This window comes from Nocardiopsis codii, from assembly GCF_036327455.1.
Lineage (GTDB): Bacteria > Actinomycetota > Actinomycetes > Streptosporangiales > Streptosporangiaceae > Nocardiopsis > Nocardiopsis codii.
This window is the reverse complement of sequence record NZ_JAUZMY010000028.1, coordinates 57,672-100,426: the sequence shown is the minus strand read 5'-3', so window position 1 is coordinate 100,426 and position 42,755 is coordinate 57,672. Positions and strand designations below refer to the sequence as shown.

42 protein-coding genes (1 of these 42 only partly in view) are annotated in these 42,755 nt (G+C 71.3%); 17 read left to right on the top strand and 25 right to left on the bottom strand.

Annotation, left to right across the window (positions count from 1 at the left end; all coding sequences use genetic code 11):
- Positions 1 to 162: 162 nt before the first annotated feature.
- The 3 genes from macS to Q8791_RS24570 are packed head-to-tail and all read right to left on the bottom strand — an operon-like array spanning position 163 to position 3,167.
- Entirely contained in the window at positions 163 to 1,446 is a 1,284-nt protein-coding gene (macS, locus tag Q8791_RS24580; protein ID WP_330094168.1) for a MacS family sensor histidine kinase, read from the bottom strand.
- A gap of 3 nt (positions 1,447 to 1,449) precedes the next feature.
- Positions 1,450 to 2,373, bottom strand: coding sequence for a hypothetical protein (locus tag Q8791_RS24575; RefSeq protein ID WP_330094159.1), 924 nt, complete (start codon positions 2,371 to 2,373; stop codon positions 1,450 to 1,452).
- Positions 2,370 to 3,167 carry an alpha/beta hydrolase gene (locus tag Q8791_RS24570; RefSeq protein ID WP_330094158.1) on the bottom strand — a complete coding sequence of 266 codons (798 nt, stop codon included), beginning with the start codon at positions 3,165 to 3,167 and terminating at the stop codon, positions 2,370 to 2,372. The genes Q8791_RS24575 and Q8791_RS24570 overlap by 4 nt, the downstream gene beginning before the upstream one ends.
- Positions 3,168 to 3,576: 409 nt before the next feature.
- On the opposite strand from Q8791_RS24570, the gene Q8791_RS24565 reads away from it, so the two are divergent.
- Entirely contained in the window at positions 3,577 to 4,401 is an 825-nt protein-coding gene (locus Q8791_RS24565; protein WP_330094157.1) for a lysophospholipid acyltransferase family protein, read from the top strand.
- 207 nt (positions 4,402 to 4,608) lie between these two features.
- Here the strand turns inward: Q8791_RS24565 and Q8791_RS24560 are convergent, their stop codons facing one another.
- Positions 4,609 to 5,556, bottom strand: coding sequence for an ROK family glucokinase (locus Q8791_RS24560; RefSeq protein ID WP_330094156.1), 948 nt, complete (start codon positions 5,554 to 5,556; stop codon positions 4,609 to 4,611).
- Positions 5,557 to 5,697: 141 nt separating this feature from the next.
- Positions 5,698 to 6,195: a hypothetical protein gene (locus tag Q8791_RS24555; RefSeq protein ID WP_330094155.1), complete on the bottom strand. Its 498-nt coding sequence runs from the start codon at positions 6,193 to 6,195 to the stop codon at positions 5,698 to 5,700.
- Positions 6,196 to 6,731: 536 nt separating this feature from the next.
- On the opposite strand from Q8791_RS24555, the gene Q8791_RS24550 reads away from it, so the two are divergent.
- Positions 6,732 to 8,531, top strand: coding sequence for an AMP-dependent synthetase/ligase (locus tag Q8791_RS24550; protein WP_330094154.1), 1,800 nt, complete (start codon positions 6,732 to 6,734; stop codon positions 8,529 to 8,531).
- 366 nt (positions 8,532 to 8,897) lie between these two features.
- On the opposite strand, the gene qcrB is transcribed toward Q8791_RS24550, so the two are convergent.
- Genes qcrB through ctaE form a run of 4 tightly spaced genes read right to left on the bottom strand, consistent with a single transcriptional unit; the run spans position 8,898 to position 13,271 of the window.
- Positions 8,898 to 10,550: a cytochrome bc1 complex cytochrome b subunit gene (gene qcrB, locus Q8791_RS24545; RefSeq protein ID WP_330094153.1), complete on the bottom strand. Its 1,653-nt coding sequence runs from the start codon at positions 10,548 to 10,550 to the stop codon at positions 8,898 to 8,900.
- A 3-nt stretch (positions 10,551 to 10,553) separates the two neighbouring features.
- On the bottom strand, positions 10,554 to 11,696 hold the full coding sequence (gene qcrA, locus Q8791_RS24540; RefSeq protein ID WP_330094152.1) for a cytochrome bc1 complex Rieske iron-sulfur subunit: 1,143 nt from the start codon (positions 11,694 to 11,696) through the stop codon (positions 10,554 to 10,556).
- Positions 11,689 to 12,627, bottom strand: coding sequence for a cytochrome bc1 complex diheme cytochrome c subunit (gene qcrC / locus Q8791_RS24535; protein WP_456238158.1), 939 nt, complete (start codon positions 12,625 to 12,627; stop codon positions 11,689 to 11,691). The genes qcrA and qcrC overlap by 8 nt, the downstream gene beginning before the upstream one ends.
- A gap of 17 nt (positions 12,628 to 12,644) precedes the next feature.
- The gene (ctaE, locus tag Q8791_RS24530; RefSeq protein WP_456238157.1) at positions 12,645 to 13,271 is read right to left on the bottom strand and encodes an aa3-type cytochrome oxidase subunit III; all 627 of its coding nucleotides are present in this window, start codon (positions 13,269 to 13,271) and stop codon (positions 12,645 to 12,647) included.
- Positions 13,272 to 13,752: 481 nt separating this feature from the next.
- Between ctaE and Q8791_RS24525 the strand changes: the two genes are divergently transcribed.
- The 3 genes from Q8791_RS24525 (at position 13,753) to trpD (ending at position 15,580) form a co-directional block, all read left to right on the top strand.
- Positions 13,753 to 14,190, top strand: coding sequence for a hypothetical protein (locus tag Q8791_RS24525; RefSeq protein ID WP_330094150.1), 438 nt, complete (start codon positions 13,753 to 13,755; stop codon positions 14,188 to 14,190).
- A 5-nt stretch (positions 14,191 to 14,195) separates the two neighbouring features.
- Positions 14,196 to 14,333: a hypothetical protein gene (locus Q8791_RS24520; protein ID WP_330094149.1), complete on the top strand. Its 138-nt coding sequence runs from the start codon at positions 14,196 to 14,198 to the stop codon at positions 14,331 to 14,333.
- 155 nt (positions 14,334 to 14,488) lie between these two features.
- Positions 14,489 to 15,580 carry an anthranilate phosphoribosyltransferase gene (gene trpD / locus Q8791_RS24515; protein ID WP_330094148.1) on the top strand — a complete coding sequence of 364 codons (1,092 nt, stop codon included), beginning with the start codon at positions 14,489 to 14,491 and terminating at the stop codon, positions 15,578 to 15,580.
- A gap of 105 nt (positions 15,581 to 15,685) precedes the next feature.
- Here trpD and Q8791_RS24510 read toward each other — a convergent pair whose 3' ends face one another.
- From Q8791_RS24510 to Q8791_RS24495, 4 genes are read right to left on the bottom strand one after another with little or no spacing between them, the layout of a single operon-like run.
- Positions 15,686 to 16,114, bottom strand: coding sequence for a protein-tyrosine phosphatase family protein (locus tag Q8791_RS24510; RefSeq protein ID WP_330094147.1), 429 nt, complete (start codon positions 16,112 to 16,114; stop codon positions 15,686 to 15,688).
- A 6-nt stretch (positions 16,115 to 16,120) separates the two neighbouring features.
- Positions 16,121 to 16,396: an Lrp/AsnC family transcriptional regulator gene (locus tag Q8791_RS24505; RefSeq protein ID WP_330094146.1), complete on the bottom strand. Its 276-nt coding sequence runs from the start codon at positions 16,394 to 16,396 to the stop codon at positions 16,121 to 16,123.
- Between the two features lie 55 nt (positions 16,397 to 16,451).
- Complete coding sequence (locus tag Q8791_RS24500; protein WP_330094145.1) at positions 16,452 to 17,216, bottom strand: rhomboid family intramembrane serine protease; 765 nt, start codon at positions 17,214 to 17,216, stop codon at positions 16,452 to 16,454.
- Positions 17,194 to 18,918: a DEDD exonuclease domain-containing protein gene (locus tag Q8791_RS24495; RefSeq protein ID WP_330094144.1), complete on the bottom strand. Its 1,725-nt coding sequence runs from the start codon at positions 18,916 to 18,918 to the stop codon at positions 17,194 to 17,196. The genes Q8791_RS24500 and Q8791_RS24495 overlap by 23 nt, the downstream gene beginning before the upstream one ends.
- A 131-nt stretch (positions 18,919 to 19,049) precedes the next feature.
- Between Q8791_RS24495 and Q8791_RS24490 the strand changes: the two genes are divergently transcribed.
- The 5 genes from Q8791_RS24490 to Q8791_RS24470 all read left to right on the top strand — a co-directional run bounded on the left by Q8791_RS24490 (position 19,050) and on the right by Q8791_RS24470 (position 24,843).
- Positions 19,050 to 19,331, top strand: coding sequence for a hypothetical protein (locus tag Q8791_RS24490; RefSeq protein WP_330094143.1), 282 nt, complete (start codon positions 19,050 to 19,052; stop codon positions 19,329 to 19,331).
- Positions 19,328 to 20,719, top strand: a complete 1,392-nt coding sequence (locus Q8791_RS24485) for an NYN domain-containing protein (protein WP_330094142.1) — start codon at positions 19,328 to 19,330, stop codon at positions 20,717 to 20,719. Before Q8791_RS24490 ends, Q8791_RS24485 begins: the two co-directional genes overlap by 4 nt.
- Before the next feature lie 388 nt (positions 20,720 to 21,107).
- A complete protein-coding gene (locus Q8791_RS24480; RefSeq protein ID WP_330094141.1) occupies positions 21,108 to 22,109 on the top strand; it encodes a C40 family peptidase in 1,002 nt (333 codons plus the stop codon).
- A gap of 348 nt (positions 22,110 to 22,457) precedes the next feature.
- On the top strand, positions 22,458 to 23,498 hold the full coding sequence (locus tag Q8791_RS24475; protein ID WP_330094140.1) for a C40 family peptidase: 1,041 nt from the start codon (positions 22,458 to 22,460) through the stop codon (positions 23,496 to 23,498).
- 196 nt (positions 23,499 to 23,694) lie between these two features.
- Positions 23,695 to 24,843 (top strand): glycosyltransferase family 4 protein, encoded by a 1,149-nt coding sequence (locus Q8791_RS24470; RefSeq protein ID WP_330094139.1) that lies wholly within the window; start codon positions 23,695 to 23,697, stop codon positions 24,841 to 24,843.
- A gap of 21 nt (positions 24,844 to 24,864) precedes the next feature.
- Here the strand turns inward: Q8791_RS24470 and Q8791_RS24465 are convergent, their stop codons facing one another.
- The 4 genes from Q8791_RS24465 to ctaC all read right to left on the bottom strand — a co-directional run bounded on the left by Q8791_RS24465 (position 24,865) and on the right by ctaC (position 29,644).
- Complete coding sequence (locus Q8791_RS24465) at positions 24,865 to 26,172, bottom strand: L,D-transpeptidase (RefSeq protein WP_407942045.1); 1,308 nt, start codon at positions 26,170 to 26,172, stop codon at positions 24,865 to 24,867.
- A 421-nt stretch (positions 26,173 to 26,593) separates the two neighbouring features.
- Entirely contained in the window at positions 26,594 to 27,019 is a 426-nt protein-coding gene (locus Q8791_RS24460) for a cytochrome c oxidase subunit 4 (protein ID WP_267948872.1), read from the bottom strand.
- Positions 27,020 to 27,029: 10 nt separating this feature from the next.
- The gene (ctaD, locus tag Q8791_RS24455; RefSeq protein ID WP_330094138.1) at positions 27,030 to 28,697 is read right to left on the bottom strand and encodes an aa3-type cytochrome oxidase subunit I; all 1,668 of its coding nucleotides are present in this window, start codon (positions 28,695 to 28,697) and stop codon (positions 27,030 to 27,032) included.
- A complete protein-coding gene (gene ctaC / locus Q8791_RS24450) occupies positions 28,697 to 29,644 on the bottom strand; it encodes an aa3-type cytochrome oxidase subunit II (RefSeq protein WP_456238156.1) in 948 nt (315 codons plus the stop codon). The genes ctaD and ctaC overlap by 1 nt, the downstream gene beginning before the upstream one ends.
- A 409-nt stretch (positions 29,645 to 30,053) precedes the next feature.
- On the opposite strand from ctaC, the gene Q8791_RS24445 reads away from it, so the two are divergent.
- Positions 30,054 to 30,305 (top strand): sulfurtransferase TusA family protein, encoded by a 252-nt coding sequence (locus Q8791_RS24445; RefSeq protein WP_330094136.1) that lies wholly within the window; start codon positions 30,054 to 30,056, stop codon positions 30,303 to 30,305.
- A gap of 177 nt (positions 30,306 to 30,482) precedes the next feature.
- Here the strand turns inward: Q8791_RS24445 and rpsD are convergent, their stop codons facing one another.
- From rpsD to Q8791_RS24410, 7 genes are all read right to left on the bottom strand, one after another.
- On the bottom strand, positions 30,483 to 31,094 hold the full coding sequence (gene rpsD, locus Q8791_RS24440; RefSeq protein ID WP_330094135.1) for a 30S ribosomal protein S4: 612 nt from the start codon (positions 31,092 to 31,094) through the stop codon (positions 30,483 to 30,485).
- 365 nt (positions 31,095 to 31,459) lie between these two features.
- Positions 31,460 to 32,431, bottom strand: coding sequence for a carbohydrate kinase family protein (locus Q8791_RS24435; RefSeq protein ID WP_330094134.1), 972 nt, complete (start codon positions 32,429 to 32,431; stop codon positions 31,460 to 31,462).
- Between the two features lie 232 nt (positions 32,432 to 32,663).
- Complete coding sequence (locus tag Q8791_RS24430) at positions 32,664 to 33,011, bottom strand: HesB/IscA family protein (RefSeq protein WP_267948866.1); 348 nt, start codon at positions 33,009 to 33,011, stop codon at positions 32,664 to 32,666.
- 289 nt (positions 33,012 to 33,300) lie between these two features.
- Positions 33,301 to 33,900, bottom strand: a complete 600-nt coding sequence (pspAB, locus tag Q8791_RS24425; RefSeq protein WP_330094133.1) for a PspA-associated protein PspAB — start codon at positions 33,898 to 33,900, stop codon at positions 33,301 to 33,303.
- A 44-nt stretch (positions 33,901 to 33,944) separates the two neighbouring features.
- A complete protein-coding gene (gene htpX / locus Q8791_RS24420) occupies positions 33,945 to 34,865 on the bottom strand; it encodes a zinc metalloprotease HtpX (protein WP_330094132.1) in 921 nt (306 codons plus the stop codon).
- Between the two features lie 347 nt (positions 34,866 to 35,212).
- Positions 35,213 to 35,491 carry a PspA-associated protein PspAA gene (gene pspAA, locus Q8791_RS24415; RefSeq protein WP_330094131.1) on the bottom strand — a complete coding sequence of 93 codons (279 nt, stop codon included), beginning with the start codon at positions 35,489 to 35,491 and terminating at the stop codon, positions 35,213 to 35,215.
- A complete protein-coding gene (locus Q8791_RS24410; RefSeq protein ID WP_330094130.1) occupies positions 35,488 to 36,255 on the bottom strand; it encodes a PspA/IM30 family protein in 768 nt (255 codons plus the stop codon). The genes pspAA and Q8791_RS24410 overlap by 4 nt, the downstream gene beginning before the upstream one ends.
- A 96-nt stretch (positions 36,256 to 36,351) precedes the next feature.
- Here Q8791_RS24410 and Q8791_RS24405 point away from each other — a divergent pair, with 96 nt between their 5' ends.
- Complete coding sequence (locus tag Q8791_RS24405) at positions 36,352 to 37,026, top strand: DUF3043 domain-containing protein (protein WP_330094129.1); 675 nt, start codon at positions 36,352 to 36,354, stop codon at positions 37,024 to 37,026.
- Positions 37,027 to 37,161: 135 nt separating this feature from the next.
- Positions 37,162 to 38,166 (top strand): aldo/keto reductase family protein, encoded by a 1,005-nt coding sequence (locus tag Q8791_RS24400; RefSeq protein WP_330094128.1) that lies wholly within the window; start codon positions 37,162 to 37,164, stop codon positions 38,164 to 38,166.
- Positions 38,167 to 38,284: 118 nt separating this feature from the next.
- Here the strand turns inward: Q8791_RS24400 and Q8791_RS24395 are convergent, their stop codons facing one another.
- A complete protein-coding gene (locus Q8791_RS24395) occupies positions 38,285 to 38,491 on the bottom strand; it encodes a hypothetical protein (RefSeq protein WP_330094127.1) in 207 nt (68 codons plus the stop codon).
- A gap of 207 nt (positions 38,492 to 38,698) precedes the next feature.
- Between Q8791_RS24395 and Q8791_RS24390 the strand changes: the two genes are divergently transcribed.
- From Q8791_RS24390 to lpdA, 4 genes are all read left to right on the top strand, one after another.
- On the top strand, positions 38,699 to 39,694 hold the full coding sequence (locus Q8791_RS24390) for a bifunctional adenosylcobinamide kinase/adenosylcobinamide-phosphate guanylyltransferase (protein WP_330094165.1): 996 nt from the start codon (positions 38,699 to 38,701) through the stop codon (positions 39,692 to 39,694).
- Positions 39,695 to 39,792: 98 nt separating this feature from the next.
- Positions 39,793 to 40,551 (top strand): adenosylcobinamide-GDP ribazoletransferase, encoded by a 759-nt coding sequence (locus Q8791_RS24385; RefSeq protein ID WP_330094164.1) that lies wholly within the window; start codon positions 39,793 to 39,795, stop codon positions 40,549 to 40,551.
- A 307-nt stretch (positions 40,552 to 40,858) separates the two neighbouring features.
- Positions 40,859 to 42,376, top strand: coding sequence for a leucyl aminopeptidase (locus Q8791_RS24380; RefSeq protein ID WP_330094126.1), 1,518 nt, complete (start codon positions 40,859 to 40,861; stop codon positions 42,374 to 42,376).
- A gap of 141 nt (positions 42,377 to 42,517) precedes the next feature.
- On the top strand, positions 42,518 to 42,755 hold the beginning of the coding sequence (lpdA, locus tag Q8791_RS24375; RefSeq protein ID WP_330094125.1) for a dihydrolipoyl dehydrogenase. 1,139 nt of this gene lie beyond the right edge of the window; the window shows 238 of its 1,377 coding nt (coding positions 1-238); it begins with the start codon at positions 42,518 to 42,520; the stop codon falls past the right edge of the window.

The window sequence follows — 42,755 nt, the reverse complement described above, 5'->3', positions numbered from 1 at the left end:
CCTGCCGGTGTGCGTGGGTGTACCGAAATCCTGCGGGCCTGGTCCGGGGCGTCCGGCGGGCAGGCCGAACAAGCGTCCAGCTCCCCGATACGGGGTGCCCAAGAAGAACAAAACGGGTACCACGGGGCACCCCGGAGCCAAGCAAGCAGCTTAAACGCCAAGCTAGCGCGGGACGCGCATCTCCACCTCGGTGCCCTGTCCCGGGACCGAGACGTACTCGACCGTGCCCCCGAGGTCGCGCACACGCCCCAGGATGGACTGGGACACGCCGAGGCGGCCGTCCGCGCGCGCCTCCTCCAGCCGGCCCGGCGGGATCCCAGGCCCCTCGTCGCGCACGGACACGGTCACCGCGTCGTCCTCGTCCTCCAGTAGGACCCAGGCGCGGGTGCCGTCGGGGCAGTGGCCGGCCACGTTGTCCAGGGCCGCGAGAACCGCGGCGGAGAGCTCGTCGGCCGTGTGGGCGGGCAGGAGCACGGGGGTCGCCGGGGCGGAGACCGACACGCGGGACGACTCGACCCGGCGGACCGGCTCGCGCAGGTCCACGGGTCCGCCGTCGAATCCGTGTCCGGGTCCGCCGCCCGCGGGGCCGGTCGGCGCACCGGTGGCGCGCAGGGCCTGCCCCGCCTGGGCGACGGCCCGCCTCGCCGCCCCGGATGCGCCCGGCGCCGCCTTCCCGTCCGCCCGGGAGGCCCGCTCGGCGTCGGCGCCGGACGGCCCCTCGTGCGCGATCCCGTCGGAGAGCCCGTCGGCGAAGAGCGCGCGCAGCCGCACCTCCTGCTCGCCCGCCATCCGGCCCAGCTCGGCGGCCTCGCCTCCGGCCTCGGCCCCGCGCCGGCTGACGAGGGCGAGCACCTGGAGCACCGAGTCGTGGATCGACCGGGCCAGCTGCTCACGCTCGCGGATGCGGGCCTCCAGGGAGACGGCCTGGGCGAAGCGCTCCTCGGCCCGTCCCGCGACCCGGGCCATGTACCCGACGACCAGCGCCGCCAGCAGCAGGAGCACGACCCCGCGTGCGGTGGCCTCGGTGATGGCGGCGCCCATGACGACGCGCAGTGTGAGGTCGGCGAATCCGTAGAGGAGGGCGATGATCGCGGCGCCGCGCCGGCCCCAGATGACGGCGGCGGCGAGCGCCGCGCCCGCGAACCAGTAGCCGCTCAGGGGCGGGGCCTGGGTGAGGTAGAAGGGCGTGACGGCGAGAGCCGTCGCGAAGAGGCAGGAGAACGCCACGGCCAGGTCGGCGGTGAGCAGGCGCCACGTGCGGTGCTCGGGGCGCGCGTAGCCGTAGGTCGTGACCGCGGTCCACACGGCCATGACCGCCAGGACCGTCCACGCCTGCCAGGGGCCGGACAGGGACTCGTGGTTCCGGACGAGCAGGACCAGGGAGTAGACCAGGGTCGCGGCGCGGAAGACGGCGAACGCGCGCCAGAGGGGGACGTCGAAACCCAGCGGTCAGACCACCGCCCCGTTGTCCGGCCCGTTGTCTCCGGGCGGCCGGGAGTCGGTCATGCGCAGGATCAGCACGACAAAGCTGGCGAGGAACGCCACCACCGCGAGGAACATCATCCAGTTCGGCAGGGCGATGCCGGCGAACGCCGCGCCGAACACCAGCACGGGGCCGCCCAGCAGGCCGAACCAGGCGGCGATGCCGACCCGGTCGCCCTTGAGCAGGGGCGGCGGGGGCGGGGGCTCGTAGTGGCCCTCCAGTTCGCCCTCGGCCCTGCGCCGCGCGTCCTCGTCGTCCTCGTCGTCCAGCCCGGTGGCGTCCACGAGGCCCCCGGCGAGCAGGTCGCCGTCGGAGGCGCCCGCTCCCCCGGCGCCGCCGTCGTCGCGCCGGTCGGAGTCGCTGAGGTTCTCGGAGTCCGGCCAGGCCACACGGCTGGTCGTGTCGGAGGCGTCCTCGTCGTAGAAGCGCGCCACCAGGTCGTTCCACACCTCGTCCTCGTCGGCGGACTGGGCCGGCGCGGCTTCGGGGTCGGCGTTGGCGAGCGGCCCGTCGAGCAGGTCCCCGCCCACGGGGCCGTCGGCCTGGGCGTCGTGGACGGCCGCCTCGCCCTCGGCGCCGTCCGTCTCGGGCCGGGCGTCGCCGTGCGGAGCGAGCAGGTCGGGGTCGGAGCGTCCCAGGTCGGGCAGTTCGGCGCCCAGGACCCGTTCGGCGGCGGCCCGCTCCTCGGCGTCCACGTACAGGTGGTCGGTGGGCGGGTCGTCGACCTCGCCGCCGGGGGGTTCGAGGACGTCCTCGTCCAGGGGGACCGCGTAGGCGGCGATCCCGCTGCGGCGCAGCGCCTCCAGCATGGCGTCGGCGTCCGACGGTGCGAGCAGGATGAGGGGCACGTAGGCGTCGGCGAGCAGGCCGTTACCCCGACGTTGTGTCATCGGTCGGCTCCTTCCCCGCTTCTCCGGTGCTCCCGCACGAAGGCGAGGCTTCCGTCGAAGATGGTGGCGGCGTCATGGTCGAGGGTCGCCACGTGGTAGCTGTCGTGCAGCAGGTGGATCGTCAGCCGGGTGTTGACCGCTCTACTAGCGAGGATACGCAGACTCCGGGGTCCGACAACGTGGTCCTGGGGGCTCCGGTAGGCCAGAACAGGCGCTCGCAAACCGGACATGCCCTCCTGAACCTCGCGCCACAGCTTCGGGAGTGTCGCGGCGGCCGCGGTGGGGACGCGGTCGTACCCGCCCTCGGTCGTGTCGTCCTTGGACACGTCGCTGGACAGCCCCGGTGTGGAGGGCATGATCCGCGCGGCGAGCCGTCGGACCGGCGCGATGAACGGCAGCCTCACGTCCTCCAGGACGAGGGACGGGTTGACCAGCACGACCCCGCGCACGAGGCCGGGGTGCTCCTGGGCCAGGCGCAGGGCGAGGGCTCCGCCCATGGACAGTCCCATGACGTAGACCTCCTCGCAGCGCGCGGCCAGGTCCAGGAGGGCCCGTTCGACCTCGGCGAACCAGTCGTCGGCGGTGGTGAGGTTCATGTCCTGCCAGACGGTTCCGTGTCCGGGCAGGAGGGGGATCTCCACGCTGTACCCCGCCGCGGCGAGGTGCTCGCCCCAGGGGCGCATCGAGTGCGGCGAACCGGTGAATCCGTGACAGAGCAGTACGCCGACCTCCGACCCGCGGTGGCTGAAGGGCTCCGCACCGGGGATGAGGGGTACGGTGTCGGTCGGTCTCACGGAGCGGCTCCAGGGGATCGTGCGGTGCGCGTCGGTGCGGGCTTCTGCGGTGCTGGCGTCGGCCGTGGACCGGGCCCGCGGGACGGCCCGGGCCCTGGCTCCAGCCGTGAGGCTAGCCGCTCGGAGAAGTGTTTGTCATGGGTGCACACTAACGCCCCGGCCTCCGGCCGCGAGAGGGGCGTAGCGCGCCGCGGGGGCCGACTGAGTATCCTCGTCTGGGTCGGGTCGGGAGCCCGTTTGGGGGCGCTTTGGCAGTTGCGCCCGCACGATGGGAGGATGGCGCACGTCAGGCGGTGGCTCCACCGCCCTCCTCGGGCGCGCACCCTCCTGGCAATGTCGGACGAGCGGGACAGTGAATCGTGGCAGGCCCTGCCCAGTCCTCCCCGCGTGTGCAGGGGTGAGCTGAGCGATGTTCTACTGGGTGGTCAAGGCGATTCTGGGCCCGGTCCTGGCCGTGCTGTGGCAGCCGCGCGCCGAGGGTGTGGAGAACGTGCCGCGCCGCGGTCCGGCCATCATGGTCAGCAACCACCTCTCCTTCTCGGACCACTTCTTCGGTCCGCTGCCGCTGCCGCGCAAAATCACGTTCCTGGCCAAGTCCGAGTACTTCACCGGCACCGGTGTCAAGGGCCTGCTGAGCCGGGCGTTCTTCACCGGCGTGGGGCAGATCCCGATCGACAGGTCCGGCGGCAAGGCGAGCGAGGCGGCGCTGCGCACCGGTCTGCGCGTCCTCAAGCGCGGCGACCTGCTGGGCATCTACCCGGAGGGCACCCGCTCCCCGGACGGCAAGCTGTACCGCGGCCGTACCGGTGTGGCGCGCCTGGCGCTGGAGTCCAAGGCGCCGGTGGTGCCGATGGCGATGATCAACCTGGAGAAGATCATGCCTCCCGGGCGCACGGTCCCCAAGCTGGGTGTGCGGCCCAAGGTCAAGTTCGGCAAGCCGCTGGACTTCTCGCGCTACGAGGGCATGGAGACGGACCCGCGCGTGCTGCGGGCGGTCACCGACGAGATCATGTACGCGCTGATGGAGCTGTCGGGCCAGGAGTACGTCGACCGCTACGCGCAGTCGATCAAGGCGGAGCTGGAGGCCGAGGCCAAGGAGGCGCGGCGCGAGCAGCACGCCGATGACAAGGACCGCCGCCGTGCGGAGCGCGACCGCCGCAAGGAGGAGCGCCGGGCCCGCAGGGAGGAGAAGCGGGCCGCGCGCGGCGAGGGCGGCGGCGACGCGAAGGAGTAGTCCCCCCGTGACATGAGGGCGGGCCCCGGTGACTCCACCGGGGCCCGCCCTTCTCCGTGGGTCCCCGGCGCCGGCGGCGTTCCGGGGGCGCCGCGGGTACACGCTCTCCGGGCACCCGCGGCGTTCCCGCAACCCGCGCCGGAGCGGAGGCACGAAGACCGCGCAGTCCGGGCGCCCGCGGGGTGACGGGGCGGGGCGCCCGGTGCGTCAGTGGCGGGCGAGGTCTCCGGCGCCGACGATCCCGGCCTCCCCGCCCAGCTCGGCCAGGCGCACCTCGGCGAGGCGGCGGCCGGGGCGGCCCGACACGTGTCGGGCGAAGGAGGCGCGGACCGGGTCCAGCAGGATCGACCCGGCGTCGGAGACACCGCCGCCCAGGACGAAGCACTCCGGGTCGAGGATGGCGGCCAGGTCGGCCAGGCCGAGCCCGGCCCACTCGCCGACGATCCCGAAGCACTCCAGCGCGGCCTGGTCGCCCTCCAGCGCCGCCTGGGTGATGACGTGCCCCTCCACCTGCTCGACGACGCCGTCGGCGAGTTTGAGCATGCGCTCGGCCGCCTGGGGGTCGGTGCGTGCCCGGTCCTGCCCCTCGGCGACCAGGGCGCGGCCGCTGGCGTACTGCTCCCAGCAGCCGTGGTTGCCGCAGGCGCAGCGGCGCCCGTGCGGGACCATGCGGTAGTGGCCGACCTCGGCCGCCACACCGAAGCGGCCCCGGTGCAGGGCGCCGCCCATGACCAGGCCGCCGCCGATGCCGGTGCCCAGGGTGACGCAGACGATGTGGTCGCTGCCGCGCCCCGCTCCGAACCGGGCCTCCGCCCAGGCCGCGGCGTTGGCGTCGTTCTCGATCACCACCGGCATGCCGACCCGCTCCTGGACGCGCTCCTTGAGCGGTTCGTCGCGCAGCCCCAGGTTGACGGCGACCTGGACGGTCGCGCGGTCCTCGTCGACGAATCCGGCCACGCCGACGCCGACGGCCAGGACGGACCCGGCCTCCTGCCGGCCGCACAGCTCGGCCACGGCCTTGCCGACGACGTCGGCCAGGCCCCCGGGGTCGTTGGCGGGGGTGGGGTACTTGACCTTGTCGAGGATCTGCCCGTCGTGGTCGACGACACCGGCGGCGACCTTGGTCCCGCCGATGTCTACGCCGATGGTCAGCATGGGGGCAGCTCCTTCGTACTTACGCCCGAACTCTGACATAAGTCTCAAGGTTCATGGCAGAGGGTTTTCAAATGGTGTAAACCATTCGATTAAACCAGGCTGGGGGCGACCCCGGACACCCCCGGAGCGAAACCCACCCGGCTATCCCTGATCACCCGCTGCGACCTGCTTGTCCGGACCGTCCGCGGCCTTCGGGGCCCCGCCGACGGCCGGGGGCGCGGAGGGGGCGGACGGCGGGACGGGACCGGACCCCTGCACGTCCCCAGGATCTGCGGCCGAGTCGGCCCTGCTCTGCTCGAGGGAGCGCTCGACCACGCCCCAGGTGCGGCCCAACGCGTCGAAGGCGGCCAGCCCCGCGCGCCCCAGGTGTCCGGCGACCTCGGGGGCGGACCTGCGCACGATGTCGAGGACCTCCTCCAGCGGGGGCCGCTCGTCCCTGCTCTCCAGCCGGATCGCCTCCTCCCACACGTCGCCCTTGGCCGGAGGCGGGGACGTGACCGCGCCGACCCCGCGCTTCACCCCGGCCACCAGAAGCCTGCGCTGGAGGGTGTCGACCAGTCTCAGCGCGTCGTCGATGAGGTCCGGGGCGTCCCCCCTTCCCGCACCCGAACCGCCGTCGCGACCGGTGTTGTCCGCCATGTCCGCTTCCTCTCCTCGCGCCACGTTCTGGCTTCACGGTAACCGGCCGCGGGGGCACAAGGCAGGCTTCTCAGGGCAGGCTCAGGGATCAACCAGGGATGAGCGGGGGTGCCCCCCGCGTTGTCCCGGGGAGGAACGACGACGGCATCGAGAGGGATGAACGACCACATATGACGCATATGGCACAGAGTTAACGTGATGTGCGCAAAGGCCATGGCGGGCGTATAGTCTCGCGTGCGTACGCGAGGCCGGTGGAACAACCATCCTGACCTGCGCACTTCCGGATCTCCCCGAGGGCGTCACGCGCCGCCGGACCGGACGCGCCCGCGTGCACACGACTCTTCGGGGGCTCGGACCCCGCACGCCGACGGCAGGGGGACAGCACGCTGAACAGCGCGTTCACTCCCTGCCACGCGTCGACTCCGGATCACCGTTGGATACCGAACGGCAACACGTTCTACTCATGAGTAGCCTCCTGTTGTTACGGTCGTCACGTCCCCACATATCCAGAACCCGTACACGTCCAGGAGCACCACGTGCGCGAATACAGCTCTCCCGCGAAGGCTGAGATCTCCGACGACGCGCGGCTGACCGACACGCTCTACGCGCGCGCGGCCGGCCAGCCGAACGCCGTCGCCGCCCGTCGGCAGGAGTCCGGCCAGTGGCGCGACGTCACCGTCGCGGAGCTGCACGGCGACATCGCCGCGTACGCCAAGGCCTTGATCGCCGCGGGCGTCGAGCACGGAGACCGCGTCGCCCTGATGTCGCGCACCCGCTACGAGTGGACCGTCGTCGACTACGCGATCTGGTCCGTCGGCGGGGTGACCGTGCCGATCTACGAGACCTCCTCCGCCGAGCAGATCGAGTGGATCCTCTCCGACTCCGCCGCCAAGGCCGTCTTCGTGGAGACCGACGCCCACGCCGAGCGCGTCGAGTCGATCCGCGCCAAGGCCCCCGGGCTCGGCCCGGTCTGGCGCTTCGACGACCCCGAGTTCGCCGAGCTCCGCTCCAGCGGCGCCGAGGTCGCCGACGAGGCGCTGGAGAAGCGTCGCACCGCCGTCAAGGTCGACGACATCGCCACCCTCATCTACACCTCGGGCACCACCGGTCGCCCGAAGGGCTGCGAGCTCACCCACCGCAACTTCCTCTTCATCGCCCACAACGCCCTCGAGGGCCCGGCGAAGCAGGTCCTGCGCGGCAAGGAGAACCCCTCCACCCTCCTCTTCCTGCCCCTGGCCCACGTCTTCGCCCGTTTCGTGCAGGTGATGGTCGTCGAGGGCAAGGCGACCCTCGGCCACTTCCCGTCCACCGGGCCGGAGCTGATCGAGCAGTTCTCCGTGTTCCGGCCGACCTTCCTCCTCGCGGTCCCCCGCGTGTTCGAGAAGGTCTACACCAAGGCCGAGCAGAAGGCGGCGGCCGAGGGCAAGGGCAAGATCTTCAACGCCGCCGCCGAGACCGCCATCGCCTACAGCAAGGCGCTCACCACCGGGCAGATCCCCCTCTCCCTCAAGCTCAAGCACAAGCTGTTCAGCAAGCTGGTCTACGGCAAGCTGCTCGCCGCGCTGGGCGGCAACGCCGACTACGCGGTCTCCGGCGGATCCGCGCTGGGCGCCCGCCTCGGCCACTTCTTCAGGGGCGTCGGCTTCACCATCATCGAGGGCTACGGCCTCACCGAGACGACCGCCCCGACGACGGTGAACAGCCCCGAGTTCAACAAGATCGGCACCGTGGGCCAGCCCCTGCCGGGCACCACCGTCAAGATCGCCGACGACGGCGAGATCCTCCTCAAGGGCGACCACATCATGGTCGGGTACTGGCAGAACGAGAAGGCCACCAAGGAGGCCTTCACCGAGGACGGCTTCTACCGCACCGGCGACCTCGGCACCCTGGACGAGGACGGCTTCCTGAGCGTCACCGGCCGCAAGAAGGAGATCATCGTGACGGCGGGCGGCAAGAACGTCGCCCCGGCCGTCCTGGAGGACCGCATCCGCGCCCACGCCCTGGTCAGCCAGTGCATGGTGGTCGGCGACAACCGCAAGTTCATCGCCGCGCTGATCACGATCGACCCGGATTCGTTCGCGCAGTGGAAGGAAGCGAACAACAAGACCGGTGAGATCGCGGACCTGACCCTGGACCCGGACCTCAACGCCGTCGTGCAGGAGGCCGTGGACAGCGCCAACAACGCGGTGTCCAAGGCCGAGGGCATCAAGAAGTTCAAGATCCTGCCCAGCGACTTCACCGAGGAGAGCGGCCAGATGACCGCCTCCCTGAAGGTCAAGCGGCACGTGGTCAGCAAGCAGTGGAGCAAGGAGATCGACGGCATCTACGACGTCTGACCGCCGCTGTTCCCGAGGGGGGCGGGGGCCCAAAGGCGACCGGCCCCCTCCGTGTGTGCCCCTCCCCGCGTTCGGCGTCCGGGCCGAGCGCCGCCACCCGTGCTCCGGCGCTCCCCGGGCGCGACGTCGGCCGTCCCGGTCTGGCCGTGGCCGCCGCTGTCGCCGTGGCACGCCCTCCGGGACCGCCCCCCGGCGCCGCGACGGGGAACCGGCCCGACGGCTCCCGAGGTCTCACGGGCGCACTGGGGCCGCCCCGCCGGGCGGAGGCGCGGCGCCGCTGCCTCGACCCGCCCCACCGCACGGGGAGGGGGGGAACACGACGGACCCGGCCGCAGTGCGGCCGGGTCCGTCGATCAGGAGGCGATCCTAGTGGGCGGACTCCTTCTCACCCTCCGGTGCGGAGTGGTGGAGGTGGTGGCCGCTGTGCGCCTCGACACCGTCGATGGACACGTTGTCCTTGGTGTACCAGTGCGCCAAGGAGCGGCGGAGCTTGCCCATGCCCTTGCGGGACTTGGGGTTCTCCACGCCCTTGTCGTCGACGTCCGCGTCGTCCGCGAGAGCCGTCGAGGTGATGAGCGGCTTGCTCTCCAGCACCTCGGTGGTCTCGTCGGAGTTGCGCTTGTGGACCTCGATGAACTCACCGCTGGGGAGCTGCTGGATGATGCCGCTCTCGTAGCCGTGTTCCAGGGTGTCGCGGTCCCTGCGCTGGAGGCCCAGGCAGATCCGCTTGGTGACGATGAACGCCACGACCGGCCCGACGAAGACCAGCGTACGGAAGATGTACGTGGTCAGGTACAGGTCGATCGAGAAGGTCTCCGACAGGATGTCGTTGGACCCGGCGAGCCAGAGCACACCGTAGGCGGTGATGCCCGCGACGCCCAGGGCGGTGCGGACCGGCGCGTTGCGCGGACGGTCGGCCACGTTGTGGACGCCCTTGTCCCCGGTGATCCACTGCTCCACGAACGGCCATGCGCCCGGCAGGACGAAGAGCATGCCCATGACTCCGAGCCCCGGGACGAGTACCGCGACCGGCACCGCGTAACCGAAGATGTTGAAGTCGAAGGTGTTCGGGAAGATGCGCAGCGAACCCTCCAGGAAGCCCATGTACCAGTCGGGCTGGAGCCCGGAGGTGATGGACGTCGGGGTGAAGGGCCCGAACAGGTGGATCGGGTTGATCTGCACGAACGCGCTCAGACCGGCGATCACGGCGAACGTGAAGAAGAAGAACCCGCCGGCCTTGACCGCGAACGCGGGGAACATGGGTGTTCCCACGACGGTCTTCTCTGTTCGCCCGATACCCGGGTACTGCGTGTGCTTCTGGTGCCACAGGATCATGAAGTGCGCCACGATCAGGGCCAGCAGCACCGCGGGGATCGCCAGCACGTGCAGCATGTACAGCCGCGTGATGATGTCCTCGCCGGGGAACTCCCCGCCGAAGAGGAACATCGAGACGTACGTGCCCACCAGCGGCAGCGCGAGGATCACACCCTGGAGGATCCGCACGCCCATGCCCGAGGGCAGGTCGTCCGGCAGGGAGTAGCCGAAGAGGCCCTCGATGATCGACAGCGCGAAGATCGCGATACCGATCAGCCAGTTGATCTCGCGCGGCTTGCGGAACGCACCGGTGAAGAACACGCGGAGCATGTGCACCACGATCGCCGCCAGGAAGATCAGGGCGGCCCAGTGGTGGATCTGCCGGACGAGGAAACCGCCACGCACATCGAAGTCGATGAACAGCGTGGAGGCGTACGCCTCCGACATGGGAACGCCCTGGAGGCGCTCGTAGGAGCCGTCGTAGACGACCTCCAGCATGCTCGGCTTGAACCAGAGCGTGAGGAAGACGCCGGTGACGAGCAGGATGATGAACGAGTACAGCGCGATCTCGCCCAGCATGAAGGACCAGTGGTTCGGGAAGACCTTGCGAAGGTTCTTCTCACCGGTCTTGGCCAGGTGGAAGCGGTCGTCGATGAAGTTTCCGACGCCGCGCAGCGCCTTGGGTGCTTGCGTGGTCTTACTCATCGACTAGTCCTTCGCATAATCCCAGAACGTCGGACCGGTCGGCTCCGTGAAGTCGCCGGTCGCGATGAGGTAGCCCTCATCGTCGACGCTGATGGGAAGCTGCGGCAGAGCGCGGTGCGCCGGTCCGAAGACGACCTTGGCAGCGTCCGCAGCGTCGAACGTTGACTGGTGGCACGGGCACAGGATGCGGTGCGTCGTGCGCTCGTACAGGGCTGCGGGGCAGCCCACGTGGGTGCAGATCTTGGAGTACGCGATGATCCCGTTGTGCGTCCAGTTCAGACGCGTCTCATCGGTGCCCTCGATCGCCTCGGTCATGCCCTCCTTCCAGTCGTCCTCCGGGATCTTGATCAACAGGATCACGGACTTCGCCTGGTCGGTGAGGCTCATGCCGTGCGGGTGGTGGCCGTCGTCGATCGCGGGCAGGGCGGAGATCATCCCGTACGGGTCGTTCTCCAGGTCCTCCGCGCGGATCTCGCGGTGGGTGCCCTCGACGAACATGCGCATCCCGGGTTCCCACGGGGTGTGCTTCAGCTTGTCCCCGGGCAGCGGGCCGGTGTCGCGCAGCAGCACGATCGGGGCCAGGCCCAGGGGCACCATCGCGAGGATGAGCGTGCGCCGCATCAGCGGGCGCTTGGTGAAGCCGCTCTCGTCGGCGCTCTTCATGAAGAAGTCGCTGAAGGAGCCCTTCTCCTGCTCGTTCGACGGCAGTTCGTCGTAGGGCGAGTGCACCTCGTAGTGGGGCATCACCTTGCGCGCCCAGACCGTCATCCCCGCGCCGATACCGAACATGGCGACGGTGAGCGTGCCACCGAGCAGCATGTTCGAGTACTGGCCGATCTGCGGGTCGGCGATCGCCGGCTCGCCCGCCGCGTTCGGCGGGAACAGGAAGTAGGAGACCAGGAAGCCGATACCGCCCAGGAAGGCGATGATGAACCAGACGGACGCGACCTTCTCGCCGCGGCGCTGGACCTCCTCGGAGTGCCCGTGGGTCTCCGACGCGCGGTAGGGGCCGGCGTGCTCCTCGGGAGCCTCCGCGGAGGCCTCGGACACCACCTGCTCCTCCGCTGCGGCCTTCGGGGTACCGACCACGCGCTCAGGCGTGTGGGCCCCGGCCTCGTTGTTGTCGTTGTTGTCGTTCTCAGTCATGTGCACGCTGCTTCGCGGTGATCCAGATCGCGCAGGCGACGATCAGGGCCAGGCCGACGACCCAACCGATGAAGCCCTCGGCGACCTGACCGATGCGGTCGAGGTCGAAGACGCCACCGGCGTTCGGCTCCGCCTGGAGGGTCTTCACGTAGGAGATGAGCTCGTGCTTCTCCTCGGGAGTGATGGCGCCGTCGCTGAACATCGGCATGGCTCCGGGACCGCTGACCATGGCCTCGTAGATCTCGCGCGGGGACGCGTCGTGGATCTCGGGGGCCCAGCGGCCGTCGGTGAGGGCACCGCCGGCACCGGACCAGCTGTGGCAGTGCGCACAGTTGGTCAGGTAGAGCTTCATGCCCAGGTCGGTGTCCTCGGCGCCCTCGATGTAGGAGTCGTACTCGGACTCCCACTCCTCGACGGCGGCCTCGAACGCTGCCTCGTCCTCGAAGTCCGCGCGGTTGGGCTCGGAGTCCGGGACGTCGTAGGGGACCTCGGCACCGTTCTCGCCCTCCCTGATCTCCGCGTTGTAGTACGCGATCAGGTTGGCCAGGTCCTGTTCGGACATGACCATGGGCTTGCGGGGCATCTGGGTGTTCGGGTCCATGGACGGCATGCGCCCGGTGCTGACCTGGAAGTCGATGGCCGCGGGACCGACGTCGCGGAGGTCGGGACCGTTGGTCACGTTCCCCTCAGCGTCGTAGCTGCCACTCCCGTCATAGTTGTGGCAGCTCGCACACGTCTGGTCGAAGACGGTCTTGCCCTCGGCGATGTCCACGTCATCCGGTGACGGGACGTCAGCGGCGAGAGTCTGCGCCTGGGCCTGGTCCGCGGTGGGTGCCAACGCGGCATATCCCACCCCGAACAGGGCTAGCGCGAGGATGACGACGACATACCCCGCAAGGGGATGCCGTCGCCGCGCGGTAATCCATTTCACGGTTTCCCCGTTTCGGGTTACTGGATGAAGTAGATGGTGAAGAACAAAGCGACCCAGACGACGTCGACGAAGTGCCAGTAGTAGGACACGACGATCGCGCTGGTTGCCTGCTGGTGGGTGAAGCGCTTCGCGGCGTACGTGCGTCCCAGCATGATGAGGAACGCGACCAGCCCACCGATGACGTGGAGTCCGTGGAAGCCCGTGGTCAGGTAGAACATCGACCCGTAGGCGTTCGACTGAAGAGTCAGGCCCTCGTGGGCGATGAGCTCGTAGTACTCATAGGCCTGTCCCAGGATGAAGAACAGACCCATGAAGAACGTCAGGAAGAACCACATGCGCAGCTTCTTGACGTCGCCGCGCTCTGCGGCCCAGACGCCGGCCTGCGCGGTGAAGCTCGAAGCCACGAGGACCACGGTGATGGTCGTCGCCCACGGAACGTTCAGGTGGGTCGCCGGCCATGCCCCCAGGTCGGGGTTTCCATTGGTCACCGATCGGATGGTGAAGTACATCGCGAACAGCGCAGCGAAGAACATGAGCTCATTGGCCAACCACACGATGGTGCCAACGCTCACCAGGTCAGGACGCTTTGCCGCACCATGTGCTGGTGTCGGTGCTGTTTTTGGGTTCGCGGTTGCTGTCGCCACGGGAGCATTATTACGGCATCTCGCGGACGTCCGTACTCGACCCCCCGTAAGGAGGCGGTTCAGTCCCGGTATGGACCGTCTCGGACCGCGCCCGCGAACCTCGGGCCGTGACTCGGGCGTTACTGTAGCGGCTCGGGCACCCCGAGTCCGCATCCGACGCGCCGCAGGGGGCGAAAAAGCGCGATCCAGGGCGGCTGAGGCGATTCGTACCCCTCTTCTCGGCACGCCAACCCACCCGAGCCAACGCCCAGGTATCGAAACGATCACTGTTGGACAACGCCGCGCCCGGGGCGGGTGAACGAACCCCTTCGAGGTACTGGCATCCTGTGGTGTCGAAGGTCTCAGCCGCCGGAACGACTCCAGCAGTCTTCTGGGCAGCGGGGCCACGAGGCAATACAGTCATAGGCATACAGCCAACGAACGCCTCGGCCGCACCCCCCACGGCGGCGGCCGCGGACAGACGCGATGGGACGGTTGCGCGATGGTGGTCAGCGGTACGGACACGGGCGCCAGGATGCGCGTGCTGGTCTACAGCGACAACGCCGACACCCGTGAACAGGTCCGGCTGGCGATCGGCCGCCGCCCGGCCGCGGACGTCCCCCGGGTGGAGTTCGTCGAGTGCGCGACCGCACCCGTCGTCATCCGCAAGCTGGAGGACAACGACCCGGCGGCGGCGATCGACGTGGCCGTCTTCGACGGCGAGGCGTCCCCCGTCGGCGGGATGGGCCTGTGCCGCCAGGTCAAGGACGAGATCTACCGCTGCCCGCCGGTGCTGCTCCTGGTGGGCCGGCGCGACGACGGCTGGCTCGCGACCTGGTCGCAGGCCGAGCAGGTCGTCAGCCACCCCATCGACCCCGTCGCGCTCGCGGAGTCCCTGGCCGAGCTGATGCGCCAGCGGGTCGCGGCCCTGAGCGGGTGAGCCGGGTGGGAGACGGAGACCGGGTGGACGACGACGGCGAGAGGGACATGCGCCGCCGCCTCGTGGTGGGCGGGTCCCTCAACCACGGCGCCGACATCGGGCGATGGCGCGGCCACGCCCTGTCCCCGCTCCGGGGAGCCTGAGGGCGGTCCGCCCGTCGTCCGCCGCCGCCCGCGAGGGCCGGCGACGCGGAGGACGGGCCACCGCTCCGGCGCCGGGCGCCGCGCACCGGGGACCGCTCCGCCGCGCGCCGCCGCCCCGGGTCCCTACGCCCGTTTCTCACCGTGGAGTCGCCTGAATGAACGCCCCCGCCTCACCCGATCCCGCCTCCGAACCGTCGGCCGTCACCGAGCGGACCTGGTCGAACCTGATCACCGCCCTGCTCGGCGGTGTCACCCTCAGCAGCACCGACACCGCCTGGGCGATGAACGAGATCATGTCCGGGTCGGCGACCGACGCCCAGATCGCCGGGTTCGCCATCGCGCTGCGCGCCAAGGGCGAGAGCGTGTCCGAGGTGACCGGTCTGGCCCAGGGCATGCTCGACAACGCGGTGCGCGTGAGCGTGTCCGGCCCGACCCTGGACATCGTCGGCACCGGCGGCGACCGGGCGCACACCGTGAACGTGTCCACGATGGCGGCGATCGTGGCCTCCGCCGCCGGTGCGCGCGTGGTCAAGCACGGCAACCGGGCCGCGTCCTCCTCCTGCGGCACCGCCGACGTCCTGGAGCGGCTGGGCGTCGTCCTGGACCTGCCCCCGGAGCTGACGGCACGGGTGGCGGAGGAGGCGGGCATCACCTTCTGCTTCGCCCCGCTGTTCCACCCGTCCCTGCGCTTCGCCGCCAAGCCGCGCCGCGAGCTGGCCGTGCCGACGGTGTTCAACTTCCTCGGCCCGCTGACCAACCCCGCACAGCCGACCGCCTCGGCCATCGGGGTGTTCGACGAGCGCATGTGCGAGGTGATCGCCGGGGTGTTCGCGCGCCGCGGCGCCTCCGCCCTGGTGTTCCGGGGCGACGACGGCCTCGACGAGCTGACCACGACGACCACGTCCACGGTGTGGGTGGTGCGCGACGGCGGAGCCCGCCGGGAGAACCTGGACCCCGCCGACCTGGGCATCGCCAGGTCGAGTGCCGAGGACCTGCGCGGAGGGGACGTGGGGTTCAACGCCCAGGCGGTGCGCGACCTCCTCGCCGGACGCCCGGGACCGGTGCGCGACGCGGTGCTGCTCAACGCGGGCGCGGCACTGGCCGCCGTGGACGGCGTGGAGGGACCGCTCCTGGACGCCGTGCGCGACGGGTACGAGCGCGCCGTCGCCGCCGTGGACTCCGGCGCCGCCGAGCGCGTCCTGGAGAACTGGGTGGAGATCAGCCAGGGCCACGCCAAGGCGGTCTGAGGGCGCGGACACGCTGTCGGCGCCCGGTCCGCCGCGGGTGTGACGGGCGGGGGCGGTCGCCGGGTACGGCGACCGCCCCGCGCTCTCAGCGGCCGGGCCGGCTCCTCACCCGAAGCGGCGCACGAAGCGCCGCTGCCACGGGGTCTCCACGGCGCGCGGCGAGTAGTGCTCCCGGACGTAGGCGACCGCCTCCCGTGCGGGCACCCCGTCCATGACGGCGAGGCAGGCCAGCGCGGTGCCGGTCCTGCCCCGGCCTCCCGAGCAGGCGACCTCGACCCGTTCGGCGCGGGACCGGTCCAGGACCTCCGCCAGGGCTTCGCGGAGGTCGGCGGGGTCGGACGGGAGCCCGAAGTCCCTCCAGCGCACCCAGCGGGCCTCCCAGGGCACCGGGGGCGGTTCGTGTCCGAGCAGGTGGAGGGCGTAGGAGGGGTCGGGGCCCTCCGGCCGCGGGTGGCGCAGACCGCGGCCGCGGACGAGCACGCCCGAGGGGAGCCGGAGCACGCCGGGCTCGGAGGGGTCCCGGTACACGGCCATCCGCGTCTACCAGCCGATCGCGAAGGCCGACTCCAGGTCGTGCTTGGAGTAGGTCTGGAAGGAGATGTGGGTGTCGGACGACAGGACCCCGGGGACCTTGTTCACCCGCCCCGGGATCACCTCCGCCAGGTTCTCGTGCCGGCGCACGCGCACCACGGCGATGAGGTCGACGCCCCCGGTGACCGAGTAGACCTCGCTCACGCCGTCGATCTCCGCGATCGCCTCGGCGACCTCGGGGATGCGGTTGACGTCGGCCTTGATCATGACGATCGCGGTGATCACTGTGCCTCCAGGGCGGTTGGCCGCGGGACGGCGGGCCCGGTCGCGCCGGGCACCCCTAGTAGACGTCGGAAAGCCGCGTCCCGGAGCGCCATCGCAGCCGGTAGACCACCAGTCCCGCGATCACCCCGGCGATGAACCCGTACACGTGCGCCGCGTAGGCGACTCCGCTCCCGGCACCGGGGGTGTTCGATGTGGTGACGTAGAGAAGATACTGAAGCACGAAGTAGCTGCCCACCAGGGCCCACCCCGGCAGGCGCATCGGGATCACCACGAACACCAGCGTGGTGACCCTGCTGCGGAACTGCACGACGAGGTAGGCGCCGAGCACGCCGGAGATCGCGCCGGAGGCGCCCACCATGGGCACCGCGGCCCCGGGGTCGACCAGGGCGAAGCCGAAGGCGGCCGCCAGACCGGTGACCACGTACAGGAGCAGGAAGCGGATCCGTCCGATCCGGTCCTCGACGACGGGGCCGAACACGAACAGGTAGACCATGTTGCCCAACAGGTGCATGGCGCCGGCGTGCACGAACATCGAGCTGAACACCGAGAACCACACGGGCTTGCCGTCCACCGCCCCGCACTCGGGCACCACGTGCGGGGCCTGGTCGACCTGGCCGAGGATCTCGGCGGGCACCGCCCCCCAGCGCATGAAGTAGTCCTGGATGGCGCAGAAGCGGCCCAGCATGTCCACGGGGTACCAGACGGCCGTCGCCGCCTGGGGGGACACCAGGTAGACGAGGACGTTGACCGCGATCAGCGTGTACGCGACGAGGGGGGCTCGGCGGACGGGGTAGTCGTCATTGAGCGGAAGCGCGGCCATGCGCCCAGTGTGTCATCTCCGTGTGCGCCTCGGCGCTTCGCAACGGGCATGTCCAGTCGCCATCGACGTCGACGAGTCGCGTCGCGGGGTCGGCGAGCCAGTCCAGGACGAGCTCGGTCTCGGCGGGCAGGGCGCGGGGGCTCGGCCCGTGCCCCGCCGGAACGTACTCGGCGGTGGCCACGAGCGAGGCCAGGAACGCGGCGGGGTCGGTCCCCGGGCGCAGGACCGCGCTCGCCGCGAGGCGCCCGTGGCGGACAACGCAGGTCTCCCAGCCCAGGGCAGAGCGCCGGGAGGCGACCAGGTGGGGCACGGCGGCGATGGCCGACAGCCGTTGCGCCCGCCGGGCACCGCGCAGGAACGCGGCGAGCCGGTCGCGCAGGGTGGCCGCCTCCTCGTAGCGCAGGGCGGCGGCGAGCTCGGCGATGCGCCCGGTGTGCGCGTCGACGACGGCCGCGGGGTCGCCGGTCATGGCCGTCCGCGCGGCGTCGGCGTGGACTGTGTAGGTGTCGTGCGTCTCGGTGCCGTCGCACGGGGCTCCGCAGCGCCCCAGCTGCGCCAGGACGCACGGCTCGATCCTCCTGGTCGCCGAGAACGTGTGCGTGCACTGCCGCAGCGGGAACGCGTGGAGCAGGGCCTCCTTGGCCTGTTCGGCGTCCCGGGACGAGGCGTAGGGGCCGATGTAGGGGGCGCCGTCGTCCTTGACCACGCGCACCACGGACAGGCGGGGGTAGGCGTCCGTGGTGAGCTTGACCCAGGAGGCGCGCTCGGGGTTGCGGGAGCGCCTGTTGTAGGGCGGCTTGCGCTCGGCGATGATCCGGAGCTCGCGGACGGACGCCTCCAGCTCCGTGGTGCACTCGATGGGGGTGACGCCCTCGACCACCGCCGCCATCTCACGGATGCGCTGGCGGCTCTCCGCCGCGGTGAAGTAGGAGCGGACCCGGCGCCGCAGGTTGCCGCTCTTGCCCACGTAGAGGCTGGCCCCGCGCGCGTCGGTGAACACGTACACCCCCGGGCCGTCGGGCAGGCCCTCCGCCAGGTGCCGTTTGGCCTGCTGGGCGCGGCTGGGGGGCTTGTTGACGGCGCGCAGCTCCTCCAGGCTCGACACCCCCATAGGGCCGAGGCGCTCGATCAGTCCGTGCAGGACCCCGACGGTGGCGCGGGCGTCGTCGAGGGCGCGGTGGTTGGGGGTGACGGGGACGCCGAAGAACGCGGCGAGGGTCGCGAGCCGGTGGTTGCGGGTCTCCCCCCGGGGCAGGAGCGCCCGCGCCAGGCGCAGGGTGTCCACCACCGGGTACCCGGGCCAGTCCACACCGTGGCGCTCGCACGCCGCCTTCAGGAAGCCGGTGTCGAAGGGGGCGTTGTGGGCGACCAGGACGGTGTCCGGCTCCGCGTCGAGGAAGGCCAGGACCTCGGGCAGCACCTCCTCCATGGGAGGGGCGGTGGCCACCATCGACTGGGTGATCCCGGTCAGCAGGGTGATGTTGGCCGGGATGAGCACACCGGGGTCGACCAGGGTGCCGAACTCCCCGAGGACCTCTCCCCCGCGCACCCTGACCGCGCCGACCTCCGTGACCCGTGCCTTGGTCGCGCTGGTCCCGGTGGTCTCCAGGTCGAGCACGACGAACGTCGTCGCGGCCAACGGCGTGCCGAGGTCGCTGATGCTCGTTTGGACGCCGACGGGCGTCGCGGACTGTCCAACCACGCGGTCAGGCTAGTCGGCGGTGACGACCGAATCAGGCCGGAATACGGTCTGACCTGCCCGACGTGGAAAGATGTGGGTGACGGGGCTGGAGAGTCCGCAGTCCCGTGACGAGCACGACATGAGGAGGAACCGTGGGGATCGCGATGCCGGGTGACAAGGAGCGGTGGCGGTGCACCGGATGCGGCAACCTCACACGGTTCGACGTGACCAGAACGACCCGTTCACAGGACTACGTCCACCTGGACCTGGCCGGTGAGGGGGCCGTCGAGGAGCGGACCGTGCTCTCGGAGACGATCGAGCGGGTGAAGTGCCGCTGGTGCGGCGCCACCGACAGCGTCGAGGTCATCGCCCGTCCCGACGCCGACCGGACGGCCACCGGTTCCTCGGCGGAGAGCCCGACGGGTCAGGCATGAGCGCCCGCCCCGAGGCGGGCGGCGACTCCGACGGCACCGGCCCGCTCGACGAGAGTGTCGACGCGACGCCCGGCGCCGACAGCGACGGGGAGCGGTTGCGCCGCCCCCTGCCCGAGCCGGTGCGCGCCCGGGTCGTCGAGTACGGTTCCGACGTGCTGGGCGGTATGCGCGCGAGCGAACTACCCCCGGTCCTGAGACGGGTCGCCAAGTTCGAGCCGCGCCGCAGAGCCAGGCTCGCGGGCCCGCAGATCGCCGCCCAGCTGGAGAACGACGAGGGGTTCCGCGACACGGTCGGGGCGCGGGTGGAGCAGGTGTGGCCCGAGCTGGCCGAGGGGCTGCGCTCGGGCGTGGTCCCGCCCGCCGCCGACCCCGTGGCGGTCGCGGCCTGCGCGTACCTTCTGCGCCCCAAGGGGTGGCCGGAGATCATCGAGGACGTCCACCAGGAGCTGGAGCGCCTGGCCAGCGCCAAGGAGGTGGACGAGGCCGCCGAGGCGCTCGACTCCGTGCGCCGCCAGCTGGACGAGGCCAGGAGCGAGCACCAGTCGGAGCTGGACCGGCTGCGGTCCCAGCTCAAGGAGCAGCGCGCCGAGATCACCGAACTGCGCCGCAAGGTGCACACCGAGCGGCAGCGGGCCAAGGGAGCCACCGCGGAGGCCTCACGGGTCCTGGCCGAGACCGCCGACCGCGCGTCGGAGTCGGCGACGCAGGTGAGCTCGCTGGAGTCGGAGAACCGGCGGCTGCGGTCGCGCCTGGCCGCCGTCGAGGCCCAGGTGGAGAACGCGCGCCGGGCGGTGCGCGCCGGGCGCAACGCCGACGAGGCCCGGCTCCGCGTGCTGCTGGACGTCCTGGTCGACTCGGCGCACGGGCTGCGCAGGGAGCTGGCGCTGCCCGCGGCCCTGGACAGCCCGGCGGACCTGGTCGCCGAGACCGAGCAACAGCGGCGGGTGTCGCTGGGCGGCCTGCCCGACGACGACCCGGGCCTGCTGGAGCACCTCCTGACGGTGCCCCGGGTCCACCTGCTGGTGGACGGCTACAACGTGACCAAGACCGGGTACGGGACGCTCCCGCTGGCCGATCAGCGAACACGGCTGATGGCCTCGCTGGAGGGGTTGGCGAGCCGGACCAAGGCCGAGATCACCTGCGTGTTCGACGGCGCGGACATCGACGCGCCCCCTGTGGTGGCCCCGACCCGCCGTGTGCGCCTGCTCTTCAGCGCGCCGGGGGAGACGGCCGACGAGCTGATCGTGCGGCTGGTGCGCGCCGAGCCGCCCGGACGCCCGATCGCCGTGGTGACCTCCGACAGGGAGATCGTGACCGCGGTCCGCAGGGCCGGCGCTCGCGCGGTGCCCTCGGCGATCTTCCTGCGCCGCCTGGAGACGCACGGCTGAACGGCCCCGGTTCCCCGGACCGGTTCCCCGGGGAACCGGTCCGGGCCCGTCGGCCGCCGTTCCGGCCTCCCCGCAATGGGTGTTGAGGCGCACAACGGACCGAAGGGCACATCCTGCGGCCCGTGTCGCTCCCACATGCCCCTTCCAGGCGTAATGCCCCTGCAGGAACGGTGCGTTCCCGCGTGATTCGGGGCTAGTGCCCGCACATGTGGTTGAGACGAGCAGAGCGGTCCGCTAGGTTCTTCCCGAACGTGAGTGCTCTGTCGGAGCGAAGGCAGTGTTCGTGCCCTCCGGTCGGGACCCGCACACTCACACGCCCCGCCCCCGCGCGGACCCTGTCCTCTCAGCACCCCTATGCGGACTTCCCAACCCCAAGGAGCGGACCGCCATGAAGAACTCCGGTGGTCGGCGCACGGCCCGCCGAATCGCAGCCACGACCGGTATCGGCGCCGTCGTCGCGAGCACCCTCATCGCCCCGGGCACCGCCTACGCGGAGCCGACCCAGGACGAGGTCGAGGAGCGCATCGAGGAGCTCAACGAAGAGGCCGCGGGCGCCGTCGAGACCTACAACCAGGCCAAGGAGGACCACGAGGTCGCCGAGGCCCTGTACGAGGAGCTCGAGGAGCAGGTCGGGGACGAGGAGGAGCGCTACGAGGAACTGCGGGGCAAGGTCCAGCAGCTCGCCAGCGCCACCTACCGCTCCGGTGAGCTGGACTCCACGTCCAGCATCCTGACCTCCGACGGCCCCGAGGCCCTGCTCGAGCAGAGCGCCGACCTGAACTACCTCTCCGAGGCCCAGAAGGCCGAGCTGGACGAGTTCGGCGAGTCGTCCGAGCGGCTGTTCACGCTCAAGGACGAGGCCGAGGAGGCCCTCGAGGAGTCCGAGGCTGCGCTGGAGGAGGCCGACGAGGCCAAGACCGCGGTCGAGGCCAAGATCGAGGAGCAGCAGGAGATCCTCAGCCAGTTCCCCGACGCCGACCGGTCCGCCGACGGCGCCGACAGCAGCGGCGGCCAGTCGTACACCGGCGGCGCGTCCGGCAGCGCCGGCGCGGCCCTGGACTTCGCCTACTCGAAGGTCGGCCTGCCCTACGTCTGGGGAGGCACGGGCCCGAACGGGTACGACTGCTCCGGCCTGGTCCAGGCGTCCTGGCGCAGCGGCGGCGTCGACCTGCCGCGCACCACGTACTCCCAGGCCGAGGTGGGCAACCGGATCAACGACATGAGCGCGCTGCAGCCCGGCGACATCATGTTCTTCTCCGGTGTGAACCACAACGGGCTCTACGCGGGCAACGGCCAGATGGTGCACGCGCCGAGCAGCGGCCGCAACATCGAGGTCGTGGACCTCGCGGCGTACTGGGCCGGCCAGTTCGAGTTCGGCGTCCGCCGGTAGGACCGCTCTCCGAGCATGCTTCGAGGCCGCCCCCGGTTCGACCGGGGGCGGCCTCTTCGTGTGCCGGGGCACGCCCGGGTATAGGACACCGAAGGGGTTTTCGGACGCTCGACGTCATACAACAGAACGTCACGAAAAGGTTGAGAGGGACCTGCGCGATGCACTAGTGTTCATCGCCGAACGCGGTTGCTCCTCTTCACCGCCCCCTGGTGGTGACAGCCGCGTCCCGACCGGGCCCCACAGCGTTCGGGCCGGCTCCCCGGCCCTTGAACCCCCCACCCGGCGCAGTCCCTTGCTCCCGCTGAACCCCGCACGGCCTGGGACAAGGGGAGAAAGGTGTAACCCAACGTGTCTGCATCCCCTGGCGGCCGCAGGCGCCGCACAGCGGTCGTCGCCGCCCTCACCCTCGGGGCGCTCGTCGTGCCCGCGGCGGTGGCGCACGCCGAGCCCACCGCAGAAGAGGTCCGCGAGGAGATCGAACGCCTCGAAGAGGAGTTCATCGAGCTCAACGCGACCTACAACGAGGCCAAGGAGACCCACGAGGCCGCAGAGGAGAAGCTGGAAGAGGTCCTGGAGGAGATCGGGGCCGCGGAGGAGAAGGTCGAGGAGATGGGCCTGGACGTGCGCCGGCTCGCCGGGGCCGCCTACTCCGGCACCGACTTCACCTCCTTCAACGAGCTGGTCAACTCCACCGGGCCCGAGAACGCCCTGGCCCACCAGGCCGATCTGACCTACCTCGCCGGCCAGAACGACGGGCAGCTCGCGCGGTACATCGAGGAGCTCGCCAACCTGGAGACGCTGGAGGCCTCCGCGGTCGAGACCGAGGAGGAGGCCGCCGAGGCCCTCCAGGACTCCGAGGACGCCACCGAGGAGGCCGAGGAGGCCATCGCGGAGCAGGAGGAACTGCTTTCCCAGCTGACCGCCGAGGAGCAGGAGGCCGCGACCGAGAACGTCGGCGGGTCCGGCGGGGGCGGAGAATCCAGTGGCGGCGGGGGCGGAGGCGCCAGCTACAACGGACCCGCCTCCGGCAACGCCAGGACCGCCCTGGACTTCGCCTACAACCAGATCGGCAAGCCCTACGTCTGGGGCGGCACCGGCCCGGGAGGGTACGACTGCTCGGGTCTGACCCAGGCCGCTTGGGGCGCCGCCGGCGTGAGCCTCCCGCGCACCACCTACGACCAGGTCAACGCGGGCCAGCGGGTCTCCTGGGAGAACATGCAGCCCGGCGACCTGCTGTTCTTCTACCCGGGCGGCAGCGGCCCGGACCACGTGGGCATGTACGCGGGCGACAACGTGATGGTGCACGCGTCCACCTCGAGCCGTCCCATCGGCACGGTCACCCTGAGCGACTACTACCGGGCCAACTTCGTCACGGCCGTCCGGCCCTGACGCGGTACGCACCCCCGGAGCCCCGCGACACGCCGCTTGTCGCGGGGCTCCGTCGTGTCCGCTCCCCCGCCGGCGCCCGACGGCGGCACACCTGCGAATCCCCACCTGTACGACGTAGATCATGTCGAACCCGGTTTTCCCGCCGTCCGCGCGTGGGCCTCGGCGCAGGCGCACCCCCGCGCCTAGACTCGCTCCCGTGTCGCGAACCCTGATCATCACCAACGACTTCCCGCCGCGCTCCGGAGGCATCGAGTCCTTCGTCCACGAACTGGCGCGGCGCCGCCCCGAGGGCTCCGTGGTCGTCTACTGCTCCTCCCCCGCCGGTTCCGACGACGCCGCGGACCCGCACTTCGACCTGCGCCAGCCCTTCCCGGTCGTCCGCGACGCCGCGCGCGTCCTGCTGCCCTCGCCGCGGGTGGCCGCGCGGGCGCGCTCCATCGCCGCCCTGGAGGACTGCGACTCGGTGCTCTACGGGGCCGCCGCACCCCTGGGGCTGCTCGCGGGCGGGCTGCGCGGCCGGGTACGCCGCCAGGTGGCCCTCACCCACGGGCACGAGACCGGCTGGTCGGCGCTGCCCGGGGCGAGCACCGCGCTGCGCCGGATCGGCGACACCACCGACACGGTCACCTACCTGGGGCGGTACACGCGCAGGCTGCTCTCCCGCGCCCTGTCCCCGGCCGCGGCCGTCCGCATGCGCCGGCTGGCGCCGGGTGTGGACGTGGAACGGTTCCGTCCCGGGGCGGGGGGCGGGGAGATCCGAGCGCGGCACGGCCTGGGCGGTCGCCCGGTCGTGGTGTGCGTGTCGCGCCTGGTTCCCCGCAAGGGCCAGGACACCCTCATCCGCGCCTGGCCCCGCGTCCTGGCCGACGTCCCCGACGCGGCCCTGCTCGTGGTCGGCGACGGGCCCTACGGCCCCCGGCTGCGCTCCGCGGCGGCGGGGATGGAGTCGGTGGTCTTCACCGGGCCCGTCCCCCGCGCCGAGCTCCCCGCCCACCACGACGCGGGCGACGTGTTCGCCATGCCCTGCCGCACCCGCCGGGGCGGCCTCGACGTGGAGGGGCTGGGGATGGTGTACCTGGAGGCCTCCGCCACCGGGTTGCCCGTGGTGGCGGGCGACTCCGGGGGCGCACCGGACGCGGTCCTGGAGGGCGAGACCGGCCGGGTGGTCGACGGATCACGTCCCGGACCGGTGGCCCGAGCCCTCATCGGCCTCCTGAGGGACCCCGACCGCGCCGCCCAGATGGGCGCACGCGGCCGGGAGTGGGTGGCGCGGACGTGGTCCTGGGAGCACACCGCCGAACGCCTGGACGGCCTCCTGGGAGCCCCCGGACGCGCCGACGCCTGACGGCGGGACCGCGCGGAGCCGCTACAGGCCCTCGCCGTGCACGCCGCCCGGGGTGCCGGACCCGTCGGTCACCTGGGGCTCACCCGTCTCGCTGTGCTCCAGCCACTCCTTCCAGGAGCGCTGGTAGAAGCCCCACCCGTTGTCCCACTCCAGCTCGCGCCCGGTCCCGGTGGTCTCCAGGACGTCGCCCATGAGCGCCTTGTCGTGGAACCACCGGGCGTCCTCCACCGACATGTTCGTGCAGCCGTTGGACGTGTTCGCGTGGCCGATGTTGCCGTTCCAGGGCGCCGCGTGGGTGAACTCACCGCTGTTGGAGGTGCGCACGGCCCAGTCCACGTCCAGGCGGTAGTGGCCCGGCGACCCCTCGGGGATGCCGACCGTGGCCGAGTCCATCACGAGGGCGGCGTACTTCTCCATGGTGATGTGCGTGCCGGAGGTGGTGGTGTTGAAGCGCTCCTGGCCCTTGCCGTTGCTCACCGGGATCGTGCGCACCGCCTTGCCGTCGACCCTCACCTTCAGCTCGTGGTCGGGAACGTGCATCGTGGAGATGAGCTCGCGGCCGATCTCGAAGTCGATGCGGTCGTCGTCCACCCCGTAGACGCCCTCGGCCGCCTCCACCCCCGTCAGGCGCAGGTCCACGGAGACCTTCTGGTGGGGCTTCCAGTACTCCCGGGGCCGGAACACGGCCGTCTCGTCGTCGACCCAGTTCCACGCCCCCTCGACCTCGTGCTCCGAGGTCACCTCGATGGAGTTCTCCACCTGGACCTTGTTCTCGACCGGCCGGTCGAAGGCGACGACGACGGGCATGCCGACGCCGACGGTGTCGCCGGTCTGCGGGAAGTTGGAGACCACTGCGAGGCGCGCGTCCTTCGCGACGCCCTCCGTGTGGAACTCCGCGACGACCTCGGTCTCCTCGCCGTCGGCGTCCTCGGCCGTGGCGTAGACGCTCACCGCGGCCCCGGGGGCGAGGTTCCAGTCGCTTTGCCAGCGGGTGCCGTCCTCGCTGAGGGTGCCGGTGAACGCCGGCTCCTCCACGGCCGCGCCGGTGTCCCCTCCGGCCTCCCCGTCGGCCCCTGCCAGCTCGTCGGCGGTGGCCTGCTCCACCCGGACGTCCGTGATGGTCCCGCCCGCCGCCTCCACCCGTACCGGGGTGTTGGGCGCCACCGAGGCCGCACCCGGCCCGGGGGTGACCGTGATGTCGGGACCGGGGGCGGCCGCCCCCTCGGGCCCCGCGTCGTCCGTGGTGGTGCAGGCCGTCGTCACGAGGACCACGGCGGCGGCTCCGGTCACGAGGCGGCGGACCGCCGACCGGGAAACTCGTCCCTTCACGCCGAGGGCGTGTTTTTTGAGGGCTTTCGGGTCGGCGAGCGGCCGTCCAGGCGATCTGTCGCACGACGATGTGCGACGTTCGGCCTGGTTGTGCTTCACGAGCGCAGAGGCGCGGCGAGAGGAAGCCTGGTGGACGCGAGCCCGGAATGATTCAAAAAACACGACCAAGGACCTCCAGCGTCGATTGCGACGTGGCCCCGGCACGCGGAGTGGGTCAGCACCTCGGGCACCACGGGGCCTGGATACGCCGTGTACCGGGCCCGAAGCCCGGTGTCACGGCCAGGTCACCGAAAACACGACCCCGGCGGCCGGTCGGATCTCGCGGTACGAGACCTTCCGGCCACCGGGGCGGTGACAGTCGCATTCTACCCAGAGTAGGCAATTACGCACGCTATGTGGTTATTGCTCGGGGTGGCGCGTCCTAGTGCTGGAACTCCTTGCGGTAGTACTCGAAGATCCAGCCGATCGAGGTGAGGATGATCGCGAAGGCGCCCGTGATCACCATCCACCAGCCGATGGCCACGCCCACCGCGGTGAACGCGACGGCCATCGCGACGAACATCGGCCACCAGCTGTGCGGGCTGAAGAACCCGTACTCCCCGGCGTTCTCGGCGATCTCGCCGTCCAGCCGCTCCTCCGCGGGGAGCCCGTGGAAGCGCTCGCTGCGGCGGGCCGCCTGCCAGAGCCAGAAGCCGATCATCCAGCCGAAGCCGATGGAGACCACCAGGGCGGTGGTGCCCGTCCACTCGATGGCGCCGGTGTCCTGGTAGGACCAGTACACGTACAGGGCGGCAGCAAGACCGAAGAAGGTCGAGATGCCCATGAACAGATAGGCCTGCGTCTTCATGGCGAGATCCCTAGTTCCTCTCGGGGTCCGTGCCCGCCGGAACCGCGGCGTGCGGGTGGTTCAGGTCGAACGCGGGACGCTCGGAGCGGATGCGCGGCAGCGACGTGAAGTTGTGCCGCGGCGGCGGGCACGAGGTGGCCCACTCCAGCGAGCAGCCGTACCCCCACGGGTCGTCCACGGTGACCAGCGGCGCCCTCTTCGCGGTGATGTACATGTTCCAGAAGAAGATGAGCGTCGACGCGGCCAGGACGAACGACGAGACCGAGGAGATCTGGTTCAGCTCGGTGAACCCGTCACCCGGCAGGTAGTCGGCGTAGCGGCGCGGGAAGCCCATGGCCCCGAGCCAGTGCTGCACCAGGAACGTGCCGTGGAAGCCGAAGAACAGGAGCCAGAAGTGGAACTTGCCCAGCTTCTCGTTGAGCATCCGGCCGGTGAACTTGGGCCACCAGAAGTAGAAGCCCGCGAACATCGCGAACACCACGGTGCCGAACACCACGTAGTGGAAGTGCGCCACCACGAAGTAGGAGTCGGTGACGTGGAAGTCCAGCGGCGGTGAGGCCAGGAGCACACCGGTCAGACCGCCGAAGAGGAAGGTGACCAGGAAGCCGATCGTGAACAGCATCGGCGTCTCGAAGCTGAGCTGCCCCCGCCACATCGTGCCGATCCAGTTGAAGAACTTCACCCCGGTCGGGACCGCGATGAGGAACGTCATGAAGGAGAAGAACGGCAGCAGGACCGCGCCCGTCGGGAACATGTGGTGCGCCCACACGGTGACGGACAGGCCCGCGATGGCGATGGTCGCGGCCACGAGGCTCTTGTACCCGAAGATCGGCTTGCGGCTGAACACCGGCAGGATCTCCGTCGCGATGCCGAAGAACGGCAGCGCGATGATGTAGACCTCCGGGTGCCCGAAGAACCAGAACAGGTGCTGCCACAGGATCGCACCGCCGTGCTCGGCGTTGAAGACCTGTGTACCGATCATCCGGTCGGCACCCAGCGCGATCAGGGCGGCGGTCAGGACCGGGAACGCGATGAGCACCAGCACGCTGGTGAGCAGGGTGTTCCAGGTGAAGATCGGCATGCGGAACATCGTCATACCGGGCGCGCGCATGCACAGGCCGGTGGTGATGAAGTTGACCGCGGCCAGGATGGTGCCCAGACCGGAGACGGCCAGGCCCAGGATCCACAGGTCGCCGCCCAGGCCCGGGGAGCGGACCGCGTCGGACAGCGGCGTGTACGCGAACCAGCCGAAGCTGGCCGCGCCGCCCGGGGTCAGGAACCCGCCCACGGCGATGAGGCTGCCGAACAGGTACAGGTAGTACCCGAACAGGTTGATGCGGGGGAAGGCGACGTCGGGGGCGCCGATCTGCAGCGGCATGAGGATGTTGGAGAACCCGACGAAGAGCGGGGTCGCGAACATCAGCAGCATGATCGTGCCGTGCATGGTGAACAGCTGGTTGAACTGCTCGTTGGACATGACCTGCATGCCCGGGGAGAACAGCTCGGCGCGCATGAGCAGCGCCAGCACACCGCCGAAGAGGAAGAACGCGAACGAGGTGATCAGGTACATGTACCCGATGACCTTGTGGTCGGTCGACGTCAGCCAGTTGACGATGATCGAGCCCGTGCTCGACGGCGCCTTGCCGTCGGTGCGGGCTGGTGTTGCCGTCGTGGTCATTACTCGTTCTCCTCGGCGTCGGCCGCGCCCGAACCGGTGCCCTCGGCATCCGATCCCTCGGCCCCCGAGCCCTCGGTGGAGTCCGCTTCGGAATCCACGGCGTCGGCGGCCTCGTTGTCGGCGGTCACGGCCGCCTGCTGCTGCTCCGCGGCCCACGCGTCGTACTCGTCCTGGGGAAGGACCTCGACGTTGAAGAGCATGCGGGTGTGGTCGGTGCCGCACAGCTCGGCGCAGCGGCCGATGTACTGGCCCGCGCTGTCATCGGTGAGGTTCGCCTGGAACGCGTTGTCGCGTCCCGGGACGACGTCCATCTTGAAGCCGAACTCGGGGATCCAGAACGAGTGGATGACGTCGGGCGAGTGGAGGTCGAAGTGGACGGTCGCGCCCTCGGGAAGCACCAGCGTGGTCTGCGTCGAGGGGTCGGCGGTGCCGTCCGGGTTGGGGATGCCCGTCTCGGAGAAGAGCACCTCGCCCCCGTTCTCCTTCTTGTCGTCGAGGTAGTTGAACTGCCAGGCCCATTGGAAGGCCACGACCTCGATGTTCACGTCGGCCGGCTCGTCGGTGTCCAGGATGATCGCCTGGTCCCGAGCGGTGAAGAAGAAGAGCACGGAGATGACGACGATCGGCAGGACGGTGTAGAGCGCTTCGATGGGCATGTTGTACCGCACCTGCGGCGGCAACTGCTCAGAGCGCTTGCGGTGGAAGATGACTGACCAGATGATCAGCCCCCACACGAGAATGCCGACCGCGAAAGCCGCCACCCAGGAGCCCTGCCAGAGCGAGAGAACACGCTCGGCTTGGTCGGTGATCGGCTCCGGCATGCCCAAACGAGTGAGATCGTTCGACGCGCAGCCGGTCGCGGCCAGCCCCAGCACGGCGAGCGCGGCGCCGCGTGGTGCCCATCGGCGCGGATTGGGGCGCCGATTTTCTTGGCGGGTCGGACTCACGGATTGCCTTCCCAGCGGTGAAGCCCGTGGATCCTCCACGGGCGGCCTAAGTGTCCAAAGCTTGTCAAGGGGAAACATTATCGCGAACCGCCCGGCGTGCCGTTCATGGGCTTACCTGGTCAGCGTGTTGCCAGACGCCCCTGCGCGGAACGCGCGGCGGTACGTGGAGCCGGGCCCGTTCGCCCGCGGAGGATACCCTCCCGGCTGGCTACGGAGCGCGGCCCGGCGTCCCCCCGGGCCCTCGTCCCCGCGGGCGACCGCCCCGCCCTCGGGCGGTGGTTCCGGAAGCTTCGCGAGGAAAGACCAAGGCGAGCGTATCGCTGGGTTTACGACGCCCTTAACCGGGTTCGCCTTACGGGGCGGGGCAGGTCAAGATTGGGATACAGGACGACAACACACGGGGGTGTCCGTGCCCGAGTATCCACCGTCGCAGGCTCCGCTGGTCACCGTCGAGGCGGTGGGCCGCAAGTGCCCCATACCGATCATCATGCTGGCCGCCAGACTGGGCGAAGTGCCCATCGGGTCGGTCATCGCGGTCACCGCGGACGATCCGGCCGCGAGGGCCGACATCCCCGCCTGGTGCCGGATGAAGATGCACCAGTTCGTGGTGGAGGTTCCCCTGGGGCGGGGTAGCGCGTTTCACATCCGGCGGATGTACTGAGCCGTATCCCGGCCGCGCAGGCCCCGGTCCCGTTGCGATAACGATTCGGCTTCCGCCGTTTCCCGGGAGTGCCACGGGAGGTCGCCCGCACACGACGAGGCCGCGCGGACAGGGGTCCGCGCGGCCTCTCCGGTCCTCGGGGCGTCCCTGGGGACGCCCGTGGGGCGGGGTTCGCGACTAGCGGGCGTAGAACTCGACCACGAGCTGCTCGTCGAAGGGAACCGGGATCTGCTCACGCTTGGGGCGGTCGATGACCGCGATGCGCAGGTCCTTGTGGCTCACCGCGAGGAAGCCGGCGATCTTGTCGTCCGCGTGGACGCCCTCGGCGGCCTCGACGAACGGCACCATGTTGCGGGACTTCTCCCGAACCTCGATGATCTGTCCGGCCTTGACCTGGTACGACGGGATGTCGACCTTCTTGCCGTCCACGGTCACGTGACCGTGGTTGATGAACTGGCGGGCGGCGTAGATCGACGCGGCCAGACCGGCGCGCAGCACGACCGTGGCCAGACGCATCTCCAGCTCGGCGAGCATCTCCTCACCGGTACGGCCGGGGCGCTTCTTCGCGTTCTCGTAGATCCTGACCAGCTGCTTCTCGGTCAGGTCGTAGTACCAGCGCACCTTCTGCTTCTCCGCCTGACGGACGGCGAAGTCGCTGCTGTTGCGGCGGACACGGCGGCCGTGCTCGCCGGGCGGGTACGGACGCTTCTCGAAGTAGCTGACCGCCTTACGGGTCAGCGGGGTGCCGGCGCGCCGGGACAACCGCACCTTCGGTCCGGTGTAGCGCATGCAATGTCCTTTCAGGGTGAATCAGGGAATCCCAGGTAAGGCTGGCCTAGATCTGGGAGGCGCTCACGGCGCCCGAGCCCCGACCGCGTGCCGGAGCACGGGGGTTCAGGGTGGGTTCCCCACCGTCGCGGCGACCCTGCGCGGACGGCTTGGGCTAGGTAACCGGTACGCGTTTCAGCGCACCGGCGGGCACGGGGCTCCCCGTGCCGGCGGCCCGGACGCCTCGGGGGCGTACGGCCGACCGTTCGGGGCGCGGCCCGGTCCGGGTTCGGATCGGGTCGTGCGGGTCGCGACTATCTACTGTACGGGTTCCCGGACACCGCCCCGACCCGGGAGGGGCGGGGACGGCGCCCGGGACGCACCGGTCACAGGAACGGCGTGACCTCGGCGGCGGCCTCGGCCCCGTAGGACTTCTCCACACGCTCCAGCAGGGACGCACCGGTCATCGTGTACTCCTGCGGGCCGTCGGCCTCCAGGCAGTGCACGGCGGTGGCGTTGCCGACCTGGGCGGCCCTCTCCAGCGACAGGCCCCAGGAGTGGGCGGCCAGGAAGCCGGCGCGGAAGGCGTCGCCCATGCCGGTCGGGTCGACGAGGTTGTCGACGGCGGCCGCGGGGACGTGCAGGCTCGGCTCGTCCCGGCGGTCGATGCGGGCGCCCTTGGCGCCGAGGGTGGTGACACGGGTGCCGACCAGGTTCAGGATCTCGGCGTCGGACCAGCCGGTCTTCTGCTCGGCGAGCGCCTTCTCGTACTCGTTGCCGAACAGGAAGGTCGCCCCCTCGATGAGGGTGCGGACCTCCGGGCCCTCCATCCGGGCCAGCTGCTGGGAGGGGTCCGCGGCGAAGGGGATGGCGCGCGTGCGGCACTCCTCGCTGTGGCGGACCATCGCGACGGGGTCGTCGGCGCCGACGAGCACCAGGTCGAGCCCGCCGACGCGCTCGGCGATCGCCTGGAGCTCGATGTTGCGCGCCTCGGCCATGGCGCCCGCGTAAAACGACGCGATCTGGTTCTGGTCCCGGTCCGTGGTGCAGATGAACCGGGCGGTGTGCCGCAGCTCCGAGATGTGGACCGCGGACGTGTCGACGCCGTGGCGCTCCAGCCACGCGCGGTAGTCCTCGAAGTCGGCGCCCGCCGCGCCCACGAGGAGGGGGGCGAGGCCGAAGGCTCCCATGCCGAAGCAGATGTTGGCCGCGACGCCTCCGCGACGGACGTCCAGCTCGTCGATCAGGAAGGAGAGGGACAACTGCTGGATCTGGTCGGGGATGATCTGTTCCGCGAACCGGCCCTCGAAGGACATGAGGTGGTCGGTGGCGATGGATCCGGCAACCGCGATACGCACGGGACGAAGGCTCCTTGGTGGGAGGCGTCCGGTCGGGGCGACCGGACGGGTGCGGGCATGCCGAGGACGTGCCCGTTTCTGACTGCACCAGGGTATCCAGTGCCGCTCCCGCGTCGGGTCCCGCCCGGCCGGGCCCGTCCGCGGGAGTGCTGACACGGCGAGGGGAGGGCGGTGGTCCGCCCTCCCCGGAAACCGCGTCGCCGGCGGTCGCCGGAGACGGGAGCTCGCTCTCCTAGTTGAAGGAGTCGCCGCAGGCGCAGGAACCCGTGGCGTTGGGGTTGTCGATCGTGAACCCCTGCTTCTCGATGGTGTCCACGAAGTCGATCGTGGCGCCGACGAGGTAGGGGGAGCTCATCCGGTCGGTGACGACCTCGACGCCGCCGAAGTCGGTGACGACGTCGCCGTCCAGGTCGCGCTCGTCGAAGTAGAGCTGGTAGCGCAGCCCCGAGCAACCACCGGGCTGGACGGCCACACGCAGACGGAGGTCGTCCCGGCCCTCCTGCTCCAGGAGCGCCCTGACCTTGCCGGACGCCTCGTCGGTGAGGTTGATCCCCTCGGTGACCTCGCTCTGAACCGTCATGTTGTAAAGCTCCTCTGCAAAGGGGTTGCGGCTGCCTGGCGACCCCTGGTCGCTTGGGGGACGGACCCGCTGCGGCGGGTCCTGTCCTCTTCAACGGGTCCCAACGCCCGGGGCCGGTCCGGCATTCCGCCGCGCCGCCGCTGTGTTCTCCCTGTCACCGTTCCCCAGTGCCCCCTGGCAGGGGGAGGTTCCGGCGAAGCACGGATGTGCTCGTTCCCCCAGGGTAATTTGTCCGGCCCGGGGATGCCATCTCCCGGCGTGGCCCGTCCGCCGGGAACCGTCCCCGGCGTCACAGGCCGGGCGCCCCGTAGACCGGGAACCAGCGCGAGCGGTCCTGTTCCAGGGGCAGGTCTCCCCCGACCGCGGCCTCGATCTGGAGTTCGAGGGCGTTGTCCCTGCGCTGGCCGTCCCCGGTGGGGGCGAAGGGGTAGAAGGTGCCGCGCTTGTACAGGTACACGAGTCCGAGGGAGCGCTGCCCGTCCGTGAAGCCGACCAGGGAGCACAGGAGCGAGGGTCCGTAGCCGTTGGCCTCCAGCGTGGAGTTGACGGCGTGCAGGTCGGTGACCAGGCCGGTGATGTCGGGGTCGGTGACCTCTCCCTCGGCGCCGGGCGGGTTCTGCGAGCGGACCACCAGCCACGTGTACCCGTAGTCGTCGGTGACCTGGCCCACGGGCGGCCCGTCACCGGCGTCGAGCAGCGCGGTGATGTCGCGTTCGAGGTCGGCGAAGGCGGCGCCCTCGGTGGCGCGGAAGGCGACGGATCCCGTACCGGTGGGCCGGAACCCGGCGGCGGCCCGCAGGGTGACGGCCGCCGAGGGGAGGCCGAAGAGTGCGTCGAGGTCGGGTGTGGTCGGCTTGGAACGGCCCAGCAGGGCCCGCCAGAAACTCATTCGGTGCTTCCTCGTTGGTCGGGTGTCGGCCGCCGCGGCCCGGGTCAGCCGCCCTGACCGAGCTGCCGGGAGATCTCGGAGAGCTGTGACAGGCGCTGGTCCACCGGGGGGTGGGTCGCGATCAGCTGGCTGAAGCTGAACCCCTTGCGGGAGAACGCGGGGGCGAAGAAGAACGCGTTGAACGGCTCCACCTGGCGCAGGTCTCGGCTGGGGATCTGCGCCATGTCACCCGTGATCTTGGTGAGGGCGCTGCCCAGCATGGAGGGGCGCCCGGTCAGGTAGGCGGCGGCCCGGTCGGCCGACAGCTCCCGGTACCGGGACAGCGCCCGGGTGAGCAGGAAGCTGAGAGCCCAGGCGACGGCGCTGACCAGCACGACCAGGAGGGCGACCACGGCGGGCGCGGGGCCGTTGTTGTTGCCGCGGCTGGCCCCGGCGAACATGGCGAAGCGCAGCCCGGCCTGGGTGAGGAAGCCCGCGACGATACCGAGGAATCCCGCGACCGTCATCACCATGACGTCGCGGTGCGCGATGTGGGACAGCTCGTGGGCGAGGACCGCCTCCAGCTCCGGACCGTCCAGGCGACGCATCAGGCCGGTGGTCACGCAGATGACCGCGCTCTTCTCGTTGTGCCCGGTCGCGAAGGCGTTGGGGACGTCGGTGTCGGCGATGCCGACCCTGGGCTTGGACATGTCCGCCATGGCGCACAGCCGGTCGACCACAGCGTGCAGCTCGGGCGCCTGCTGGGGGGTGACCTCCTTGGCGCCCATGGAGAACATGGCGATCTTGTCGGAGGCGAAGTAGCTGAAGAGCGCGAACCCGGCGACGATGACGAGGACGAGCCACACGTTGAGCCCGACGAGGACCAGTCCGACCACGAAGGCCGCGTACACCAGGGCCAGGAGCCCCATCGTCGTCACCATCCGGGTGGTGAGCCCGCGGTCCGGCCTGAACTTGGATCCCGCCATGCCGCACTCCTCTCCCCGACTGTCTCGGAGTGTAGTTCGCACAGGTGAGAAAGGGGTCAAAGCGGTGTACAGCGTGTTCCTCACGGTGCGTCCCCTCTCCCGTCAACGGGGACCCGGGGGCGCCGAGTTCCTGCGGGCCGGGCGGGCGCGGGGTGTTCCCGGGCACACCGGGCCTCCCCCGGACACGCGCCGAGGCCGCCGTGACGGTGTCACGGCGGCCTCGGCGAAACACGCGCACGCAGGCACCGAGCGCGGTTCCGACCGGCCGTGGCCGGGCCTGTCGGATCCCGCTGGCCCTGTCCGGCGCACCTCCTGGACGGAAGGGGTGTGCGCGGACGGAACCGGTCCTAGCCGGGGATGAGCCCGTCGTCCTGGAGCATCTGCCGCACTTCTTCCATGGTGGCGTCGGCGGGCGGAAGGATGAACTCGGACGGTTCCAGGGCGTCGGGGGGCAGCGGCTTGCCGTCCTCCCGGACCTTCGCGAGAAGGTCGTGCAGCGCCTGGCGGAACGTCTCCTCGTCACCCGACTCGATCGCGGACTCCAGTGCGGAGTCGAACGAGTTGAGCAGCTGCAGGTCGGCGTCGGTCAGGTCGACCTGGCCCTCACCCATGATGCGGACGATCACGAGCCCTCCCGGTTCCCGGTGCTGCCGGCGCCGTTCCCGCCCTCGATCTGAGGGGTGGAACCGCCGCCGCCGAGCTCCATCTTCATGCGCTCCAGCTCGGCCTCGACACCGGTCGTGCTGGCCATGCGGTCGAGCTCGCTCTGGATGTCGTCCTTGGCGGTGCCGGTGACGTCGTCGAGCGCGCCGGAGGCGAGCAGTTCGTCGACGGCGCCCGCGCGCGCCTGCATCTCGGCGGTCTTGTCCTCGGCGCGCTGGACGGCCATGCCGACGTCGCCCATCTCCTCGGAGATGCCGGAGAAGGCCTCGCTGATCTGCGTCTGGGCCTGGGCGGCGGTGTACGTCGCCTTGATGGTCTCCTTGCGCGTGCGGAAGGCGTCCACCTTGGCCTGGAGGCGCTGGGCCGCCAGGGTGAGCTTCTGCTCCTCGCCCTGGAGGTTGGCGTGCTGCTCGCGCAGGCCCTCGATCTGCGTGGTCAGGCCGGAGCGGCGGGTGAGGGCCTCGCGGGCGAGGTCCTCACGGCCCTGGGTCAGGGCCGCGCGGCCCTGGGTCTCCAGCTTGCCGGACTGCTGCTCGAGCTGCTGGATCTGGAGTTCGACCCGCTTGCGGGAGGTCGCGACGTCTGCCACTCCACGACGGACCTTCTGCAGGAGTTCGAGTTGTTTCTGGTACGAGTAGTCGAGGGTTTCCCTGGGGTCCTCGACCGAGTCCAAGGCCTTGTTGGCCTTGGACTTGAAGATCATCGAAAGTCGCTGAAACACGCTCATCGGCGTGGCCGTCCCCTTCTCGGTGCGTACATCGGCTGTTCCCAGCGGGCGCTTTGCCCAACCCTACGCGGTCTGGCCCGCGGTCGCCATAAAGCTATGACCGGCTACCCTGTGGGTGTGTTCCGACGTCGCTCCGCTTCCGCAGCCACGGATTCGCACTCTTCCGAATCCGCCAGCCCCGAGGCCACTGAGGCCACCCAACCTAAGGGATACACCCCCAAGAAGGGTGTCCCCACCCCAAAGCGCAGGGAATCCGAGACGATCCCCCGCAAGCCGGTGAAGGCCCCCGAGAGTCGCAAGGAGGCCTACCGCGCCTACCGGGACCGTCTCGACCGTCAACGCGGCCAGACCGTCCGGAGTTCCGGCGGCCTCAAGGGCGTGCCCAAGGACGAGGCGCGCTACTACCGCCAGCAGGACCTGGGGGAGGCCCGGGCGTTCGCACGCGACTTCATCGACTCGCGTCGCAGCGCCAGCGAGTTCTTCCTGCCGTTCTCGATCCTCATCATCGCCCTGCTGTTCATCAACAACCCGCTCTTCCAGGTCGGCGTCGCCTACGTGGCCTGGCCGCTGATGATGGTGACGATCATCGCCGAGGGCGTCCTGGTGGGCCGCACCGTCAAGAAGCGCGCCCTGGAGTACTTCCCCGACGACACCGCCATCAGGGGCATCGGGATGTACGCGGCCATGCGCCAGTTGCAGTTCCGCCGCCTGCGCCTGCCCAAGCCGCGCCTGAAGGTCGGCGAGGACCCGACACCCCGCAACGCGCGCTGACGCGCCCCCATCCCCCACCACGTGAGTAGGGCCGGTGTCCGCACCGGCCCTTCACTCGTCCCCGCTCGGGGGCGATCCCAGGCATGGCGGTGCATTCCACCCGAAGGGGCACATTCCCCCACTAGAGTGCTGCCCATGGACTTTCGGCATCTAGGCAACAGCGGTCTCATGGTCAGCGAGATCGCCTACGGCAACTGGATCACCCACGGCTCCCAGGTCGAGGAGGACACGGCCGCGGCCTGTGTCCGCGCCGCCCTGGACGCGGGCATCACGACGTTCGACACTGCGGACGTGTACGCCAAGGGCAAGGCCGAGGAGGTGCTCGGCCGGGCGCTGAAGGGCGAGCGCCGGGACGGGCTGGAGATCTTCTCCAAGGTCTACTGGCCCATGGACGAGGGCAGGAACGACCGCGGGCTGTCCCGCAAGCACATCCTCCGCGGTGCGGAGGACTCCCTGCGCCGTATCGGCACCGACTACCTGGACCTCTACCAGGCGCACCGGTTCGACTACTCCACCCCGCTGGAGGAGACCATGCGGGCGTTCGAGGACCTGGTCCGCCAGGGCAAGGTCCTCTACATCGGCGTCTCCGAGTGGCGCGCCGAGGAGATCGAGCAGGCGCTGAAGATCGCCGACGAGATGGGCTTCGACCGGATCGTCTCCAGCCAGCCGCAGTACAACATGGTGTGGAGGGTCATCGAGTCGGAGGTCGTCCCGGTCTCCGAGCGCGAGGGCATCGGCCAGATCGTGTGGTCGCCCCTCGCCGGAGGCATCCTGAGCGGCAAGTACAAGCCCGGCCAGGACCTCCCGGAGGGTTCGCGCGCCGCCGACCCCAAGAGCAAGCAGGCCATCGCCGACAAGGTCGGGGACCAGGTCCTGCTGGAGCGGGTCCAGCGGCTGGAGCCGCTGGCCGCCGAGGCCGGCCTGACACTGGCGCAGCTGTCCCTCGCCTGGGTCCTCCAGAACCCGAACGTGTCCTCGGCGATCATCGGCGCCTCCCGGCCCGAGCAGGTCGAGGGCAACGTGAAGGCCGCCGGCGTGAAGCTCGACGCGGACCTGCTGGACCGGATCGACGAGGTCCTCGGTGACAGCGTCCAGCGCGACCCCGCGCTGACGAAGAGCCCCGAGAACGTCCGCGCCTAGGGCCGCCACCACGACCGCGGCCCCGGCACCCTCACTCGGGGTGCCGGGGCCGCGTCGCGGGCGGGGCGTCCCGGTCCCCGGGAGGGGCCGCGTGCGGGGGCACGCGCTCCGGGCGCCGCTACTCGACGGGGTCCAGGGCCATCGCGTAGACCTCCCGGTCGTCCTCCAGCAGGGAGACGCGGCCGACGCCGCCGTCGGCGAGCTCCTGCCAGTTCTCCCCCAGCCAGCTCTCCGCGTCGCCCCGCGAGGTGAACGACTCGGACGGCAGGTCCTCCGCCAACCGGTCGGCGCCGTCGGCCTCGTAGTACCGCCAGGTCCACGCCATGTTCGACCGCCCTTCGTCACGCAGGCCACAGTGGTGGTCACCGTGCTCCTGCGCCGAGCTTAACCAAGCCTCGGCCCGGCATGCTGTTTACTCTGCTGCGTGCGTATCCGATTCCTCGGGACGGCGGGCCACTCCGGCTGGCCGGCCCCGCAGTGCACCTGCTCGTCCTGCAACAAGGCCCTGGCCGAGCGACGCCTGCCCCTGCGCGTGATGATCGACGACCGCTTCCGTGTCCGCGAGGCGGGCGCGGCCGGCCCCGTGCCCCCGGGGTACACCGTGTCCGCGACGCCGGACGGAACCCTGGTCGAGGGCGCGGACGGCAGCAGGCTGCTCTGCGCCCGGTCGGGCCCCGGCCCGCTGCCCGGCGTCCCCCCTGTGCGGGCGCGGGCTGAGGGGTCCTCCGACTACTCCTCGGCACGACCGGACCAGCAGGTGGACATGGTCGTCGTGGACGCCGCACAGCGCCCGGAGGTCATCGGCGAGCTGCGGCGCTCCGGCGTGATCGGGGTGACCACGGCCGTGGTGGCCGTGGGAGGCGACCACCGGATCCGCTCGCAGCAGGAGTTCGCCCGGCGCGCACGGCTCTGGGGCGCCCTGGCGCCGGGCGACGGGCACGTCATGTCGTGTCCTCCGTCCGTGTGGCCGGAGCCGCGCCCGCACGGGCCGCACCGGACCCTGGTCACCGGCGGCGCCCGCTCGGGCAAGTCGACGGAGGCGGAGCTGCGCCTGCTCGCGGAACCGGAGGTGGTGTACGCGGCGACCGGGCCGGCGCCGGACCCGGTCGCGGACCCCGAGTGGGCGGACCGGGTGGAGCGGCACGTGCGCCGCCGCCCCTGGTGGTGGCGGACCGAGCAGACCACCGACCTGGCAGCGCTGCTCGATCGGGCCCGGGGCGCGGTCCTGGTCGACTGCCTCGGCACCTGGCTGACCTCGGTGATGGGCGAGGCGGGGCTGTGGGACGACGTGCCCCCCTCCGACGCGGAGGAGCGGGTCGAGGCGTCGGTCCGCGAACTGGTGGAGGCCTGGCGCCGGACCCGGGCCTACGTCGTGGCGGTCACCAACGAGGTGGGGTCGGGGGTGGTCCCCCCGACCCGTTCCGGGCGGCTCTTCCGCGACCAGCTGGGCCGGCTGAACCAGTGGGTGGGCGCGGAGTCCGAGGACGTGGTCCTGGTGGCGGCCGGCCGGATCGTGGAGCTGGGGTGACGGCTCCTCCCCCGCCCGGCGGCCCGACGGGGGGCGGCCCCTCCCCCGGCGGCGGTGCCGCCGGTTCCCCTGTGGCCGACGCGGTCGCCGGGGCGCGGATGGCGCTGGGCACGTTCACCGCGTTCCCCGTCCGGGCGGGCCGGGTGGACCGGGCCACCGCCGGCTGGGCGATGGTGTGGGCGCCCGTGCTCGGCGCGGTCCTGGGCGCACTCACCGGGGCGGTGGCGGCGGCGGGCGCGTGGGCGGGCCTGTCCCCCGCCCTGGCGGCGGTGCTCGCGGTGGGCCTGGGAGCGCTCGCGACGCGGGGGCTGCACCTGGACGGGCTGGCCGACCTGGCCGACGGGCTCGGCAGCGGGCGGCCCGCGGAGGGCGCCCTGGAGGTGATGCGGCGGTCCGACATCGGGCCGTTCGGCGTGGTGGCGCTGGTGGTCACGCTCGCCGCGCAGGTCCTGGCACTGGGACAGCTGGTGGCGGCCTCCCCGTGGGCCGCCCTGGCCTGCGCCGCCGTCGCGGGCGCGACCGGACGGCTGGCGGTGACGCTGGCGTGCGCTCCGCGCGTGCCGCCGGCGCGGCCGGAGGGCCTGGGGGCCTTCGTGGCGGGAACGGTGCGGTGGCCCCGCGCGGCGGCGGCCGTGGCGTTCGTCGCCGCGGTCTGCCTCACGGGGCTGGCGCACGCGCCGGGCCTGGCCGCGGCGTGCGTTCTCGCCGCGGCGGCGGGCCTGGCCGTGGCTCGGGCCCTGCTGCGCCGCGCGGTGCGCAGGCTCGGCGGGATCAGCGGCGACGTCCTGGGCGCCCTGGTGGAGTCGGCGTCCGCGACGGTGCTGGTGGTGGCCGCCGCGGCCACGGCGTGGGTGTGAGACCGGGAGCGGTTCCCATCAGGGGGTTCGTGTCCGGTCGGCCGCACCCGGGGGCAGGATGTCGCCATCGTCACATTTATTCACACGGAGTTTCACGAACCGATCACGCGGGGAGGCGCCAAACCCCTGGGAGCCGGCGTGCGACGCCTCCCGTGGGCGACCAGAGCCCCCCTCCCCGCGCGGGCGGGCCGGGGACGCCCCCGGGAACACCCGCCGCCCCCGGTCGCGCGGAGCGCCGCGTCAGACCCCCTGGGAGGGTGGGGTGCCGCGTCCCCGCCGGGCACGGGAGGCGACTAGCATCGGGGGAGTGAGCACGTCGTTGGCAGTAAACACGGAGTCCCCCAGTTCGCTCGACGCCGACGCGGTTGTCGTCGGCTACCACTCCGGAGGCGACGCTCCGGAACCCGCGTCGGGCGCGCATGACGTCGACGCCGCCTTCTCGGGCGGCCTCGCCTCGACCCTGTCGCTCCTGGGAGCGAGCGGCGCACCTGAGGAGGTGCACACCATTGCCTCCCTCGGAGCCGTCAGGGCCCCGGTCGTCGTCGCGGTCGGTCTCGGCCCGGCGCCCGCCGAGGGCGCCGTCGACCCCGACGTCCTCTCCCGCGCCGCCGGCGCCGCACTGCGGTCGCTGGCCTCGCGCCCCGAGGGCGCGGGCCGCGTCGTCCTCGCCCTGCCCGCCGGAAGCTCCGCCGAGGCCGGGGCCGTCGCCCTAGGCGCCCTGCTCGGGAGCTACGCCTTCGACCGGTACCGCACCGGGGCCAAGGCCCAGAAGCAGGCCGAGGGCCGCGCGGCCAGCGCGCTGACCCTGGCCACCTCCGCCCCGGGCGCGGACGACGCCGTCGAGCGCGCCGCGGTCCTGGCCGAGGCCGTCAACTTCACGCGCGACCTGGTCAACACCGCCCCGGCCGACCTCGTCCCCGAGGACCTGGCCGCCGCGGCGCAGGAGATCGCGCAGCAGGCGGGCCTCGAGATCGAGGTCCTCGACGAGCAGGCCCTGTCCGAGGGCGGCTACGGCGGCCTGACCGGCGTCGGCCAGGGCTCGTCCAACCCGCCCCGGCTGGTCCGCCTCGCCTACAGCCACCCGGAGGCGGCCAAGACCGTCGCCTTCATCGGCAAGGGCATCACCTTCGACTCGGGCGGCCTGTCCCTCAAGCCCGCGGGCTCGATGGACTGGATGAAGTCCGACATGGCCGGCGCCGCCTCCGTGCTCGCCGCCATGCGCGCCATCTCCACCCTGGGCCTGAAGGTCAACGCCGTCGGCTACCTGGCCGTGGCCGAGAACATGCCCAGCGGCACCGCTCAGCGCCCCTCCGACGTCCTGAGCATCTACGGCGGCAAGACCGTCGAGGTGCTCAACACCGACGCCGAGGGCCGTCTGGTCATGGCCGACGCCCTGGTCCGGGCCCAGGAGGACCAGCCCGACCTGGTCGTGGACATCGCCACGCTGACCGGCGCACAGCTGGTCGCGCTCGGCACCCGCGTGTTCGCGGTCATGGCCAACGACGACGGCGTGCGCGACGCGATCGTGGCCGCGGCCGGGGCGGAGGGCGAGGCCTCCTGGCCGATGCCGCTCCCCGCCGAGCTGCGGGCGGGACTCGACTCCGCGGTCGCCGACATCGCGAACGTGGCGGGCGAGCGCTGGGGCGGCATGCTCTCGGCGGGCGTCTTCCTCCAGGAGTTCATCGGCGAGGGCGTCAAGTGGGCGCACCTCGACATCGCGGGCCCGTCCTTCAACCAGGGCGGTCCGCACGGCCACACCCCGAAGGGCGGCACCGGAGCGGGAACCCGCACCCTGGTCCGCATCGCCGAGGAGTACGCCGAGTAGTCACCGTGCGCGGGCGGTTCCCCTGTGAGCCGGGGCCCGCCCGCGCACGGACACCGCGGTCGCCGACACCCTCCCCCCGCCTGTGGGCGCCACCGCGGAACCACCACCCACACCAGCCACCACAAATTGGAGTTCGTTCCCGTGAGTGAGAACGGCGGCACCTTCGACCTCGTCGTCCTTGGCGGCGGCAGCGGCGGCTACGCGGCGGCACTCCGCGCCGCGGAGCTGGACATGAGCGTCGTCCTGATCGAGAAGGACAAGCTCGGCGGCACCTGCCTGCACCGGGGCTGCATCCCCACCAAGGCCCTCCTGCACTCCGCCGAGGTAGCCGACTCGGCCAAGGAGAGCGAGGCGTTCGGTGTCAGGGCCAGCTTCGAGG

Coding starts and splice junctions, on each gene's coding strand:
- Q8791_RS24480 (WP_330094141.1), top strand. CDS start 21,108: ATGAAGAACTCCGGTGGTCGGCGCACGGCCCGCCGAATCGCAGCCACG.
- Q8791_RS24575 (WP_330094159.1), bottom strand. CDS start 2,373: ATGACACAACGTCGGGGTAACGGCCTGCTCGCCGACGCCTACGTGCCC.
- pspAB (WP_330094133.1), bottom strand. CDS start 33,900: ATGAGTTTCTGGCGGGCCCTGCTGGGCCGTTCCAAGCCGACCACACCC.
- qcrA (WP_330094152.1), bottom strand. CDS start 11,696: ATGACTGAGAACGACAACAACGACAACAACGAGGCCGGGGCCCACACG.
- htpX (WP_330094132.1), bottom strand. CDS start 34,865: ATGGCGGGATCCAAGTTCAGGCCGGACCGCGGGCTCACCACCCGGATG.
- Q8791_RS24385 (WP_330094164.1), top strand. CDS start 39,793: ATGGCGCTGGGCACGTTCACCGCGTTCCCCGTCCGGGCGGGCCGGGTG.
- Q8791_RS24410 (WP_330094130.1), bottom strand. CDS start 36,255: ATGAGCGTGTTTCAGCGACTTTCGATGATCTTCAAGTCCAAGGCCAAC.
- Q8791_RS24500 (WP_330094145.1), bottom strand. CDS start 17,216: ATGGCCGCGCTTCCGCTCAATGACGACTACCCCGTCCGCCGAGCCCCC.
- Q8791_RS24460 (WP_267948872.1), bottom strand. CDS start 27,019: ATGAAGACGCAGGCCTATCTGTTCATGGGCATCTCGACCTTCTTCGGT.
- Q8791_RS24485 (WP_330094142.1), top strand. CDS start 19,328: ATGAGCGCCCGCCCCGAGGCGGGCGGCGACTCCGACGGCACCGGCCCG.
- Q8791_RS24510 (WP_330094147.1), bottom strand. CDS start 16,114: ATGGCCGTGTACCGGGACCCCTCCGAGCCCGGCGTGCTCCGGCTCCCC.
- Q8791_RS24555 (WP_330094155.1), bottom strand. CDS start 6,195: ATGGCGGACAACACCGGTCGCGACGGCGGTTCGGGTGCGGGAAGGGGG.
- ctaD (WP_330094138.1), bottom strand. CDS start 28,697: ATGACCACGACGGCAACACCAGCCCGCACCGACGGCAAGGCGCCGTCG.
- Q8791_RS24525 (WP_330094150.1), top strand. CDS start 13,753: ATGGTGGTCAGCGGTACGGACACGGGCGCCAGGATGCGCGTGCTGGTC.
- trpD (WP_330094148.1), top strand. CDS start 14,489: ATGAACGCCCCCGCCTCACCCGATCCCGCCTCCGAACCGTCGGCCGTC.
- rpsD (WP_330094135.1), bottom strand. CDS start 31,094: ATGCGCTACACCGGACCGAAGGTGCGGTTGTCCCGGCGCGCCGGCACC.
- Q8791_RS24560 (WP_330094156.1), bottom strand. CDS start 5,556: ATGCTGACCATCGGCGTAGACATCGGCGGGACCAAGGTCGCCGCCGGT.
- Q8791_RS24400 (WP_330094128.1), top strand. CDS start 37,162: ATGGACTTTCGGCATCTAGGCAACAGCGGTCTCATGGTCAGCGAGATC.
- Q8791_RS24565 (WP_330094157.1), top strand. CDS start 3,577: ATGTTCTACTGGGTGGTCAAGGCGATTCTGGGCCCGGTCCTGGCCGTG.
- Q8791_RS24395 (WP_330094127.1), bottom strand. CDS start 38,491: ATGGCGTGGACCTGGCGGTACTACGAGGCCGACGGCGCCGACCGGTTG.
- qcrB (WP_330094153.1), bottom strand. CDS start 10,550: ATGAGTAAGACCACGCAAGCACCCAAGGCGCTGCGCGGCGTCGGAAAC.
- Q8791_RS24430 (WP_267948866.1), bottom strand. CDS start 33,011: ATGACGGTTCAGAGCGAGGTCACCGAGGGGATCAACCTCACCGACGAG.
- Q8791_RS24405 (WP_330094129.1), top strand. CDS start 36,352: ATGACCGGCTACCCTGTGGGTGTGTTCCGACGTCGCTCCGCTTCCGCA.